The 57,671-nt window shown below is 38.7% G+C and carries 47 protein-coding genes, 10 tRNA genes and 6 rRNA genes (1 of these 63 cut by a window edge); 1 reads left to right on the forward strand and 62 read right to left on the reverse strand.

The annotated features are described in order from the left end of the window. From ACSYSF_RS04710 to ACSYSF_RS04775, 14 genes are all read right to left on the reverse strand, one after another. A protein-coding gene (locus tag ACSYSF_RS04710; protein ID WP_489868386.1) for a copper homeostasis protein CutC crosses the window boundary here: on the reverse strand, positions 1–479 show its 5' portion. It extends 163 nt beyond the left edge of the window; 479 of the gene's 642 nt are visible here — the first part of the coding sequence; the start codon lies at positions 477–479; the stop codon falls past the left edge of the window. Positions 480–584: 105 nt separating this feature from the next. After that, complete coding sequence (locus tag ACSYSF_RS04715; RefSeq protein WP_489868387.1) at positions 585–2,279, reverse strand: NFACT RNA binding domain-containing protein; 1,695 nt, start codon at positions 2,277–2,279, stop codon at positions 585–587. A gap of 5 nt (positions 2,280–2,284) precedes the next feature. Next, positions 2,285–3,232: a riboflavin biosynthesis protein RibF gene (gene ribF, locus ACSYSF_RS04720; RefSeq protein ID WP_489868388.1), complete on the reverse strand. Its 948-nt coding sequence runs from the start codon at positions 3,230–3,232 to the stop codon at positions 2,285–2,287. Between the two features lie 64 nt (positions 3,233–3,296). Then, positions 3,297–4,208, reverse strand: coding sequence for a tRNA pseudouridine(55) synthase TruB (gene truB / locus ACSYSF_RS04725; RefSeq protein ID WP_489868389.1), 912 nt, complete (start codon positions 4,206–4,208; stop codon positions 3,297–3,299). Positions 4,209–4,320: 112 nt separating this feature from the next. Then, a complete protein-coding gene (gene rbfA / locus ACSYSF_RS04730; protein ID WP_489868390.1) occupies positions 4,321–4,680 on the reverse strand; it encodes a 30S ribosome-binding factor RbfA in 360 nt (119 codons plus the stop codon). A gap of 39 nt (positions 4,681–4,719) precedes the next feature. Further along, positions 4,720–6,945 carry a translation initiation factor IF-2 gene (gene infB / locus ACSYSF_RS04735; RefSeq protein WP_489868391.1) on the reverse strand — a complete coding sequence of 742 codons (2,226 nt, stop codon included), beginning with the start codon at positions 6,943–6,945 and terminating at the stop codon, positions 4,720–4,722. An 11-nt stretch (positions 6,946–6,956) separates the two neighbouring features. After that, positions 6,957–7,262 carry a YlxQ-related RNA-binding protein gene (locus tag ACSYSF_RS04740; RefSeq protein WP_489868392.1) on the reverse strand — a complete coding sequence of 102 codons (306 nt, stop codon included), beginning with the start codon at positions 7,260–7,262 and terminating at the stop codon, positions 6,957–6,959. After that, positions 7,252–7,551, reverse strand: coding sequence for an RNase P modulator RnpM (rnpM, locus tag ACSYSF_RS04745; RefSeq protein ID WP_074427336.1), 300 nt, complete (start codon positions 7,549–7,551; stop codon positions 7,252–7,254). Before rnpM ends, ACSYSF_RS04740 begins: the two co-directional genes overlap by 11 nt. 12 nt (positions 7,552–7,563) lie before the next feature. After that, positions 7,564–8,706 (reverse strand): transcription termination factor NusA, encoded by a 1,143-nt coding sequence (nusA, locus tag ACSYSF_RS04750; RefSeq protein ID WP_489868393.1) that lies wholly within the window; start codon positions 8,704–8,706, stop codon positions 7,564–7,566. A gap of 17 nt (positions 8,707–8,723) precedes the next feature. Continuing rightward, the gene (locus ACSYSF_RS04755; protein ID WP_489868394.1) at positions 8,724–9,410 is read right to left on the reverse strand and encodes a ribosome maturation factor; all 687 of its coding nucleotides are present in this window, start codon (positions 9,408–9,410) and stop codon (positions 8,724–8,726) included. Between the two features lie 165 nt (positions 9,411–9,575). Next, complete coding sequence (gene mgtE, locus ACSYSF_RS04760) at positions 9,576–10,961, reverse strand: magnesium transporter (protein WP_489868395.1); 1,386 nt, start codon at positions 10,959–10,961, stop codon at positions 9,576–9,578. 23 nt (positions 10,962–10,984) lie between these two features. Further along, positions 10,985–11,902, reverse strand: coding sequence for an RluA family pseudouridine synthase (locus ACSYSF_RS04765; RefSeq protein ID WP_489868396.1), 918 nt, complete (start codon positions 11,900–11,902; stop codon positions 10,985–10,987). A 1-nt stretch (position 11,903) separates the two neighbouring features. Beyond that, on the reverse strand, positions 11,904–12,722 hold the full coding sequence (locus tag ACSYSF_RS04770) for an NAD kinase (RefSeq protein ID WP_489868397.1): 819 nt from the start codon (positions 12,720–12,722) through the stop codon (positions 11,904–11,906). A 21-nt stretch (positions 12,723–12,743) separates the two neighbouring features. Continuing rightward, positions 12,744–13,361: a GTP pyrophosphokinase gene (locus tag ACSYSF_RS04775; RefSeq protein ID WP_489868398.1), complete on the reverse strand. Its 618-nt coding sequence runs from the start codon at positions 13,359–13,361 to the stop codon at positions 12,744–12,746. Between the two features lie 309 nt (positions 13,362–13,670). Here ACSYSF_RS04775 and ACSYSF_RS04780 point away from each other — a divergent pair, with 309 nt between their 5' ends. Beyond that, on the forward strand, positions 13,671–14,285 hold the full coding sequence (locus ACSYSF_RS04780; RefSeq protein WP_489868399.1) for a DsbA family protein: 615 nt from the start codon (positions 13,671–13,673) through the stop codon (positions 14,283–14,285). 61 nt (positions 14,286–14,346) lie between these two features. Here ACSYSF_RS04780 and ACSYSF_RS04785 read toward each other — a convergent pair whose 3' ends face one another. The 48 genes from ACSYSF_RS04785 to ruvA all read right to left on the reverse strand — a co-directional run bounded on the left by ACSYSF_RS04785 (position 14,347) and on the right by ruvA (position 57,643). After that, complete coding sequence (locus ACSYSF_RS04785; RefSeq protein WP_489868400.1) at positions 14,347–14,865, reverse strand: YfcE family phosphodiesterase; 519 nt, start codon at positions 14,863–14,865, stop codon at positions 14,347–14,349. Between the two features lie 2 nt (positions 14,866–14,867). Next, positions 14,868–15,464, reverse strand: a complete 597-nt coding sequence (locus ACSYSF_RS04790) for an XTP/dITP diphosphatase (RefSeq protein ID WP_489868401.1) — start codon at positions 15,462–15,464, stop codon at positions 14,868–14,870. Between the two features lie 11 nt (positions 15,465–15,475). Continuing rightward, positions 15,476–16,309, reverse strand: a complete 834-nt coding sequence (gene murI, locus ACSYSF_RS04795) for a glutamate racemase (RefSeq protein WP_489868402.1) — start codon at positions 16,307–16,309, stop codon at positions 15,476–15,478. Positions 16,310–16,330: 21 nt separating this feature from the next. Continuing rightward, complete coding sequence (locus ACSYSF_RS04800) at positions 16,331–16,960, reverse strand: HAD family hydrolase (RefSeq protein WP_489868403.1); 630 nt, start codon at positions 16,958–16,960, stop codon at positions 16,331–16,333. Between the two features lie 138 nt (positions 16,961–17,098). Continuing rightward, positions 17,099–17,170 (reverse strand) — tRNA-Gly (locus tag ACSYSF_RS04805). Positions 17,171–17,180: 10 nt separating this feature from the next. Further along, positions 17,181–17,254 (reverse strand) — tRNA-Met (locus ACSYSF_RS04810). Positions 17,255–17,264: 10 nt separating this feature from the next. Beyond that, positions 17,265–17,338 (reverse strand) — tRNA-Pro (locus tag ACSYSF_RS04815). Between the two features lie 27 nt (positions 17,339–17,365). Next, positions 17,366–17,439: transfer RNA gene (locus ACSYSF_RS04820), tRNA-Arg, on the reverse strand. 16 nt (positions 17,440–17,455) lie between these two features. Continuing rightward, positions 17,456–17,528: transfer RNA gene (locus tag ACSYSF_RS04825), tRNA-Lys, on the reverse strand. 2 nt (positions 17,529–17,530) lie between these two features. Then, a tRNA-Val gene (locus tag ACSYSF_RS04830) sits at positions 17,531–17,603 on the reverse strand. A gap of 5 nt (positions 17,604–17,608) precedes the next feature. Continuing rightward, positions 17,609–17,725: ribosomal RNA gene (rrf, locus tag ACSYSF_RS04835) — 5S ribosomal RNA — on the reverse strand. A 75-nt stretch (positions 17,726–17,800) separates the two neighbouring features. Then, positions 17,801–20,716 (reverse strand): 23S ribosomal RNA (locus tag ACSYSF_RS04840). A gap of 201 nt (positions 20,717–20,917) precedes the next feature. Next, positions 20,918–20,990: transfer RNA gene (locus tag ACSYSF_RS04845), tRNA-Ala, on the reverse strand. A 71-nt stretch (positions 20,991–21,061) separates the two neighbouring features. Further along, a 16S ribosomal RNA gene (locus tag ACSYSF_RS04850) occupies positions 21,062–22,635 on the reverse strand. The 16S, 23S and 5S rRNA genes sit together here with 7 tRNA genes alongside, the layout of an rRNA operon. 459 nt (positions 22,636–23,094) lie before the next feature. Further along, positions 23,095–23,409, reverse strand: coding sequence for a thioredoxin (gene trxA / locus ACSYSF_RS04855; protein WP_489868404.1), 315 nt, complete (start codon positions 23,407–23,409; stop codon positions 23,095–23,097). 72 nt (positions 23,410–23,481) lie between these two features. Then, positions 23,482–25,866, reverse strand: coding sequence for an endonuclease MutS2 (locus ACSYSF_RS04860; RefSeq protein ID WP_489868405.1), 2,385 nt, complete (start codon positions 25,864–25,866; stop codon positions 23,482–23,484). Between the two features lie 36 nt (positions 25,867–25,902). Further along, positions 25,903–26,442 (reverse strand): CvpA family protein, encoded by a 540-nt coding sequence (locus ACSYSF_RS04865; protein WP_489868406.1) that lies wholly within the window; start codon positions 26,440–26,442, stop codon positions 25,903–25,905. Further along, the gene (gene zapA, locus ACSYSF_RS04870) at positions 26,442–26,672 is read right to left on the reverse strand and encodes a cell division protein ZapA (RefSeq protein ID WP_489868407.1); all 231 of its coding nucleotides are present in this window, start codon (positions 26,670–26,672) and stop codon (positions 26,442–26,444) included. Before zapA ends, ACSYSF_RS04865 begins: the two co-directional genes overlap by 1 nt. Before the next feature lie 124 nt (positions 26,673–26,796). Then, complete coding sequence (gene yihA, locus ACSYSF_RS04875; RefSeq protein WP_489868460.1) at positions 26,797–27,423, reverse strand: ribosome biogenesis GTP-binding protein YihA/YsxC; 627 nt, start codon at positions 27,421–27,423, stop codon at positions 26,797–26,799. 4 nt (positions 27,424–27,427) lie between these two features. Next, positions 27,428–28,684 carry an ATP-dependent Clp protease ATP-binding subunit ClpX gene (clpX, locus tag ACSYSF_RS04880; RefSeq protein WP_489868408.1) on the reverse strand — a complete coding sequence of 419 codons (1,257 nt, stop codon included), beginning with the start codon at positions 28,682–28,684 and terminating at the stop codon, positions 27,428–27,430. Between the two features lie 172 nt (positions 28,685–28,856). Further along, complete coding sequence (gene tig / locus ACSYSF_RS04885; RefSeq protein WP_489868409.1) at positions 28,857–30,146, reverse strand: trigger factor; 1,290 nt, start codon at positions 30,144–30,146, stop codon at positions 28,857–28,859. Positions 30,147–30,379: 233 nt separating this feature from the next. After that, positions 30,380–31,567 (reverse strand): elongation factor Tu, encoded by a 1,188-nt coding sequence (gene tuf, locus ACSYSF_RS04890; protein ID WP_489868410.1) that lies wholly within the window; start codon positions 31,565–31,567, stop codon positions 30,380–30,382. Between the two features lie 202 nt (positions 31,568–31,769). Beyond that, positions 31,770–32,693, reverse strand: a complete 924-nt coding sequence (locus ACSYSF_RS04895; RefSeq protein WP_489868411.1) for a hypothetical protein — start codon at positions 32,691–32,693, stop codon at positions 31,770–31,772. Between the two features lie 104 nt (positions 32,694–32,797). Then, positions 32,798–34,699, reverse strand: coding sequence for a ribonuclease J (locus ACSYSF_RS04900; protein ID WP_489868412.1), 1,902 nt, complete (start codon positions 34,697–34,699; stop codon positions 32,798–32,800). Between the two features lie 234 nt (positions 34,700–34,933). Further along, positions 34,934–35,188 (reverse strand): 30S ribosomal protein S20, encoded by a 255-nt coding sequence (rpsT, locus tag ACSYSF_RS04905; RefSeq protein ID WP_489868413.1) that lies wholly within the window; start codon positions 35,186–35,188, stop codon positions 34,934–34,936. Positions 35,189–35,243: 55 nt separating this feature from the next. Further along, positions 35,244–35,513, reverse strand: a complete 270-nt coding sequence (rpsO, locus tag ACSYSF_RS04910) for a 30S ribosomal protein S15 (RefSeq protein WP_489868461.1) — start codon at positions 35,511–35,513, stop codon at positions 35,244–35,246. Between the two features lie 139 nt (positions 35,514–35,652). Further along, positions 35,653–36,696 carry a DNA polymerase III subunit delta gene (gene holA / locus ACSYSF_RS04915; protein WP_489868414.1) on the reverse strand — a complete coding sequence of 348 codons (1,044 nt, stop codon included), beginning with the start codon at positions 36,694–36,696 and terminating at the stop codon, positions 35,653–35,655. 52 nt (positions 36,697–36,748) lie between these two features. After that, on the reverse strand, positions 36,749–38,905 hold the full coding sequence (locus ACSYSF_RS04920; protein WP_489868415.1) for a ComEC/Rec2 family competence protein: 2,157 nt from the start codon (positions 38,903–38,905) through the stop codon (positions 36,749–36,751). 83 nt (positions 38,906–38,988) lie between these two features. Then, positions 38,989–39,672, reverse strand: coding sequence for a ComEA family DNA-binding protein (locus ACSYSF_RS04925; RefSeq protein ID WP_489868416.1), 684 nt, complete (start codon positions 39,670–39,672; stop codon positions 38,989–38,991). A 109-nt stretch (positions 39,673–39,781) separates the two neighbouring features. Continuing rightward, positions 39,782–40,054 (reverse strand): DUF1292 domain-containing protein, encoded by a 273-nt coding sequence (locus tag ACSYSF_RS04930; RefSeq protein ID WP_489868417.1) that lies wholly within the window; start codon positions 40,052–40,054, stop codon positions 39,782–39,784. 72 nt (positions 40,055–40,126) lie between these two features. After that, positions 40,127–40,411, reverse strand: coding sequence for a DUF1292 domain-containing protein (locus ACSYSF_RS04935; protein ID WP_489868418.1), 285 nt, complete (start codon positions 40,409–40,411; stop codon positions 40,127–40,129). Positions 40,412–40,423: 12 nt separating this feature from the next. Next, a complete protein-coding gene (gene ruvX / locus ACSYSF_RS04940; RefSeq protein ID WP_489868419.1) occupies positions 40,424–40,858 on the reverse strand; it encodes a Holliday junction resolvase RuvX in 435 nt (144 codons plus the stop codon). Between the two features lie 27 nt (positions 40,859–40,885). Then, positions 40,886–41,137 (reverse strand): IreB family regulatory phosphoprotein, encoded by a 252-nt coding sequence (locus ACSYSF_RS04945; RefSeq protein WP_489868420.1) that lies wholly within the window; start codon positions 41,135–41,137, stop codon positions 40,886–40,888. A 44-nt stretch (positions 41,138–41,181) separates the two neighbouring features. After that, on the reverse strand, positions 41,182–43,830 hold the full coding sequence (gene alaS / locus ACSYSF_RS04950) for an alanine--tRNA ligase (protein WP_489868421.1): 2,649 nt from the start codon (positions 43,828–43,830) through the stop codon (positions 41,182–41,184). 314 nt (positions 43,831–44,144) lie between these two features. Continuing rightward, positions 44,145–45,503 (reverse strand): DEAD/DEAH box helicase, encoded by a 1,359-nt coding sequence (locus ACSYSF_RS04955; RefSeq protein ID WP_489868422.1) that lies wholly within the window; start codon positions 45,501–45,503, stop codon positions 44,145–44,147. After that, on the reverse strand, positions 45,503–46,453 hold the full coding sequence (locus ACSYSF_RS04960) for a DHH family phosphoesterase (protein ID WP_489868423.1): 951 nt from the start codon (positions 46,451–46,453) through the stop codon (positions 45,503–45,505). The genes ACSYSF_RS04955 and ACSYSF_RS04960 overlap by 1 nt, the downstream gene beginning before the upstream one ends. Before the next feature lie 108 nt (positions 46,454–46,561). After that, positions 46,562–47,677 carry a DNA polymerase IV gene (gene dinB / locus ACSYSF_RS04965; protein WP_489868424.1) on the reverse strand — a complete coding sequence of 372 codons (1,116 nt, stop codon included), beginning with the start codon at positions 47,675–47,677 and terminating at the stop codon, positions 46,562–46,564. A 117-nt stretch (positions 47,678–47,794) separates the two neighbouring features. Beyond that, positions 47,795–48,154, reverse strand: coding sequence for a preprotein translocase subunit YajC (yajC, locus tag ACSYSF_RS04970; protein ID WP_489868425.1), 360 nt, complete (start codon positions 48,152–48,154; stop codon positions 47,795–47,797). A gap of 37 nt (positions 48,155–48,191) precedes the next feature. Next, entirely contained in the window at positions 48,192–49,337 is a 1,146-nt protein-coding gene (tgt, locus tag ACSYSF_RS04975; RefSeq protein ID WP_489868426.1) for a tRNA guanosine(34) transglycosylase Tgt, read from the reverse strand. A gap of 184 nt (positions 49,338–49,521) precedes the next feature. Further along, a tRNA-Val gene (locus ACSYSF_RS04980) sits at positions 49,522–49,594 on the reverse strand. 5 nt (positions 49,595–49,599) lie between these two features. Next, a 5S ribosomal RNA gene (gene rrf / locus ACSYSF_RS04985) occupies positions 49,600–49,716 on the reverse strand. Between the two features lie 75 nt (positions 49,717–49,791). Continuing rightward, a 23S ribosomal RNA gene (locus tag ACSYSF_RS04990) occupies positions 49,792–52,707 on the reverse strand. Positions 52,708–52,908: 201 nt separating this feature from the next. Beyond that, positions 52,909–52,981, reverse strand: a tRNA-Ala gene (locus ACSYSF_RS04995). Between the two features lie 71 nt (positions 52,982–53,052). Next, positions 53,053–54,626: ribosomal RNA gene (locus tag ACSYSF_RS05000) — 16S ribosomal RNA — on the reverse strand. Between the two features lie 182 nt (positions 54,627–54,808). Next, positions 54,809–54,880 (reverse strand) — tRNA-Gly (locus ACSYSF_RS05005). 87 nt (positions 54,881–54,967) lie between these two features. Continuing rightward, complete coding sequence (queA, locus tag ACSYSF_RS05010; protein ID WP_489868427.1) at positions 54,968–56,014, reverse strand: tRNA preQ1(34) S-adenosylmethionine ribosyltransferase-isomerase QueA; 1,047 nt, start codon at positions 56,012–56,014, stop codon at positions 54,968–54,970. 16 nt (positions 56,015–56,030) lie between these two features. Further along, on the reverse strand, positions 56,031–57,041 hold the full coding sequence (gene ruvB, locus ACSYSF_RS05015; protein ID WP_489868428.1) for a Holliday junction branch migration DNA helicase RuvB: 1,011 nt from the start codon (positions 57,039–57,041) through the stop codon (positions 56,031–56,033). A gap of 11 nt (positions 57,042–57,052) precedes the next feature. Then, a complete protein-coding gene (gene ruvA, locus ACSYSF_RS05020; protein WP_489868429.1) occupies positions 57,053–57,643 on the reverse strand; it encodes a Holliday junction branch migration protein RuvA in 591 nt (196 codons plus the stop codon). Positions 57,644–57,671 lie beyond the last annotated feature (28 nt).

The following is a 57,671-nucleotide window of genomic DNA, read 5'->3' on the forward strand; positions in this document are numbered from 1 at the left end:
TTCTTATCTAATTGGCCACCATGTGTCAAGACACGAATAACACCGTATTGATTCAACCACCGCAACGCTTGCTCTTGGTAGTGATAATCAATTGCATCAAACGCCATGTGATAAACAACTTTCATTGGTTTTGCTGCTTCTATTAATTTAACCATATTTCTTTTAGCTAATCTAGCATTACCATCAACAACACCAAAAATCACAATTTTAACACCCAAACTCTTAAACAAAAGAATTGACTTACGCATGTCTTCAATTTCAGCGTTATTATAATTAAAATCACCCGCTCGTGGTCGTATCATCACCACTAAATCAACGTTAGCCTTTTGGGCAATCTGAACAGCTGTAACCACGGTTTTCCAATCTGGTGTTAAACCACCAACCTCTAAGTGAGCATTTAATTCCACTCGATTCACACCACTTGCAATTGCTGCTTTCATGGTTTTAATATCACCCAATGCAATTTCTTTTTTCATCATGATGCCTCGCTATAACGTTTCATTTTTTATTATATATCTTGTCTACTATAAGATACTAAAAAAGGCCGACTAATACACGTGATTAGTCTGACCCTTAATATTTTATTATTTATTTTGACGTAATTTTTGGACCATTTGACTATCAGGTGTTACTGCCATCGTTGTTTGACCTTCAAAAATCACAAAACCAGGTTTTGCTCCATTTGGTTTTCTAAGTCGCCGAACTGGTAGATAGTCTACTGGCACATTTGCTGAATCACGCGCTTTAGAGAAGTAGGCAGCTAACATAGCCCCTTCATATAAAGTTTCTTCTGCGGGTTCACTATCATGAATAATCACGTGAGAACCAGGAATATCCTTAGTGTGTAGCCAAATATCTGATTTACGGGCCGTTTTCATTGATAAACGCTCATTTTGTAAGTTATTTTTACCAACTTCAATTAAAGTCCCATCACTAGCATAAAACTTTTCCGGTTGGCTAACCTTAGTTTTTTGTCGCTTTTTATTTTGAACACGCAAATAACCTTCTTGAGTCAATTCATCTCGAATCTCAGCAATATCCTTAGGGGATGCAATATCAATTTGCGCTAACAAAGTTTCAAAATAATCAATTTCCTTTTGTGCCAAAGCAATTTGTGAATTTAAATACTTTACTGAGTTTTTTAACTTATTATACTTAGTAAAATATTTTTGCGCGTTTTGTGATGGCCCAATTTGATTAGATAATGGAATAGTCAGCATTTCATTATTATCATAATAATTTGGCAACTCAATTTCTGTCATACCACGTTTAATTTGTGACATATAAGTAGTCAATAACTCACCCTTAACACGGAATTCATCGGCATGATCTGCATTGACCAACTCATGTTGTTGCTTCTTTATTTTATTTTTGTTCTTTTTTAGCTCATTGCGAACCGTTCTTAAAACAATTGCTGCTTGCTGTTGCACACGATCATGTTCAGACTTTTCGGAAAAATATGAGTCCAACAATTCACTTAAATTATCAAAGTTAACTTTGTTGCCCACTAAAGTTTCCCATTTAAAGGGCGCAAAAGCAATATTTTTTTCAGTTGAAACTAATTGTGGTTCAGGTTGATCAAACTGATTTAACCAATTTTGTGCCAGGTTTAAAGCATTTCCTGAATGTTGTAAAACCGTTGCCAATTCGTTGGCAGAATCACGAGCAAACCCCTGAAAATGATGCTGAATCTCTTTAGCTAAGTCGTTGACTTTAGGATTATCCAAAATAATATTGGCTAACCCATCCAAACTTTTGAATGGATTAATGACATTTTGTTTTGGCGGCAAAATGTAAGTACCACCTGGCATCAATGTTCGCACACGATTCTGATCAGCTGGGACATGCTTTATTAATTCAATAATTCTTTGTGTCTCTTCATCAACCAAAAACAAATTAGAATGACGTCCCATCATTTCAAGAATTAAAGTTGTTTGCTCCTCATCACCTAATTCATCACGACCAGACGTAACAAATCGAATGATACGGTCATTTTCAACTTGCTCAACACGGATTAAGCGTGAACCCTCTAAATGTTTACGCAACATCATCGCAAAATTGGGTGCTGTCTGTGGATTAATATACTTAATACGTGAAATTTGGGCACGTGCAAAAGATGGATGTGCACTTAATAAGACTGGATAATTTTGCCGATTATGCCGAATAACTAAGAAAATTTCATTTTCATAAGGTTGATGAATTTTCATGATGCGACCACCAGCTAACGTTTCATTCAATTCTTTAACCATTGCATGTGTAAAAAGTCCATCAAATGACATATTCGCTATTTACCCTCCTTCTGTAAAAACAATCGTGATTGTCGTTCATCTTCTGCTAATTGTGCAACGAGTTCTTCTGCATTAGCAAACTTCACCTCACCACGTAAAAAGTGATACCACTTTATTTTGACATTTTCACCATATACAGACCGATGAAAATCAAACAAGTTAATTTCAACTGTTTTGGGACGGTTATCACCAAAGGTTACGTTGTAACCAATTGACGCCATCCCCGCAAACCAATCATCCCCAATTGCTAATTCAACAACATAAATTCCCACACCGGGTAATCTTTCCCCTGGTGTAGTCTCAATATTAGCAGTTGGATAACCCAGTTCACGACCTCTAGCCTCGCCGTGCACAATGACACCAGTCGTTTCGTATGGTCGGCTCAGTAATTTACGTGCCTCATCTAAATCACCAGTATCAATTAAATGACGTGTTAATGTTGAAGCACTCTCTTGACCATCGATATTAACTTGTTGTACTTCAATAACATCAAAACGCTCTGCAGCATATATTGGCAAGTGCGCCATATCAGCGTCAGCATTTTTAGCGCCATAAGTGTGGTCAAAACCAGCTACAACTGCAACTGCATGCAAATCAACCATATACTGGTCAACAAAATCTTGTGGCGATAACTGTGAAAATTCTGATGTAAAGCTTACAACATAGGTAATATCAACACCCAAAGATGCCAATATTTCCAATTTTTTAGGTAAGGTTGTTAAATAAGTAAGTGGTTGTTTATAAGTTTTAAATGCCACCGATGGATGGTGATCATATGTCAAAACAGCTAATTTTGTGCCACGCTTTTTTGCTTCCGTAGCCGCCTTTTCTATAACGGTACGGTGACCGGCATGTACACCATCAAAAAAGCCCATTGCTAAGACAATCGGTTCTTTTTTGATTTGGTCCGCTTTATATGGATGATGTAAATAAATAACTTCCATCACTAAGACCTTCTTTTCTTTGTATTCAATATATTAATCATAACATAAGATAATATTGCCCTTATTACTCAATTGAAAAAGTTCGATAAGCACGATATTGATTCTTATCCGCACGCCAATGAAAAACTGATTTTACTTCACCTTGATAAGTTAGAACAATCTTGTCTTGTACGGGTTCACATAGACTAGCTGGTTGACCAATTCCATGCTTTATTTGATCCCACTGAATGTCAGTCAATGCAACATGTGGGAATTTGGTTACAGCAGTTGCAATAGGCATTAACCAATCACCCAATTCACCCTCTGTTTGCATGCGTTCCGCTATATCATGTAGACTATGAGCATTTTCAAGCTTATACCCTCCAGCCGCTTCACGAGTTAATTGACTCATGACTGCCGGTACACCTAATTGTTTTCCTAAATCAACAGCTAATGTACGAATATACGTCCCCTTTGAAACTTTCGCAATAAACTTAAAAGTTTGAGTCTGTTCACTCTCATCAAAAACTATCTCAGAAGTTAACTCAAATTGGTAAATAGTGGCATGGCGTTCTGGCCGTTCAACACTTTCACCAGCACGAGCATAATCGTACAATCGACGGCCATTTACTTTAACCGCCGAATACATTGGTGGAATTTGAATAATATCACCTGTCAATTTTGCCATACCCTGTTTAATGTCAGCAACTGTAAATGGCTTATCTAAAGGTTGTGTTTCCACAACTTCGCCATCTAAATCTTCAGTGGTTGTTGCAAAGCCTAAAGTAATCGAACCAGTATAAGTTTTGCCGGCTTCTTGTAAAAACTCAATAGTCTTAGTTGCTTTACCTAATGCAATCGGTAAAACACCGTCTACATTTGGATCTAGTGTGCCAGCGTGACCAATTTTCTTCATATTTAAAATACGTCGCAACTTAGAAACCACATCATGTGAGGTCATCCCTGTTTCTTTATAGATTGGTAAAATGCCATCCATGTTATTCTCCTTAAAAAGCTATATGTATATTAAAGGGTCTCCCATACCACAGCATGTAGCAAAGAAAGACCCTTTTAATAATTATTTTAATGATTAGTCAAGTTATCCTAACTTAATCTTCATTTTGGTGCAATTGACGAATCAAGTCATCAATTTTATTACCATATTGTATAGAATCATCTTTAACAAACGTCAATTCAGGTGTTTTATAAATACGCAATCGTGAACCCAATTCTTTACGAATTAGTCCAGTAGCTGCATCAAGTCCTTCAGCTGCTTTTTTATTAACTGAAGCTAATTCAGACAATACACTATAAAAAACCTTGGCTTGTTGCAAATCACCAGTAACTTCTACACCCGTGACAGTTACACCTTCAATCCGTGGATCACGAATTCGCTTAAGCAACAAATCATTAACTTCACGTTGAATTTCCTGTTCTAAACGACCAACTCGAAAATTTTGTTGTGCCATATTAATTTCCTCCCATCAATATTGCGATTGCAATAAGGATTAACGTGGAATTTCAACCATTTCGTAAGCTTCGATTACATCGCCAACCTTTTCATCATTGTACTTCTCGATAGTCAAACCGAAATCGTAACCGTTCTTAACTTCTTTAACATCATCCTTGTAACGACGCAATGAACCAATCTTACCATCAAAAATAACAATACCATCACGAATCAAGCGAACTGAGGCTTCACGGGTAATCTTACCAGACATTACCATACCACCCACGATGGTTCCAACCTTAGATACCTTGAACAATTCACGAACTTCTGCAGTTCCAACAACTTTTTCTTCAAACTCTGGGTCCAACTGTCCCTTCATAGCAGCTTCAATCTCATCAATAGCATTATAGATAACACTGTGTAGACGAATCTCAACTTTGTCTGAATCAGCTTGTTGCTTTGCTTGTGGCGTTGGACGAACATTAAATCCGATAATGATGGCACCTGATGCTTCAGCAAGGGTCACATCTGATTCGTTGATAGCACCAACAGCCGTATGAATAATATCAACCTTAACACCTTCAACATCAATCTTACGGAATGAACCAGCCAAAGCTTCAACAGAACCTTGGACATCAGCCTTGATAATAACTGGGACTGACTTCATTTGCTTTTCAGCCATCTTACTAAATAGGTCTGAAACTGAAACAATGTTGTTTCGGTTACGCTCAGCGATAACAGCACGCTTAGCACGTTCTTCACCCGCTGCACGAGCTGTCTTTTCATCTTCAAAGACAACAAAACGATCACCAGCAGATGGCACATCATTCAAACCAGTAATTTCGACCGGTGTAGATGGCAAAGCTTCCTTAACACGACGGCCACGATCATTAGTCATCGTACGAACACGCCCATAAGTATTACCAACAACGATAGGATCACCAACATGCATCGTTCCTTGTTGAACTAGCACAGTTGCAACTGTTCCACGACCCTTATCCAATCGAGCTTCAACAACTGATCCGGCGGCACGCTTATTAGGGTTAGCCTTTAACTCCAAAACATCAGCTGTCAACAAAATCATTTCAAGTAACTCATCAATATTTTGACCAAATTTAGCCGAAATATTAACAAAGATTGTGTCACCACCAAATGATTCGGGAATTAATTCATATTGCATCAATTGATTAATAACATTGTCTGGATTTGCACCCGGCTTATCAATCTTATTAACAGCAACAATAATTGGTGTACCTGCAGCCTTAGCGTGATTAATAGCTTCAACTGTTTGTGGCATAACACCATCGTCAGCGGCAACAACCAAGACCGTAATATCAGTAATATCAGCTCCACGGGCACGCATTGCAGTAAAGGCCGCGTGACCTGGTGTATCCAAGAATGTTACCAAACGGTCATTTAACTTTGTCTGGTAAGCACCAATATGCTGCGTAATACCACCAGCTTCACCTTCTGTAACGTGTGAATTACGTAGGTAATCAAGCAATGTTGTCTTACCATGATCAACGTGTCCCATGATAGTAACAACAGGGGCACGAGGCTCCATGTTCTCTTGGTCATCATCGTCATCTTCAAAGAACTTATCCAAATCAGCAATATCAACTTCAACTTTTTGCTCAGCTTCAATACCGTAATCAGCTGCTAACAATTCAATTGTATCGGCATCCAATGATTGGTTTTGATTAACCATCACACCTAGCATAAACAATTTCTTGATAATTTCAGTTGCGTCACGATGGATTAATTTTGCAATGTCTTGCACGTTCATACCAACTGAGTAAACCAATGTTTCTGGTAATGGTTGGTCCTTACGAACAGTTGGTGCTGGGCGATGCTCATTATTATTGCGCTTACGACCAGGTCCCTTTTTACCACGACGATTGTTGTTACGGTTATTACCATTGTTGTTAAAACGACGATTCTTATTTTGAGAATTGCGGTTGTTATTATTGTTACGACCACCATTATTTTGTTGAGAATTGTTCGTTTTATTGTGTGAAGCACGATTATCCTCACGCTTATCATTCTTTTTTAGGTTGCTTTCTTTATGAGAAACCTTTGGCTCATTATTTGATTGAGCTTTTGCTGCCGGCTTGTGGTTATTACCCTGCTTTTTTTTGGCAGCATTTGTTAGTGTCTTAACCGTCTTATCATCCAATGTAGACATATGATTTTTGACTGGTATATTGGCACCGTTAGCAATTGATACTAAATCCTTTGATGAAATATTTAAATCTTTTGCCAACTCATAAACTCGCTTGGTCATATAATTTCCTCCTAATTATCTAAGTATTCTCGCATTTTTTTGGCAAATCCTTGGTCAGCGACGGCAATAACCGTTCGTGCTAATCCTGTTGCATCACCTAATTCTTGGCGTGTAAATGCTGTTGAAAATGGAACTTTATAACTTTCTGTTTTATCTGTGAATTTCTTTTTACTGGATTCACCACCATCAGCGGCAAAAAATACTAAACTTGCTTTACCAGAACGAACTGCACTTAAAACTAAGTCTTCACCAGTTATTAATTTTCCGGCGCGTCTAGCAAGACCTAATAAGTTTAATAATTTTTGTCTATTTTGCATCACCAAATAACTCCTTACGTGCTGCTTGATGGTCAACATAAGCAATTAAATCGTCATAAAACTGGTCATCAAGTTTCGTTTCGAATACTTTGTCAAAAATACGCTTTTTCTTTGCAGTTTCTGCCACTTCAACTGAGAGAGAGATGTACGCACCACGTCCATTTGCTCGATTTGATGGATCCAAAGTTACTTCACCTTCTGGTGTGCGCACAATACGAACTAGTTCCTTTTTTGGTACCATTTCCCCAGTAACAATATCTTTACGCATTGGAATTTTACGTGGTTTCATAAACGGTATCTCCTATTCTTCAGAATCGTTGTCTGAATCAAACTCAGTCATATCTTCATCATTATCATCTGCAACATCATCAAACATTGATTGTTCATTCATTGCTGCAATAACTTCATCACGAGCTGATTCTGGTTTAATATCAATCTTAAAGCCAGTTAAGCGGGCTGCCAAACGAGCATTTTGTCCACGCTTACCAATTGCTAATGATAATTGATAATCTGGCACAAGAACTGTTGCAGCACGGTCATTATTATTATCGAAGATAACTTCGACAACTTCAGCGGGATTCAAAGAATTTTTAATGAATTCTGCTGGATCTTCAGTCCATTCAACAATATCCATGTTTTCACCAGATAATTCAGTAACAATTGATTGCACACGAGCACCGCTTTGTCCAACCATTGTACCAACAGCATCTAAGTTTTCATTGTGTGAATAAACGGCAATCTTTGAACGATCACCAGCTTCACGAGCAATTGATTTGATTTCAACAGTTCCATCAAATACTTCAGGCACTTCAGCTTCGAATAAACGCTTAACCAAATCTGGATGAGTACGTGAAACGAACACCTGTGGTCCCTTCTTTTCATTCTGAACCTGTGAAACCAAAACCTTGATTTTATCACCCATTTGGTAAGACTCACTAGGCATTTGATCATTTGGCTTCATAGCAGCCATTTGATTACCTGGCAAAATAATGTATAGATAACGTGAATCTTCACGCTCTACTTCTCCAGTAATAATTTCATCTTCATAACCAACAAAATTATCATAAACTGCACCACGTTCTGCTTCGCGAACTTTTTGCATGATAATTTGCTTAGCAGTTTGAGCTGCTAAACGACCGAAATCTTTTGGGGTTACCTCAAACTTAATTTCATCACCAATTTCATAAGCCTTATTAATTTCAAGCGCTTCTGGTAATGTAATTTGTTCATAAGGTTCATCAATTTCATCGACAACTGTCTTTATTGCATAAACTTTGATGTTTCCTTTTTTACTATCAAATTGTACTTCAACATTTTGGGATTCATCATAATTTTTTTCATAAGCTTTCTTCAAAGCTTCTTCAAGGGCCTCAATTAAAACGTCAGCTTTAATCCCTTTCTCTTCTTCTAATGCATCAAGAGCTGATACTAATTCCTTACTCATTTTGTTTCTCCGTATTTTTAAAAATCATTTGATTGTTTTGCTTGGGCAACCGCACGTCGGGGCACAACAAATTCAACATCATCATCACTGGTAATTACTAAATTTTCTTCTGTTACTTGTGTTAGTTCACCCGAAAACTCTTTTTTACCATCTATTTTTTGATAAGTTGATACATGCACCAATTTATTCAGTGCCCAATCATAATCTTCATCACTGACTAATACACGATCTTGACTGATAGCAAGTTTAGCAGTTTTAACATTTACAAACGGTATCTCAATTAATTGATGTTTACCTTTTAATAATACATCCAATGTTAATTGCATGTCTTTAAATGCAACTAATTGACCCGTGAACATTTTAGAATCAGAAATTGCATCATATAATTCAATTTCAACAAACTTGCCAACTGCCCATATAAAGTTTTGCGGCTCTTTCAATTCACGATCCGCACCCGGTGATGAAACATCTAGAAGGTATGCTTGTGGGAATGGATCAGGTGTAATACTATCCAATTGTTCACTAATAATTTCAGTGAGCATCACCAAATCATCCATGTTAACTTCACCCTCAACGCGGTCTATAAGGACACGAAGGACAAAATCACTGTCCTGCTTTTCATACAGAACATCCCATAAATCAAAGCCTTTTGTTTCCAACACAGGTTTTAAAATTGCGTGAACGTCCTCTACAACTTTCGCCATTCTAAACCTCCCTTCACTTAACATTTCTAATCGATTTAATAAACTCCTTAAAAAAATGAGCGGCCAAGACATAAATCTGGCCACTCAATTAAGAGCATATTCATTAACATATTTAATAGTAGCATAAAACTATCATCTAAGCAAGTAATAGCATTGCTACTCCTATTAGTGCATCATGAATTTATCAATAAACAGCTTAGCAACATTAAAATAAATAATAACCGATGTTAAATCAGATAATGTTGAAATGAAAGGTCCTGAAGCAACAGCTGGATCAACACCAATTTTATCCATAATCATTGGTATAAAAGCACCCGCAACATTGGCGACTAAAATGGCTACGCCCATTGCTATACCAACAGCAATACCTAGTAGTAAATTATGTTTCCAAACTAAAATAACAAGGAAAATCGTAATACCAGCTACAACACCAATCATTAAACCAATTAATATTTCAATCATTAACGATTTAAAAATTGATTTCTTTTCTTTTAATGCAATTCCACGCACAGCTACGGCCAAAGATTGCGTACCTGCATTTCCAGCAGTTCCCGTAATTAACGAAATAAACACAGCTAAAACTGCTGTTTGGGAAACTAAATAATTATAACCGTCAATAACAGATGCGGTTCCCATTCCTAAAAAAATCAAACCAACTAGCCAAGGTAATCGCTTTAATGCTGACTTTAATGGATTATCTTCCAAAGTAACAACGTCAACACCAGCTAGTCGTGAATAATCTTCAGCAGCTTCGGCATCAATAACGTCAACAATATCGTCAACCGTAATCATACCAATCATTTGTTTTTTGGCAACTACTGGCAATGAAACAAAATTATAATCAGCCATAACTTTGGCAACATCTTCTTGATCATCTTCAGGACCAACCGTAATTAAGTTAGTGTCCATCACTTCAGAAATTTTCGCCGCATCTGGCCAAATAATTAATGATTTCAATGAAATAACACCAACTAAAGTGTCATTATCATCCAATACATAAATATAATTAATTTGCTCAGCTTCTTGTGCTGCTTTTTTGACACTAACCATTGCTTGGCCAATAGTCAAATTTTGATTAATTGAGATAAACTCAGTACTCATCAGAGAACCAGCAGTATCATCATCATATTTCAATAAGCGTTTAATTTCATCAGCACTGTCTTTAGGCATCAAAGACAAGTACATGGCCAATTCTTTGGCATCAATTTCTGATAACAAATCAACGGCATTGTCGGTATACATATTAGCCAACATGGTTGCTGCATAATGCGGTGACATTTCTGATAAAAGATCTTCAAATTCAACACTTTCAGGCTCTATTTCATCAAATATATCGGCTAATTCTAAGGGCGTTAACCATTCAATGATTTGATGGCGTAACTGTGATGTTAATGAAACATAAAAAATAGCTTGATCATATGTGTGTAATTCATCAAAGCTGTCTAAAAACGCCCCTTTTTCATTGTTTTCGATATAAAAAACTAAATGGTGGGCTTGTTCTGACAATTCATCACGCATATCTTCTGTTATTTCTTGCAATGTTTCCTTCATATTTTCCCCACAATATAACTAACTTATAATTTATCGATATCTTCATTCGACATATTTTGCAACAAAACAGCTTTAAAATCATCAGGTATTGGCGATTTAACATGTCGCTTCATTTCAATAAATGGATCATAAAATTCAAGCCAATAAGCATGTAATGCTTGTCTAGAAATTCCTCTATCCATTGGACCATCATAAATTTCATCCCCAATTAGTGGATGACCAATATATTTGAAATGTACCCGGATTTGGTGCGTGCGTCCAGTGTGTAACTGTACTTTAACCAATGTCTGATTATCCATACGTTTTACAACCCAATACTCAGTCTGTGACGGACGACCATCTTCACGTACTTCTCGTCGAATAAAATCATCATCCATTCTACCAATCGGTGCATCGATAAACCCGTGATCATCCGCTAAAACACCATCTACAATTGCATAATAACGCTTGTCTACTGTATGAGTTTGTAATTGTTTATCTAACAAACCATGTGCAAAACGGTGCTTAGCTAGCAAAGAAACACCTGAAGTAAATCTATCTAATCTAGTCACAACATGTGGTACTAAATCCTCAGCACCTTGGGCAATTAAATAGCCTTTCACTCGATTTACCATGGTCGTTTCACGGTCTGCTTTACCTGGCACAGACGTAATACCAGCTTCTTTATCTACTAACAACCAATTTTCATCTTCATATAGAATTGTAATTGGTAAATTAGAAGCTGCAACGACCGCATTAGATGTTTCGGGTGGCATATTAACTTCAACCAAATCACCTGGTTGCACATCATCCAATGTTCGCACCGGCTTTTGATTCAATAATACTTGACCACCACCACGTTTAATGATTGAAAACATACGATGTGATACACCACGTTTTGCTAAAAAGTTTTTTATGCGCAATGTTTCATCACTTTGATTTTGCCAACTAAAATGGGCCAATTTATCTTACCTCCGTACCAATAAAGCTGGCCTGAACACGGTGCCAAAAATGCATGTGTCGATATTCAGCGAATTGGATTTTTTGATCTGCAACCTTGAATGAAATCCAATCAATGTTAGAAGAAATTTTATTTAAATGATCATAGCTAAACGTAACTGCTGAACCATCGTTTTCTAATTGAATTTTGATAATTTCATGGTTACCAATAATTAATGGTGACCCTAGCGTTCTGAACACGCGACTATTAATAGAAGCAATTTCTGCTAATTGGATAGCTTGCAGACTTGGATGCATAACTGCACCACCAATTGCCTTATTATATGCCGTTGAACCAGTTGGTGTTGAAGCCGTCAAGCCATCACCACGAAAACGTTCAAAAAGTTCATTTTGAATGTAAACATCAGCTACCAACGTTCCCAAGGGTCGCTTGATAGCTGCCTCATTTAAAGCCAATACCTCTTCTTCATGACCATCTGTATAATGAATGGTTGCACTTAAAAGTGGATATTTAACTGTTTTAGCAGTTGTTTTCTGATTGACTAAACTTTCAACTAGTTCATCTAATTCAAAATATTGCCAATCGGCATAAAAACCTAGATGACCTGTGTGGACACCAATAAATCGAATTTTATCTAATTGATCTGTATAGTGATGGAAAGCACCAAGTAAGGTACCATCACCACCAACTGTTATAACCACTTCCGGATTATCATCATCAAATATTATCTTTCCTTCACCATGTACAGTTAGCTTTTCCTTTAATAACGAAACAACTGCTCGTGAGTGTGGTACGTTATTACTATATACAGAAATTCTCATATAGTAGTCCATCCTTTATTATTAACTATCTTTTGGTTTATCTAATGTATCTGCAAGGCCATTGTGCAATTCTGAAAATAGTCTATCTACTTCCATACTTAATTCCGCTGCATGTTTTAACTTTGCTTTCATTTCATCAGTATACTCACCATCAAATTTATAATTGATAGCATGCTCAATGGTTGCCCATACGTTCATTTGCATTGTCCGAACTTGTATTTCCGCCAACACCTTTTTTTCACCGCTGATTAATTGGACAGGATATTCAATGACAATGTGGTACGAACGATAGCCTGATGGCTTTTCATTCGTCACATAGTCACGTTCTTCTAAAATAACCATATCCTTGCGTTTACGTAATAAATCAACAACTTTGTAAATATCTTCTGTAAATTGCGTCATGATACGAACACCAGCTAAATCTTCCATATCTTGTTCAATACGATCCATGCTAATATGACGCCGAACAAGTTTTTCTTCGATGGCTGGAATTTCTTTGACACGCCCTGTTACGAACTCAATGGGTGTGTGAATACCAGCTATTTCAAAGTCAGAACGCATACCGCGCAACTTTACTTTTAATTCATTTACTGTTTGAACATACGGCTGTAGCAGTTGTTCCCATTCCTCACGTGTCATTTAAAATCCCCCAAATCATGTGCTTTGTGTTCTTTGCCACATTGTTAAATCACGCTATAAGCAAAAAAATTGTCGTACCAAGTACAAAATTATATAATCTAATCAGCTTGATATAACAAATACCACAACGCTTTAATTTTACAATTAGAATGAAGTTCTTGCCAGTATTATTTATAATCCATTTGATAATTGATATCAAACACTATTAGTAATTTTTGTTATAGCAAGAAAAATCATATAGACACACTATTAAGAATAGCGTACCATTGTCTGGTATGTAAAAAATGTTTTTGGAGGTTGTCACTTGTTATGTTAGAAGTGTACCACTTCGTAACCCCACTTTCAGAGGATAGTATCAGTTCAGAAAAAAAAGTTATTAATTACATTAAACAAACTTCACAATCTGTTTCATACCGAATGATACCAGTTGTTACGATGCAATCAGTTAGAGATACTTATCAAGAATTAAATGCTAATCATAAATTAAGTATAGATTATACCACTGTGGCTAATAGTCTATCACAACTTGCATTAGATACTAAAGCTGTTCAGTCACAAGGAAAAAAGGCTGCTAGAACCTTCTATTCAAAGATGCAAGAGGTATTATTATCAAATAAGGCTTACTCTAAGTCTTTAGTACTCGCAACGTTATCTAAATTAAATTTAGATACTAATCTATTTTTAGAAGATTACAATACGACAGCTACAATTGCTGCATTAAAATCTGATCAGAATATGGCTGCTTCTATGGCTGTCACAGATTATCCAACCCTGATTGTATATAATTCAGTTCAAGATGATTTTGCTTTTAAAACTTCAGATTTTTCAGCTAATGGCTTAACAAATATTTTTAATCAAGCTATTCAATCTAATACATTTAACTCTAATTTGCGCTTGGTCGATTATGAAGAAGGTAGCAATTAAATAATCTAAAAAAGCGAGACTGAGAATTTTATCTCAACCTCGCTTTTTTGTGTAGTACATTTTATCTATCAAACTCAAATGCTAAATCTGGCACTGGTTTCATATCTCTTGTATAAAATTGTACGCGGAACTTATCTGGTTCAACTGATAAGATAGCATACGTTCCCTTCAGGTATGCATAAGGACCTTTAGGCAAAGAAATTGAGCCTGGATTGATAAATAACTTACCATCAATCATTTCAGCCCCTAGTTTATGAGTATGTCCTGAAGTAACAATTTCAGCATCTTTGTTTGAAACAGCTTCTCTTAAATGATTTAATGACATTTCTGTATGGAATAAATGACCGTGCGTTTGATAAATCTTTATCGTATTATCCTCATAATCCCGATCATCTGGGAACATTGGATCACTATCCATATTACCAATTACTGGTAATAATGTATCAAATAATTCATCTGAACGATTTAACTCAGAATCACCATTGTAAAACATTGCTTTAACACTACCTTTGTAATGATTTACAAAGTCTACTAAAATTTGACGATCACCGTGCGTATCAGAAACAATTAAATAATCCATTATTAGTCCTCCCACCATTCTTTAAATTCCGTGATAAACTTACGTAAAGCATTACCACGATGTGACACTTTATTTTTTTCTGCCGGGGTCATTTCAGCAAAGCTTTTTTCTAAAGGATCATAATAAAACAATGGATCATACCCAAAATCGTTATCACCTTGAAAATGTGTTAAAATATGACCATCAACTGCCCCATCTACGACAATCTTTTTACCAGAAGGCTTCAAGCCAACAATGACTGTATGAAATGTTGCTTGACGATCTGCATAACTAACATCAGTAAGTTCAGATAGTAGTTTCTTATTGTTTGCCAAATCGTTATGATCACCGGCATATCTAGCAGAATGAACACCTGGCGCACCACCTAAGGCATTAACACTTAACCCAGAATCATCTGCTACAACTGGCAAATTATAAAACTGTGTGATTGTTTGTGCTTTAATCATTGCATTTTCTTCAAAAGTAGCACCATTTTCATTAATTACCGGCACATTGTCCAAGTCATTCAATGAAATCACTTCTACGCCGAAAGGTGCTAAAAATTCACGAAATTCACGAATTTTACCATCATTTTTTGAAGCAAAAATAAGTTTTGCCATTTTATCCCCCTCTATTCATTTTCCAATAGTAACTGATTATTTTCAATATTTAAATGTTGTACATTCAATTCAGATAATTCTAACCAATTTTCGGCTAATTGTGTGAAAGTTTGGACACTACCTGTTGTATAATACTCGTCCGATTGATATGCGTGAACCGTTTTTTCATGTTGCATATTTTTGTCCGTTAAGATTTTAGATACAACCCCAACAGCAGCGGCACCTGCATCAACTAGTTGAATGTTCGGACCAACAGCTTTTTGAATATATGAGGCCAATAATGGGAAATGCGTACAACCTAATACTAGTGTATCAATATTTTGATTCTTAATAGGTAATAACAATTCATTGACTATTTTTTGGACCGTATCTGGATTCTTAACTGGTTGTTCAGCAATTTCAACTAATTTTGGTGCTGCCAACTGGTATACATCATTATTACCATTAGTACTTTTCAAGCCATTATAATAGGCCATTGAGTTGACAGTGCCTTGGGTTGCCAAGACACCAATTTCATGCGTTTTTGTAGCTTTAGAAGCTGTCTCAACACCTGGTTGAATCACCCCAATTACAGGTATATCCAAACCGTTGACTAAGTCAGGCAAAGCAGCTGCTGTTGCAGTATTACATGCTATAACTAATAATTTAATGTTTCTTGCCATTAAAAAATTAACTAACTGCCAAGTAAATTTTTTAACTTCTTCTGGTTCTCTAGGTCCATATGGCATTCGTGCGGTATCACCAACATAGTAAACCTGTTCATTCGGCAATTTTTCTAGTGCTTCTTTTACAACAGATAAACCACCTATACCAGAATCTATATACCCTATTGCTCGGTTATCCATTGTTATCACTTCTTTCAAAATTTATTTATTTTTTAGTGCAAAATCTAACAATTTTGCGGGCGTTTCAAAAACATAATCAGCTTGATTATCAAAAACGGTCTTATCACGTACTCCCCACGCTGCCATACCAAATTTGATACCGGCATTATGAGCTGCTTGCATATCATGAATTGAATCACCAATATACATAGCTGTTTGCTTTTCTGACTGTAAGTCTTTTAGTGATTTAAGTATTGGATCTGCAGCTGGTTTCATATTAGGTGTTTGCCCAGCAAAAACAAAATCTTGAAAGTATTGTGCGAAACCAAACTGTGCCGTATTCGTTGTAAACTCTTCTTCTGTATTAGATGTAACAATTCCTAATGTAAAATCATTTAATTGTAAACTTACCAACATATCGTCTATACCATCAAAGACCTTAACTTCATGCCAAAAATCACGATAATGATTTTGCCATTCTAGCTGCATTTCTTCGGGATTAGGCGCGTCCATTTTAATTAAACCATCTAATGAAGGTAATCCAAAAACTTTATATACTTCTTCATATGACTTCTCAATGCCTCTATCTTTAAACGTTTGAATGAGCGATTGCATGTACATTGCTTCTGTACTTAATAAAGTACCGTCAACATCAAATATAATTGTTTTCATAATGCCCCCAAATAATCTATACTCTCAATTATATAACACTAATAAATTTCATGCATCTGACTAGATATAACAATAGTACTTTTAAATAAAAAAAATCTCTAAAATCCACTTTTAAGAATTTTAGAGATCTTATAACCAAGCGGATGACGGGAATCGAACCCGCATTTCCAGCTTGGAAGGCTGGGGCACTAGCCATTGTACTACATCCGCATGTTATTAATCGCGGCGGGGGGAATCGAACCCTCGACCTCCCGGGTATGAACCGGACGCTCTAGCCAGCTGAGCTACACCGCGAATATAAAAATCGGGACGACAGGATTCGAACCTGCGACCCCCTGGTCCCAAACCAGGTGCTCTACCAAACTGAGCTACGTCCCGAGTAAATAACAACTATTCAATTGTTAATGCACCTAGAAGGATTTGAACCTTCAACCTTCTGATTCGTAGTCAGACACTCTATCCAGTTGCGCTATAGGTGCAATATAAATATTTCAATGGGTCGTCTGGGGCTCGAACCCAGGACCCATGGATTAAAAGTCCACTGCTCTGCCAACTGAGCTAACGACCCAATGGACGTTACAGGGATCGAACCTGTGACCCCCTGCTTGTAAGGCAGGTGCTCTCCCAGCTGAGCTAAACGTCCATGTTGCATCGCGACGTCCTATCCTCGCAGGAGGCGATCCTCCAACTACTTTTGGCGCTACTGAGCTTAACTGCTGTGTTCGGTATGGGAACAGGTGTGACCTCAGTGCCATCATCACGACACGTATTTATTGAGTGAACTTAGTTCTCTCAAAACTGAATCATAATTAAATTTTCTTGCCTTACACCACCTGCTACTTGGTTAAGTCCTCGAACCATTAGTACTAGTCCGCTCCATACGTCACCGTACTACCACTTCTAGCCTATCTACCTTATCATCTATAAGGGGTCTTACTTCATTACTGAATGGGAAATCTCATCTCGAGGCGAGTTTCACACTTAGATGCTTTCAGCGTTTACCTCATCCGTACATAGCTACTCAGCGATGCTCCTGGCGGAACAACTGATACACCAGTGGTACGTCCACCCCGGTCCTCTCGTACTAAGGGCAGCTCCTCTCAAATTTCCTACGCCCGCGACGGATAGGGACCGAACTGTCTCACGACGTTCTGAACCCAGCTCGCGTACCGCTTTAATGGGCGAACAGCCCAACCCTTGGGACCGACTACAGCCCCAGGATGCGATGAGCCGACATCGAGGTGCCAAACCTCCCCGTCGATGTGGACTCTTGGGGGAGATAAGCCTGTTATCCCCAGGGTAGCTTTTGTCCGTTGAGCGATGGCCCTTCCATGCGGAACCACCGGATCACTAAGCCCTACTTTCGTACCTGCTCGACTGGTAAGTCTCACAGTCAAGCTCCCTTGTGCCTTTACACTCTGCGAATGATTTCCAACCATTCTGAGGGAACCTTTGGGCGCCTCCGTTACTCTTTGGGAGGCGACCGCCCCAGTCAAACTGCCTGCCAGACACTGTCTTCCACCACGCTTAGTGGTGTGAGTTAGAGTGTTCATACAACGAGGGTAGTATCCCACGTGTGCCTCCATCGAAACTAGCGTCCCGATTTCTACGGCTCCTACCTATGCTGTACAAGCTGCACAAACACTCAATATCAAGCTACAGTAAAGCTCCATGGGGTCTTTCCGTCCTGTCGCGGGTAACCCGCATCTTCACGGGTCTTTAAATTTCACCGAGTCTCTCGTTGAGACAGCGCCCAGATCGTTACGCCTTTCGTGCGGGTCGGAACTTACCCGACAAGGAATTTCGCTACCTTAGGACCGTTATAGTTACGGCCGCCGTTTACTGGGGCTTCAATTCGTACCTTCGCCGAAGCTAAGCACTCCTTTTAACCTTCCAGCACCGGGCAGGCGTCAGCCCCTATACGTCATCTTACGATTTTGCAGAAACCTGTGTTTTTGATAAACAGTCGCCTGGGCCTATTCACTGCGGCTCAGCTTGCGCTGAGCACCCCTTCTCCCGAAGTTACGGGGTCATTTTGCCGAGTTCCTTAACGAGAGTTCACTCGCTCACCTTAGGATGCTCTCCTCGACTACCTGTGTCGGTTTGCGGTACGGGCAGGTAAACACTAACTAGAAGCTTTTCTCGGCAGCGTGACATCACAGACTTCCCTACTTTATTTCGGTCCTCATCACAACTTGTCCTATAAGAAGCAAGCATTTAACTCACCTCAAGACTTATTGCTTGACCCAGCATTTCCAATCGCTGGGATCTGTTAGCCTTCTGCGTCCCTCCATTGTTCAAACATGTTCACCTGGTACAGGAATCTCAACCTGTTAGCCATCGACTACGCCTTTCGGCCTCGCCTTAGGTCCCGACTAACCCTGGGAGGACGAGCCTTCCCCAGGAAACCTTAGTCATACGGTGGACAGGATTCTCACCTGTCTTTCGCTACTCATACCGGCATTCTCACTTCTAAGCGCTCCACCAGTCCTCACGGTCTGACTTCACTGCCCTTAGAACGCTCTCCTATCGCGCCACTTACGTGGCACCCGTAGTTTCGGTGGTGTGTTTAGCCCCGGTACATTTTCGGCGCAGAATCACTCGACTAGTGAGCTATTACGCACTCTTTAAATGGTGGCTGCTTCTGAGCCAACATCCTAGTTGTCTATGCAACTTCACATCCTTTTCCACTTAACACACACTTAGGGACCTTAACTGACGATCTGGGCTGTTCCCCTTTCGACAATGGATCTTATCACTCACTGTCTGACTCCCGGACATACGTGATTGGCATTCGGAGTTTATCTTAATTTAGTAACCCGAGATGGGCCCCGCATCAAAACAGTGCTCTACCTCCAACACGCTATCTTCCGAGGCTAGCCCTAAAGCTATTTCGGAGAGAACCAGCTATCTCCAAGTTCGATTGGAATTTCACCGCTACCCACACCTCATCCCAACATTTTTCAACATGTACGGGTTCGGGCCTCCAGTGCGTTTTACCACACCTTCACCCTGGACATGGGTAGGTCACCTGGTTTCGGGTCTACAACAACATACTTAAGCGCCCATTTCAGACTCGCTTTCGCTACGGCTCCGGTCTTTCCACCTTAACCTCGCATGGTATCGTAACTCGCCGGTTCATTCTACAAAAGGCACGCTATCACCCATTAACGGGCTCTAACTTGTTGTAGGCACATGGTTTCAGGAACTTTTTCACTCCCCTTCCGGGGTGCTTTTCACCTTTCCCTCACGGTACTGGTTCACTATCGGTCACTAGAGAGTATTTAGCCTTACGAGATGGTCCTCGCAGTTTCCGACCGGATTTCACGTGTCCGGCCGTACTCAGGATCCTACACGGGAGTTTGCTTACTTTCACATACGGGGCTATCACCCTGTTTCGCTCAGTTTCCCAACTGATTCTGTTAATAAACAAATTTGTAACTCCACAACGGTAGTCCTACAACCCCAGAGTGCAAGCATTCTGGTTTGGGCTACTCCGCGTTCGCTCGCCGCTACTAACGGAATCGATTTTTCTTTCTGCTCCTGTTGCTAATGAGATGTTTCAGTTCACAACGTCTACCTTCGTTTAGCTATGTATTGACTAAACGATAACTTGCATAACAAGCTGGGTTCCCCCATTCGGAAATCCCCGGATCAAAGCTTACTTACAGCTCCCCGAGGCATATCGGTGTTAGTCCCGTCCTTCATCGGCTTCTAGTGCCAAGGCATTCACCATGCGCCCTTAATAACTTAACCGATCAACTTTCGTTGATGATTTCGTTTGAGTATTGTGACTCAATGGTCACAAGCGATTTTAAACTTATTTAAAAAACTCAAAAAATTACGCGGTGTATTTTTTCGGCTCAATTTTATTGATACTATCAATATAAATGAATTTAAAAATTTACAATTATGATTCAGTTTTCAAAGAACTAATAAACAACCCGTAGGTTGTTATGGAGAATATCGGGATCGAACCGATGACCTCCTGCTTGCAAAGCAGGCGCTCTCCCAGCTGAGCTAATTCCCCATGTTTGAATGTTAACCACTCAAAACTAAATATCGTTTCGTATAAAATATGTAGGTTCCGATTTTCCTTAGAAAGGAGGTGATCCAGCCGCAGGTTCTCCTACGGCTACCTTGTTACGACTTCACCCTAATCATCTGTCCCACCTTAGACGGCTGGCTCCTAAAAGGTTACCCCACCGGCTTTGGGTGTTACAAACTCTCATGGTGTGACGGGCGGTGTGTACAAGACCCGGGAACGTATTCACCGCGGCGTGCTGATCCGCGATTACTAGCGATTCCGACTTCATGTAGGCGAGTTGCAGCCTACAATCCGAACTGAGACATACTTTAAGAGATTAGCGTACCCTCGCGGGTTAGCGGCTCGTTGTATATGCCATTGTAGCACGTGTGTAGCCCAGGTCATAAGGGGCATGATGATTTGGCGTCATCCCCACCTTCCTCCGGTTTGTCACCGGCAGTCTCACTAGAGTGCCCAACTGAATGCTGGCAACTAATAATAAGGGTTGCGCTCGTTGCGGGACTTAACCCAACATCTCACGACACGAGCTGACGACAACCATGCACCACCTGTCACCTTGTCCCCGAAGGGAACACACTATTTCTAGTGTTTGCAAGGGATGTCAAGACCTGGTAAGGTTCTTCGCGTTGCTTCGAATTAAACCACATGCTCCACCGCTTGTGCGGGTCCCCGTCAATTCCTTTGAGTTTCAACCTTGCGGTCGTACTCCCCAGGCGGAGTGCTTAATGCGTTAGCTGCGACACTCAAGGGCGGAAACCCTCGAACATCTAGCACTCATCGTTTACGGTGTGGACTACCAGGGTATCTAATCCTGTTTGCTACCCACACTTTCGAGCCTCAACGTCAGTTACAGTCCAGAAAGCCGCCTTCGCCACTGGTGTTCTTCCATATATCTACGCATTTCACCGCTACACATGGAGTTCCACTTTCCTCTACTGCACTCAAGTTATCCAGTTTCCAAAGCAACTCCTCAGTTGAGCTGAGGGCTTTCACTTCAGACTTAAATAACCGTCTGCGCTCGCTTTACGCCCAATAAATCCGGATAACGCTTGGAACATACGTATTACCGCGGCTGCTGGCACGTATTTAGCCGTTCCTTTCTGGTAAGATACCGTCACACACTGAACAGTTACTCTCAGTGCCGTTCTTCTCTTATAACAGTGTTTTACGAGCCGAAACCCTTCATCACACACGCGGCGTTGCTCCATCAGGCTTGCGCCCATTGTGGAAGATTCCCTACTGCTGCCTCCCGTAGGAGTATGGGCCGTGTCTCAGTCCCATTGTGGCCGATCAGTCTCTCAACTCGGCTACGCATCATCGCCTTGGTAAGCCATTACCTTACCAACTAGCTAATGCACCGCGGGTCCATCTCTTAGTGATAGCAGAACCATCTTTCAACCAACAACCATGCGGTTGTTGGTACTATACGGTATTAGCACTTGTTTCCAAATGTTATCCCCTGCTAAGAGGTAGGTTACCCACGTGTTACTCACCCGTTCGCCACTCTTTGAAATCAAAAATCAAATCAGAGCAAGCTCGTCATATCAATTTACACAAAGCGTTCGACTTGCATGTATTAGGCACGCCGCCAGCGTTCATCCTGAGCCAGGATCAAACTCTCATTTTAAAAGTTTGAGTATAACTCAATGTTTGTTATTTGTTTAACAGAAGTTAAACGAATTTATTAGCGAATTGACTTCGCAAATGTTTTTGTATCAAGCAAAGTGCTTGATAACCCTACACATTTGTTCTATCGAAACGATATTCAGTTTTCAATGATCAACATTTATTGCCTCGCTGACAACTTAGTATATATTACAGAACTTTGCGAAGCTTGTCAATATATTTTTAATCAATATATAAATTATATTTCGTTAAATTTATATGATTCGATTGCCAACTCAATATATGGTACACACTTAATTTATAAAAGTCAATATTTTATTTATGAAACATTGTACCTGAAAAAACAGTGCTTTATTAATATACCGCTACCAACACCTAACGTCAATAGTTTTCCGTGTGATTATTTTTGCAAACAAAAAAGCTACCAGTTTAACCAACTGATAGCTCTAATAAAATACTATTAATCTAGATGTTTAGCCAAAATAGCTTCAAGTTGATGTGCTGGTGTAAAACCAGTCAAGCGTTCAACTACTTCACCATCTTTTTTAACTAACAACGTTGGAATTGCCATAATGCCAAATTCTTGAGCTGTTGCAGGATTCTCATCAACATCCATCTTAGTAAATTTCACATTATCCATCTTTTCAGATACTGTTTCTACAACAGGTGATTGCATACGACATGGACCACACCAAGTAGCCCAAAAGTCAGTTAATGTCACTCCTGAATCAGTTTCTGATGCAAAGTTATTATCAGTAATATCTACTACAGCCATTTAAAACATCTCCATTCTTCCTAATTTATTGTAAGTATAAACCAATATCATATTTTTGTCGACAAACATCATCTAGTTAAACTCAACATATGTTGCACCTTGATCTGGACCAGTAAATTTAAATGATTGTACTTGTCGGTTTGAACGTAAATATTCTTGCACACCTTTTCTAATGGCACCGGTACCTTTACCATGAATAATCTCTACTGAAGAAAGATTATTTAACAATGCTTGGTCAATAAAACGATCTAATTCTGCCATTGCTGGTTCATAACGAACACCTCTTAAATCAAGTTTTGCCGATGCTTCAGCCCGATTTCTTGCCTTATTAGTATTAACACGGCTCTTCTTATTTCGCTTAACAGATTTTTTCTCTTCTTTTACTGATGTACCCTGCTGTTTCTCAAGTTCATCACCACTCAAAACCATCTTCAAAATTCCCATTTGAACTTCAAATTTACCGTCTTTTAACACACGGACAATCGTTCCTTGTTGACCATACTCACGTACTAACACAGTATCACCGACTGATAACTTTTCCTGCTTAGCACGCTTAGCTTTACGTAATATACGATTATTAGCTGCTGATGGCTCTTCATGCATAGCATTCAAAGCACCCTTAGCATCAATAATCTTATTCTCTTTAATACTTGCACCATCTCGAGCCATTTTGTGTAAGTCATCAACAATTTTATCAGTCTTTTTACGCGTAACTGACACAATATGATTAGCTTCTTTTTTAGCATCTTCGACAATTTTAGCTCTTTGATCATCGATTGAAGCCAACTTACCTTCATATTCATTTTTAAGTTTCTTGTTTTCAATAACTTTTTGAGTTAGTTCTACTTGCTGTGTCAAAACAGCATTACGACGTGAAACCAAATCAGCAATCATATCATTTAACTCTTGTGAATCTTCACTTGTTAATGAGGCAGCATTATTAATAATCGTATCACTTAAACCAAGACGCTTAGCTATTTCAAGGGCATTTGATTGTCCTGGTACACCAATCATAAACTTATACGTTGGTCGTAATGTTTCAATATCAAATTCCATAGAAGCATTAATCGTGTCAGAACGATTGAACCCATAAACTTTTAACTCTGGGTAATGAGTTGTTACAACCGAATAAGCACCAACTTCACCAACAGCATCTAACACAGCCATCGCTAATGCCGCACCTTCTTGCGGATCAGTTCCAGCACCAAGTTCATCAAACAAGACTAATGAATCTTTGTCCATATGATTTAAAATATCAATAATATTCACCATATGTGATGAGAATGTTGACAATGATTGCTCAATTGATTGTTCATCACCAATATCTGCAAAAATTTCCTTAAATAAACCAACCGTCGAATACTCCGCTACGGGAATAAAAATTCCTGATTGAGCCATTAACTGTAATAATCCCAATGTCTTCAAAGTAATCGTTTTACCACCAGTGTTTGGGCCAGTCACAATAATTGCCGAATAATCTTCACCAATAATGATGTCATTCGGTACAACCTTATTAGGATCTAATAAAGGATGACGTGCTTTCAGTAGGCGCACATTATTTTCAGGACTAAATTCCGGTTCAATGGCTTTAATTTCAACCGCATACCGTGCCTTGGCATTTGCAAAATCTAAGTGGCCTAATACAGCAGCATTATTTTGAATATTATCGGCCTCAGGCTCAAGCATAGATGATAACTCAATTAACACTCGCTCTTCTTCTTGGCGTTCTTTAAGATAGTATTCACGCAAACGGTTATTCATATCAACAACATCAGCAGGTTCAATATAAAGCGTTTGTCCAGTTTGGGATTGGTCATGCACAACCCCGCCAAATTTTTGACGATACGTTGCCTTTACTGGCACAACATAACGATCATTGCGAATCGTGATAATTGGTTCTGATAGATATTGAGCTGTTTTACCACGGGTATAATCTTGCATTTTTTGACGAATCGCATTCTCAGTTCCAGTAATACCCTGCCGAATACGATGTAATTCAGGAGAAGCCTCATCTGTCAAGCGGCCATCCCCATCAATTGCTGTATTTACGCGCCGTGTTAACCCTGGTAATAACACTAACCGATTATAATACTCAGCCAACGCCAATAGTTCTTCACCCCGATCAGCCACTAAGTTTTCGAAAAAGGTTCTAATCTGACCAGTTGTAAACAATACGCGACCAACTTGTGCCAACTCTGTACCACTTAAAGCAGCATTGATACGCAAGCGTTGCATATGTGGCTTAACATCCGCTAATTTAGGAATATTAATACCACCCTGCCAACGTAAAACTTTTGCTGCATCTGAAGTTTCAGCTAGCCATTTCTGCATAACTTGGGCATCAGTTGTTGGCATCAATGCAGATAACTCATTTTGACCAGCAGCAGTTGACAAAAAAGGCAGGATTTGTGCCTTCACTCTGCCATACTCAAGTGTTTTAAAAATTTTATCATTCATTACTCTTAACTACCTACTTCCATTTTCCTGACTTATTTACATCAACCACCAATCATAAACAGCCTCTGAAAGATATGGCGTATTATTCAATATTGATTGCGCTAAAGTAGAATTAGCCATATTGTCGGTATACCATGTTATATCTAAAGTTTGCGTTAATTGTAAAACAAAAAAGATTTCAACGTAAACGATGAGACCAAAAATAATTAAGCCACCAACTCTATTTAAAGTACTTAAAATTGGTACCTTATTAATAAAACGTAAACTACGTTCGATTGCTTTAACAATTGACATACCAATTAACACAATTATCATAAATGCAATACCTGATGCTAAAAACTGACCTGGTTGATTAATTGCATTATTTGGAACTTGTGATGCCGTCCATTGTACTGACCAACCATTTACAAAAATGTTGTATAACCAGCTACCAAATTTGTGGGCTAACAATATAGCAAGTGCATACACAATAATACGGCCAACTAACATCGTCAAACTCCGTACCATTCCTAAACGATAACCATGTATCATGGATAAGATTAATAATCCAACAATAATCCAAGAAAAAACATTCATTATTTCTGTTGATCCTTTTCAATTTGCATATTTAATTGATCAGAAATTGCGTTAATTGCTAATAAAGTTAGTAATTGCTTATCATCTAATTTAGGTGCCGCAGTTTGAATTTTTTCTAACTGGGCATTAGCTAAATCAAAAACCGCCTTCATGTGTGCTTGTGATTCGTTTCCTGTCACAGTAATATCGTTTCCTAAAATATTTCCTTTAAAACGTGTTTTCTCAGCCATATTACCAGCCTCCATTAATTTATTCGTTAATATACAGTATATCAAAAATATAATACGTATTCAGCCTGACTCACTACAATAAAAATAAAAACAGGCTCCTAGTTGCCTAGTGCCTGTTAATATTCTATTCAAAGTCAGCTGGATCAAAATCACTACCATCCAAAATGCGCGCCTCTAACCAATCCCAAATATTATCTTTACCATATTTAGTTTCGGCAGAGAAAATTTCGAAATCAGATACTTCCTCGTTAAATTGTAAACCACGTTTGATATCAGCTTCAACTTTATTCCACTTACCACGAGAAACTTTATCAGCTTTAGTTGCAACAACCAGCACTGGTAAACCAATATCATCAGAGATTAACCAATTATACATTTCAATATCTTCTCTTGATGGCTCATGACGTGCATCTACGAGTTGTACAATTCCTTTTAAAGGTTGTCTTTTTTCTAGATATTCGCCTATCATAATTGCAAACTCTTCACGCACCTTTTTTGAAACTTTCGCATAACCGTAACCAGGTACATCCACAAAAAAAACTTGATTTTCTACCTTATAAAAATTCAAAGTTTGGGTTTTACCTGGTTGAGCCGATGTACGTGCAAAAGCTTTGCGATTAATCAAAACATTTGTTAATGACGATTTACCAACATTCGATCGACCAACAAATGCAATTTCAGGCAAGCCATCCGTTGGGTATTGGGCTTCTCGAACTGCTGACATCACCATTTCAACTTGGTGAACTTCCATCATCTTACCCCGCTTGTTCTGTTACTAATTCTGGATTTTCATGTTGCAAAACAACGCCTTCGGTAATCACGACACCGGTAATGTCATCTCTTGAAGGTACTTCAAACATAATATCACGCATAACTTCTTCAATAATTGAACGTAATCCACGTGCACCCGTTTCTCGTTCAATAGCCAAATGAGCCATTGCTCGTAAAGCACCTTCTGTGAACTTCAAATCTACTTCTTCCAAAGCAAACAACGCTTGATATTGCTTAACCAAAGCATTCTTTGGTTCCGTCAAAATGCGAACCAAATCTTCTTCTTTTAATTCTTCCAATGCGGTCAAAATTGGCAAACGGCCAATAAATTCAGGAATTAAACCAAAATTCATTAAATCTTCAGGCAAAACTTGTTGCATGATTGATTTATCTGAAGCCTTTAATTCTTGCGACTTTGCATCAGTTCCAAAACCAATTACCTTAGCACCCAAGCGCTCTTTAACCATTTGTTCAATACCAGCAAATGCACCACCAACAATAAACAAAATATTTGTTGTATCAATTTGAATAAATTCTTGGTTAGGATGCTTACGTCCTCCTTGAGGCGGCACATTAGCAATTGTACCTTCTAACATCTTCAACAAAGCTTGTTGAACACCTTCTCCAGAAACATCACGTGTAATTGAAACGTTTTCTGCTTTTTTGGCAATTTTATCAATCTCATCGATGTAAATAATACCAGTTTCAGCACGTTCAACATCGTAATCAGCTGCTTGCAATAGTTTCAAAAGAATATTTTCAACATCTTCACCAACATATCCAGCTTCAGTTAAGGTCGTTGCATCAGCAATAGCAAATGGCACATTTAGTAACTTGGCCATTGATTGCGCAATGTAAGTCTTTCCTGATCCAGTTGGACCAATAACAGCAATATTTGATTTTTGAAGATCAACACCTTCAATACCAGTATCACCAGTTAGCTTAGCGTTCACTCGCTTATAATGATTATACACAGCCACAGCTAATGTATGTTTAGCATCATCCTGGCCAATGACATATTCATTCAAATTATCAACAATTTCACGAGGTGTCTTAAGCGTTAAAGTACGTGACATTGCATCTTGTTGCATATCTTCATTGATAATTTCTTGCGCTAACGCAACACATTCATTACAGATATACACACCTGGTCCTGCAATTAATTTTTTTACTTCTGTGGAAGGCTTACCACAAAATGAACAGTACGCAATACCATTCGAGCCGTCAGTTGTATTAAACACTGTCCAACCTCCTATATTCTTAGTCATTAGATTATACAATAAACATTGTATCAAACTTACATGTCAGGCAAAAGACAAAATAAGGCTGGGACAGTATTCTGTCTCAGCCTTATTTTCTAAAAATGCATCAATGAACGCATGCTTTTTTAGATTTAATTATCATATTACCTGTTTAGGCTTCAACTGCTGAATCAACAATCAAGTCAACAACTGATTTGATAGCAATATCATGTGACAACATATCATCTGACAAAGCATTGCGAACAGCTTCTTCTTCCATGTTGTAAGCTTCAGCCAATGACTTTACTTCGGCTGCGATATCTTCATCTGAAGGCTTAATGTCTTCAGCCTTAACAATAGCTTCCAATACCAAGTTAGTCTTTACACGACGGTCAGCACCTTTTTCATATTGCTTGTGAAGATCATCTTCAGTTGTACCAGTGATTTGGAAGTACAAGTCAGGTGAAATACCTTGTTGTTGCATTGAAGCAAACATTTGGTTCATTTGACGGTGAACATCTTCATCAATCATTGCTGCAGGGATTTCATCTCCAACAACCTTGGCATTGTCAACAGCAGCAGCAACGGCAGCATCTTCCTTAGCTTCCTTAGCAGCAGCTTCTTTTTGATCTGCCAAACGTGCCTTAACTTTGTCAGTTAATTCAGCAAGTGTTTCGACTTCTTCATCAACGTCCTTTGCAAATTCATCATCAAGTTCAGGAACTTCCTTTGACTTAACTTCATGAACTGTTACTTCAAACAAAGCTTCTTTACCAGCCAAGTCAGTTGCTTGGTAGTTATCAGGGAAAGTAACATGTACATCGACCTTGTCGTCTGCCTTAGCACCAACTAATTGTTCTTCAAAGCCAGGAATAAATGAGTTTGAACCCAATTCTAGTGAGTAGTTGTCAGCTTTTCCACCATCAAAATGAACACCATCAACAGAACCGTCAAAATCGATAACAACAGTATCACCGTTCTTAGCAGCTTCATCAACTAGAACCAATTCAGATTGACCTTGTTGCATCTTAGCAAGTTCTTCATCAACATCGGCATCAGAAACTGATGTATCAGATGCTGGTACTTCAACACCCTTATATTGACCAAGTTCGATTTCTGGGGCCAATTCAACTTCAGCAGTCAAAACCCAAGCTTCACCCTTGTTCATTGATTCTGCTTCGATCTTTGGTTGACCAACAGTCGTTACGTCTGCTTCTGCAACAGCATCACCATAAACATCTGGCAAAACTTTGTTCAAAGCATCTTGATATAATGATTCTTCACCATACATTTGGAAGAATACCTGCTTAGGCATCTTTCCCTTACGGAAACCAGGAACATTGATTTGCTTCTTTACTTCGTTAAAAGCTTCATCAATTCCCTTTTCGTATACGTCAACTGGAACTTCGAATTTGATTGTTCCCTTGTTGCCTTCACCCTTAGTGAAAACTGCATTTGCCATGTTTATTCCTCCAATAGTCGCTAGACATTTTGCTTACGACATAAATTATCTTTATATACCTAAATAGTATATCCGAAACACATTATTTTGACAATAAAATATTCTCTATACTAAAAGCATTCCATTAATGATTATAAAGGATTTTATATTAAAATTCAAAAAAAGAGTTATCACATCAAAGATGAAATAACTCTTTTTTAGTTATGAAGCTATAAATAAATTATAGACTAAAATTAGTCTTTAATATCTGAAACAGTTCCGGCACCAACAGTACGGCCACCTTCACGAACAGTAAACTTCAATCCCTTTTCAATGGCAACTGGTGCGATCAATTCAACGTCGAATGTCACGTTATCACCAGGCATAACCATCTCAACACCTTCAGGCAATTCAACTACACCAGTAACATCAGTTGTGTGGAAGTAGAATTGTGGACGGTAGTTAGTAAAGAATGGTGTGTGACGTCCACCTTCTTCTTTGGTCAAAACATATACTTCGGCCAAGAAGTTAGTGTGAGTTTGAATTGAACCAGGCTTAGCCAAAACTTGACCACGCTCGATTTCCTTACGGTCAACACCACGCAACAATGCACCAATGTTATCACCAGCTTCACCTTGTTGCATAGTCTTACGGAACATCTCGATACCAGTAACAACTGTCTTACGAACATCTTCCTTCAAACCAACAATTTCAACTTCGTCATTCAACTTGATAGTTCCACGGTCAATACGACCTGAAGCAACAGTTCCACGACCAGTGATTGTAAATACATCTTCAACTGGCATCAAGAATGGCTTATCAGTGTCACGAACTGGTGTTGGAATGTATGAGTCAACAGTATCCATCAACTCTTCAATTACCTTAACTTGTTCTGGATCACCTTCCAAGGCCTTCAATGCTGAACCACGAAGAACTGGAATATCATCACCAGGGAAATCGTACTCTGATAACAATTCACGAACTTCCATCTCAACAAGGTCAACCAATTCGTCATCATCAACAAGATCAGTCTTGTTCAAGAATACTACAAGGTAGTCAACACCAACTTGGCGAGCCAACAAGATGTGCTCACGAGTTTGTGGCATAGGACCATCAGTTGCAGCAACAACCAAGATAGCACCGTCCATTTGGGCAGCACCAGTGATCATGTTCTTAACGTAGTCCGCGTGACCTGGGGCATCGATGTGGGCATAGTGACGCTTTTCCGTCTCGTACTCGATGTGAGCAGTGTTAATCGTGATTCCACGTTCACGCTCTTCAGGAGCAGCGTCGATTGATGCGAAGTCTTCTTGCTTAGCCAATCCCTTTTCAGATAGTACCTTTGAGATTGCGGCAGTCAAAGTAGTCTTACCGTGGTCAACGTGTCCAATAGTTCCAATATTAACGTGCGGCTTAGTGCGCTCGTAATTTTCCTTAGCCAAAAGCTTGTCCTCCTATTATTCGCATGTTGATTAAAATCAACCGTATTGCTTAGTACTAAGTATACTACACATACCAAATAACTTAAACAATAAGATGCGAAAATCTTTTTAATTCTCTTTATGAGACTGAAATTATTATATATAAATTACTCATTTTTGTAAATAATTTTTCCTTATTTTTCTCTATAATAAGGGATTTTTTTCAATTAAAAAAATTTATTAAAGATTTTTGTAATTTTTTACGCCAATATTCTTGTTCACCAGGTTCTGATGGCATTGGTAAGGAAAAAGTTTCTGAAATTAATCCTGCTACCCAACTTGTTGCGTCTGCTACCACCAATTCTAATTCTGGATAGGCCATCATTAACAAGAGCTTCGCTTGTTCATTCAAACCATGAACCATATCTGTACCTAGCTGTTTTTCATACAAACTTAAGGCCGCAATAACAGCCTGATATGTTGAATCTGATGAAATATCTTGTAGCTTTGCTGGCACTACTTTGGTAACCTCACCCTTAATGTTTAAAAACGATACAGTTTCTACAAAATTAATCCGCCTAAGCTGATCAAGCACCGTTACCCGTGACATTTGCGTTAAGAAAGGATCAATTAATATAAACTTAGCCCCAGTGACATACTCATCACGTGGCAATTTATTAGCTGACATTAACCTTTTCTGTTGGTCTGCGACATCACCATCACTGAGATGATAAAAATGGCGTGCAATGGTCTTAATGGTTTGCTCTTGCGTTGTCCGGTAATCATCTTCCGCAGTTTTAATCATTTGTTTAAATGTTCGTTGCCACTCTGTCGGTAACCACCTCAATACTTCCCATGCATGTAAAAAATAATGATTATTCAATGTAAGATTTAAGTACATTTGCGCATCTTGCTTATCATTCAAATAACTGTCAACAAACTCATCTGCGTATATTTGGGCTTCCTGATATTGATTTTGAGCGACCAACACAGTGACCAAAAGATGATTAACTTGTATTGTTTGTCGCATTTGATATGCCATTGTTAAATCAGTTAATGCTTTATCAAGATCATTATCATTAATCGCATTTTTTGCTCTAGTTACTAAATCCGTATATGACAAATTGTTATCCAAAAATTCTGTCATTTCTTAATCCCTTTCTCAGTCGTAAAACAAAGGAATTCTCATTCATTTAACGATGTTAAACAAACAAGAATTCCTTTATTGTACGCATCAAACTGATGCCTTATTTACTTGACTTTAGCACTTTCGTTGTGTTCAACTTGCTTTTTTGAGCCATTATTCTTTTTTGATCGACGGTTATGATTCGCTTTGTGACTCGAATGGTTATTGGCAGTCTTATGATGTTGCGTATTATCAGACTTCTTATTATTATTTTGCTTCTTTGCCTTCTTAACGTTAGTCGTTTTATTTTTATTACTCCGTTTGGCTGAAGTACGACGACGGCGACCATTTTGGTTGGCTTCCATAATAACTGGTAAAATAACAGGCTTACGTCTTGTTTTTTCATACAAGAATTTTCCTAAGGCATCACGAACAGAATTCTTTAGATTTCCCCAGTCAAATTCTTTGGCATTTTTCACGCCATCTGATACCGTTTTTTCAACCAATTCTGCCGCTTCATTCATCAAATCACGTGATGCTTTTACATAAACAAAACCACGTGAATCAATTTTTGCAGGCGCAATAACTTTCTTTTTCTTACGATCGATAGTTATGACTGCAATGAAAACCCCGTCTTCAGATAAAATACGACGATCATTCAAAACAATTGAACCAATATCACCAACACCAGATCCATCAATCATAGTTGAAGTAACTTGAATTGATCCACCTAGATAGAAATTCTCACCATTCCAGCGTAGTCGATCACCCTTGGCAAGTAAAAATGTATGATCATCATCATAACCAAGTTGTTGTGCAGCATTGTATGCTTCATTTAATACACGATACTCACCTTGTATTGGTATAACATTTTGTGGCTTTAACAAATTAATCAATAGCTGAAAATCATTCTTTGAAGCATGACCTGATGATTTTTTATCTGCTGATATTTGTTTAACCGTTGCTCCAGCTCTAAATAGCATATCACGTGTTTTAGCAACATAACCTTCCATAGCTGTTGAAGGCGTCGTTGTAATGAAAACCAAATCATTAGGTTGAATTTTAATATTACGATCGTCGCCATGAGCAATTCTCTGTAAATGCCGGATTGGCTCTCCCATCCGACCGGTTTCCAAAATGACGGTTTCTTCAGCTGGTAATTTGCTTAAGTTTTTCAAGGAAACAAACATTTCATTTTCAGGAATTGGTAATATTAGCTTTTTCAAGCGCAACGCTGTCCTAACGACACGTTCCAAATCATTTCCTGAGATAATAACTTTACGACCAACTTTATATGCCGCATCAATCACTTGTTGAATTCTCTGAATATTTGACGCAACTGCAGCTACAATAATCCGACCCGTTTTATGCAAATAGAAGTTTTCTAAAATGTAGTCACCTAACTCAGATTCATGATCCGGTGTACCAATATTAGCTGTTCCAGCTGCATCGGCCAACAAAGCTACAACACCTTTTTGACCAATTTCAGCTAACCGTTGTAAGTCCATTTGGTAATATGGTAAGGCAGTTGTATCGAATTTAAAATCACCTGTATAGACAACCTGACCAACTTCAGTTTCAATAACAATCCCCAATGATTCAGGAATCGTATGGGTTGTTTCGAAAAATGATACGGTCACATCACCAAATCGAACTTCAGAATTGCCTCTTACAATATGATAGTCATCATAATCTTTCAACCGAGGTTCATTATGAATTGCTAGTTTTGCTAGTTCAATTGTCAATTCTGAACCAAATATTGGTACTCGCAAATCAGCTAACAAATATGGCAAAGCACCAATTGCATCGGCGTGTCCATGTGTTAAAAACACTCCTGCCACATTATCTGCATGCTCAACCAAATATGCATAATCAGGGACGACAACGTCCACCCCTAGTAAATCACTCTCAGGGTATTTTAACCCCGCATCTAAAATAAATATTTCGTCATTAACCGTTACAGCGTACATGTTCATTCCATTTTCACGCACGCCACCAAACGGCATAATATCTAATGTAATTGCCATAATTTTCCTATTCTCGTTTTATTTCACGGGTTATAATTTTATACCCAACGTTTAAATGTTTAATACAATACTACCACATAAGCGGATAGTAGAAAACAGGTAAGTCATTGTCACCTTATAGCAAACTGCCTTTGACCTATTAATTAAATAAATCAATACATTATAAATAACAAAAAAGACTAGTAGTAATTTACTACTAGTCTTTTTAAACACTGTTTAATTTGTAATATAAAATTACTTCTTCAACAATGAAGCCAAACGTGACTTGTCACGTGAAGCCTTATTCTTAGCAATCAAGCCCTTTGAAGCGGCACGATCGATAGCTGATGAAGCTGAAGCAAACAACTCTTCTAAGTTATCTGCGCCTTCTTCAGCAGCATTGCGGAACTTCTTAACTTCAGTACGGTATGCACTAAGTTGTGTGATGTTACGCTCGCGTTGCACCTTGTTCAAGCGGGCACGTTGGATTGATGACTCAATAATTGGCATCGCTTTTCCCTCCGATGATAAATGTCAAATACAAACGTGATTAATATAATTAATATTAACGACGCAAACCAAGCTTTTGGATTAACTCACGGTAACGTTGTACATCATTGTTACGTAGGTAACGTAGCAAGTTACGACGGTGACCGATTTTCTTCATCAAGCCACGTTGTGAGTGAAAGTCATGCTTGTGCTCTGACATGTGTCCGTTTAATTCGTTGATGTCAGCAGTTAATACTGCGACTTGAACTTCAACTGAACCTGTATCACCTTCGTGACGAGCGAACTCCTTGATGATTTCATTTTTGCGTTCTGCAGAAATAGCCATTGTTGGATATCCACCTTTCATAAATATATTAGTCGCCTTGAACAACGTATGACGACGGTGAACCGCCAAACATAGTAAAAGGTCATGTGCTTAAAGCACTTTTAAATATTAGCAAACTTTTCATCATTGTGCAAGCTTTTTATTTAGCCATCTCATGTTTGTACTTTAATATAAATAATTCAAATAATAATTCTGGATTTCGACTAGTCGATTTCAACTGCTCTTCCATATTTTCAAGTCCCAAGTATGCGTTCGCCAAACGCGCATAATTAAACTTTCGCACAATCTGTCGTGCTAATTTTACACGATAGGGATGTACTTTTAAGGTTGAAGCAGTTCCTTTTTCACTTTTATCGCTTGCTTTAACCTGTAACAATAGTCTAAATTGCCCAATTAAAGCCCCATGTAATCTTAATGGTTCTTCCCCACTTACCAATAACTCATGATACAAACTAACAGCCTGGGTCAGCTGTCCTTTAAGTAGACAGTCAATTAAATCAAATATATTTTCAGTCAATGTATGTGTGACAACATCGTTAACATCTTGCGTTTCAATTTTTTTAGACGACATTGTATATAACATTAATTTATCAAGTTCTGCCATCATTTGCGTTAACGATGAATTTGTTAATCGCATTAAAGTTTGTTGCGCATCATTTGAAATTTGAAAACCAGCTTGGTTTAATTTTTGTTGCACAAATTGATTAATTTCTTTCTCACTCATATTTACAAATGATAAATAACTTGTTTGCTCTTTAATGAGTTTCGTTACTTTTTTACGATTGTCTAATTTTTCATAAGGTGCAAAAATCACTAGTACCGTTTGTGGTTCTGGCTTTTTCAAATAATCAATTAAATCTTCAACATGATGCTCTATATTATTTTTAACGCGTTCACCTGTTAAAAAATACGGATTATCTATAATAACCACTCGTCGATCACCGAAAAAAGGTACTGATCTAGCATCGTCAATCGCAACGCTTAATGGTATTTCAGTTAAGTCAAACTGTGCCAAATTAAGGGTACGGTCCTCTGGTTGAATAACCGTTACAAATTGTTGCCTAACTAAATCAAGTAAGTATTGATCTGCACCTTGTACAAAATATATAGGTTGTAAATTACCAGTCTGAATATCCTGACTGACATCTGCTAAGGTCACATTCACAACAATATCCCCTCTCATTTTTACTCTTCATTATAAGATAACATTTCTACTATCAAATGCCCATATATTTTTAGCGCAAAAATGACTTAAGTTTATAGTGATTAAACATCCCCCATTTCACTTGAATCATACCTGATTCAGCAGTGTTATATACCGCTATATGATAGTCCTTAGCCGTATTTAGTGTCTCTAAATTAGGATGGTGATATCGATTATTCAGACCTGCTGATACAATACCTATTTTTGGTCGTACCTTACGAACAAATTTAACATCAGTACTTGTTTTTGAACCATGATGACCAAATTTTAAAATATCTACTCTTGGTAATTGGAAATGTCGAATAATGTTACGTTCGCCACTTTTTGACAAATCACCAGTCATTAATAAATTTAAAGGTTTGTAATTAACATATAAGCTAATGGAATCATCGTTTTCCCCTTTACCCGCTTTCATCGGATGGCAAACCAACATATTTTTTGTTAATTTTTTGCCAGCAATTACTGGCATTATACGTATTCCTTTTTTTACATGTTTCTCAATATTTTTTGTAAATGTACTGTGCTTTTCCATACCTGCTGGCACATAAATATTTTTAACATGGACAAGATTAAGAACCTGCGGCAAATTACCAATATGATCAAAATCTTTATGAGTTAAAACTAGATATTTCACCTGTTTGATCGCATGTCCTTTTAAGAAGTGGTCTAACTCTTCAGCTTGATAATTTGTTAATGACTGCTTTACTTTTTTGCCATTGTCTTGAAATCCTTGAAATTGACCACCAACATCTACCACAGTGACTTCATTATGCTTGGGTCGTAAAATAGTAGCATCCCCTTGACCAACATCAAAAAAAGTTATAAAACCGCCAGGTGCAAAACGTGGGTAACCCCACATTATTAAATATAAAAAACAAATAAAAATAGTAACCACTTTTTTGTTCAAAATTAACCAAAATAGTGTTAATAACATCACGATGACACATAGTACTAAAGGTGGTCGTCCAAATAACAGTTCACCGGGAATACTTTCACCACATTTAATTAACTGTTGTGTCCAATGGATTAATAACTCACAAAAATCTCTAAGCAAAGTCATGTGCATTAATTCAGCTAGCACACCAATTATGATTGCTGGTATTATTATCCAGCCAAAGATAGGTACAATACATAGATTGGCGATTAAACTAATTGGGTGCCAACTAAACGTATGCCACAATAAAATGGGTAAGATTAAAAAAGATAACCAAATACTTTGATACCAAGCCGGTCGATTCATGACCCACAATAAACCAAATGTTAATAAATACGATAACTGACCACCTAGATTATGTAACACTCCTGGTTCAATTAACAAACCACCAATCAAAGATAATCCCCACGCATCTTTACTATCAATTGTCACCCATTTCAATTCGCGCCAGGCTTGAATGATTCCTAAAAGAATGGGTCTGACCAGTGATTGCACACCACCAGCAAAAAGCCAAAGAATGATTAATACAACCTGGATAATGACTAATGAATGTTCTTTTTGCATATGGCAACGTTTTGTTACACATCGCCACATTTTAAATAAACCAACAACTTGAAAGCCAGATATACTAAATAAATGCATTAATCCTAAGAGTTGAATACCCTCATTTTCTAAATAGAAACCAGGACGCGTATATCCTAATAACAGAGTTTCACCATAATCGCGTAATCCATCTGGTAATTGTTCAAACCACGATACTAAACGATAATGATAAGTACGAACTGACCACTTTAATAATTGTAAAAAATTGTTTGGCTTAGCGTAACCAATGATTTCGACCTTTTCTATATAATATCGATGCACAATCCCCCGACTTTGCCAGTAAGCTTGTTGATCAAACGAAAACTCATTTCGTGCTTTTTTTAGACGCTCACTAGTACCAACCACCCGTACTAAAATTGCTTTAGGCTTATGCTTCTTAAAATCAATGTTTTCTTTTTGAATATCAAAGAAAATCCGCACTTTTTCTCCATCTGATAATTCAGCAACTCCCGTAATTTTATGATCTTTTTGCTGCACATCGTCTGGATGAATCACTAAATATGAATTTACCTTACCTACTGGTTGATTAATAAGCTGATTAATCTTAAATTGCCAGCCTAAAAAATATATGACGCCACTAACAATAATTAGTGTACTTAAAAACGGTTTAGAAAATTTGAAATACAATAAGACTAAAAACCAAACTAACATTGGTAATAGCCACCAACATTGAAACAATAATACGAGGTTTACAATTGCTAAACATATACCACTTACTAATAAATAACCAGACATTATATTGTTACTAATGGTTTCAACTTGGCAAATGTTTTTTCACCAATACCACTAACCTCTTGTAAATCCGTAATATTTTTAAAGCCACCTAGTTTATTACGTTCATTAATAATATCCTGTGCCCTTTTTTGACCAATACCTGGTAAATTCTGTAGTTCTGCAATATCAGCCGTATTTAAATTAATTTTATCGCTGTTTTCATTTGCATCCCCTTGCACTGAATTATCTTCTTCATGACTCATCTTATTTCCAGGTAGTGGATATTCTGACGGTTGCTGTTCATCCCCGACCGGTATATATAATACCTGACCATTTTTAAGTGATGCAGCAAAATTAATCCGTATCCGATTAACACTTGATAAAACACCGCCAGCCTTATCTAGCACATCAGCAACGATGGGCTCTTGCGGAAAATAATAAACACCCGGCCTATGAACACCGCCCTTAACGTCTATTACTATCTGTCGTTGATTATTTGTTTCAGTTTGTTTATTTTTTAACTGGGTTGATCCAATTGTCTTCTTTTGATTAGCAGTTACTGAAGAAATATCCTTGGTTGTAACCGTAGATGTACTTTGAGCCATTTGCCACCAAATAAATAGACCAATACCAAACAATATTAAGCAAGCACTAAACCATAACTGATTTCGATAACGAAAGTACAAGGCTTTTAATTGAATCATAGCTCACCTCTTTTTATCAATAAAGACGTGATAACTATAAAAGTGTACAAAAAATCCTTGGTGACTTTGTAGCATATCTGCGTAAAGTCATCAAGGATTTTATAAACAACTATTGTAATTTAGAATCATTAAAAATTGTATTCATGACTTCTTCGACCATATCGTACTCTTCATCAGTTTCAAGTGGTTGTAACATACCTTCTTCAGCATCTTTATCATAAATAAATGGCACAACGTCCATATCTTCACCTTCAGCTACATTAACAGGTTCCAAAATAATGTAAGAACGTGCAAAATCTTTTGAATCAAACGAAAACAATTCCTTAAATTCACGTTCTGAACCATCATGATCAGTTAAAATATAAATTTCTTCTTCAGCCATCTTATTTCTCCTATTATAAAAAATAAGGACGTCTATCCATGATTATTAGGATAGACGTCCTTAACTCACACATTAATCTTCTTGTTCATCTAAAAACTGATTAAGGTGTTCTTCAACCATTGACCATTCAGCATCATCTTCGATTGGTGTTAAACCACCTTCAGTTGATTCCTTGGTCTCTTCTGGATCAAAAATATAAGCAAGCATTTCTACTTCTTCATCTTCTCCTGAACCGGCTGGGTAAAGAATAATGTATGATTTACCATATTCTTCAGACTTGAAAGTAAATAATACCTCAAATAATTGTTCGTCACCATTATCATCCACTAATGTAATAATGTCTTGATCTTCATCCATATTGTTCACCTCCTACTTTACTAAAGGACCTTTACGATCCAAGTAATTTTGTAAAATCAAACCAGCAGCCAACTTATCAATCACTTTTTTACGTTTCCTACGTGATGTATCAGCCTCTTCAATCAACATACGCTCTGCTTCAACTGTGGTTAATCTTTCATCTTGAAAATCAACTGGTAAACCAAAAGTTTCTTCTAATAGGTCACCATAAGCTTTTGAAGCATCCACACGTGGGCCTAACGTATTGTTCATATTTTTAGGTAAGCCTAATACAAAACCTGTTGGCTCGTACTTAGCAACCAGTTCCTTCATTCGGTCAATACCAAATTCTTTTTCATCTTCATTTATTCGGATAATTTCCACACCTTGGGCGGTCCAACCAAATTGATCAGATACAGCAACCCCAACGGTTCGTGAGCCAACATCCAAACCTAGAATACGTCCCATATTGACCTCTTTCTACAAAACTAATTTCTACTTCTCTAAATAATCAGTTACTAATGCTTCGATAATTTCATCACGTTCAAACTTACGAATTAAATTACGAGCATCATTAACACGTGGAATATAAGCGGGATCATTTGAAATTAAATAACCAACAATTTGGTTAATTGGATTATAACCCTTTGATTCCAACGCTGCATATACCACTTCTAACATTTTTCGAACATCATGTGATTCATCATTACCAAAATTAAATACAGCTGTATTATCTAATGAACTCATTATAAACAACCTCCTTGTGAGGTTTCCCTCTTGTGAATAACTTATTATTTTGTTTGTAACCACTCTGTCGCAGCTTTAAAAGCATCCGCAATACCAGCTGGATTTTTACCACCAGCCTGAGCCATATCAGGGCGACCGCCACCGCCACCGCCAATGGCAGGTGCGATTGCTTTGACCAAATCACCAGCTTTAATACCCTTTGCAATTGCTTCAGGTGCAACTGCAACTAGCAAATTAACTTTCTCGCCTAGATTAGCAGCCAATACTAGAACATCAGATGGTGTACTTTGCTTCCAATTATCAGCAGTTGAACGTAAGGCATCCATTGATTCAACAGCCATTTCAGTTGCAATTATTGTGTAACCATTAACTTGCTTTGGATTAGCGAAAGCCGCATTAGCTTCTTGATTAGCCAATTTTTGCTCCAATGATGAAACTTGACGCTCTGCCTCTTTCAATGAAGTTTGCAAACCTTCAATCTTTTCGTTAATTTCTGATAATTGTGGTGCCTTAACTTGTGCAGCAGCCTTTGTTAACCATTCATCATGTAACTTGAATAGTTTCATGGCACCTTCACCAGTAACAGCTTCAATACGACGTACACCTGCTCCAGTACCTTGCTCACTAACAATCTTAAACATACCCAATTCGGCAGTACTATTTGCATGCGTACCACCATCAAACTCGGCATTGTAATCACCAATTGAAACAACACGAACTGTTTCACCATACTTTTCAGTAAACACAGCGACGGCACCAAGCTTCTTAGCAGATTCAATATCAGTTTCAACCCAAGTTACTGGCAAGTTTTCAATAATTTTTTCATTAATAATGTCTTCAATTTCTTGTAACTTTTCTGGTGAAACTGAACCATTGTAAGTGAAATCATAACGCAAACCATCAGATGTCACAAGTGAACCAGCTTGTGTTGTATGCTCACCTAGAACATTACGCAAAGTTTGATCCAACAAATGAGTTGCAGTGTGGTTTTTTGATACTGCTGTATGATATGCACGATCAACATCTAACTTGTAGTTTTGACCAACAGTCATTGGGGCCAAAACAGTTAATGTATGTAAATGCTGACCATTTGGTGCATTTTGAACATCCGTTACTTTGGCAACGACTTGACCATCTTCGTCATAAATATTACCCAAGTCAGCTACTTGACCACCCATTTCAGCATAAAATGGTGTTTTAGAGAAGATTGATTGCGCCTCACCTGTTGAGACAGTATCTGCAAGTTCATTGTCAACAATCAAATTAGCTAATGTCGCTGCATCAACAGTCAATTCAGTCCATCCAACGTATTCAGATTCAGTATCCAAACTCGTTAATAGTTCATTTTGAACCCCCATTGAAGCCTTGTTTGAACGAGCAGCACGTGCACGATCCTGTTGTGCTTTCATCTCGCTATCAAAGCCATCACGATCTACGGTTAGACCTTCATCAGTCGCATATTCATCTGTTAATTCATATGGGAAACCATAAGTATCATATAACTTGAACGCAACTGAACCATCAATAACACCATTATCAGCTTTAGCTGACACAATAACATCATCTAATAATGATAGACCATCTGACAAAGTCTTATTGAAACGAACTTCTTCAGCTTCAACAATTGAGGCAATATAATCACTATTCTCTGAAATTTCAGGATAGTAAGATACCATAATTTCACCAACAACCGGTACCAAATCCTTCAAGAATACCTTATCAATACCTAATTTACGACCGTGTAGGACAGCTCGTCTTAACAAGCGCCGAATAATATAGCCACGACCTTCATTTGAAGGTAGTGCTCCATCTCCAATGGCGAAAGTGACAGCACGAATATGATCAGCAATGACCTTAAATGAAACATCCTTTTCATCACTGTCACCATACTTACACTGACCTGATATTTCTTCAGTTTTATGAATAAGTGGCAAGAACAAGTCAGTTTCAAAATTTGTCTTAGCGTGTTGGAAGACTGATACAACTCGTTCTAATCCCATTCCCGTATCAATGTTTTTACTAGGAAGTTCTGGATAGTCTTTGTTATTAGTTAAACCAGGTAAATGGTTAAATTGTGAAAATACTAAATTCCAAATTTCAAGATAGCGTTCATTTTCACCACCAGGATAATTTTCGGATTCATCAGGATCATTAAATTCTTCACCACGATCGTAGAAAATTTCAGAATCTGGTCCTGAAGGTCCTTCACCGATATCCCAGAAGTTGTCTGGTTCATCGTAAAGATGATCCTTTGGCAAGCCAACCTTATTAAGCCAAATATCCTTGGCCTCATTGTCATCAGGATATACAGTCACATATAATTTGTCTGGTTCCATACCAAACCATTCAGGGCTGGTTAACAATTCCCATGCCCAAGGAATAACTTCTTTTTTAAAGTAATCACCAATTGAAAAGTTACCCATCATTTCAAACAAAGTATGGTGGCGTGCTGTATGACCAACATTTTCAATATCATTTGTTCGAATTGACTTTTGCGCATTTGTAATACGGCGATTGTCGGGCACAACCGTACCATCAAAATACTTTTTTAAAGTTGCAACACCTGAATTAATCCATAACAAAGTTGGATCATCTTTTGGAATCAATGATTGTGAAGGTTCAATTTTATGTCCTTTGCTCTCAAAGAAACGTAGGAACATACTGCGAACTTCAGCCGATGATAATTCTTTCATCTGTAATGTAAGCCTCATTTCAAAAAAATATTAATAAAAAACAGACCCTCATTGCAATAACAGAGACGCTAAAACGCGGTACCACTCTGATTGCAATGACAGTCTGTATCATTACCTCTTAAGTTGCTGATATCGCTAGCAAGCGGTCTACTTTCGTAAACAAATTCTATCGGTAGCTTTAGATAATTTTTAGCGTTGCTTCCATCTAACACAACGTTTCTATTTGCTCTAAGAAAAAATCTAACATGTCCTTGGGGATATTATAGCATATCCCCGGCTAATTATTACAATTTTTTATTAAGCTTAAAATATTATCACTTCTTGTGTGATTTCTTCTTTGCTTTTTTAGCCGCACGTAAAGATTCGCGTTCTGCTACACGCTTTTTATACTTCTCATCGCGGGCAATATTATTCTTAATTTGACGCTTATAGCCAGGCTTAACATTTTTCTTCTTCTTTTTAACCATACCAATCATTGTTGGATCAAGTTTTGCAATTGATTTAGAACGTTGACGACGGCGACGACGATCATAACCTGGTTTCAATTCACCATGACTAAATGTCATTGGTTCAAATTTAACACCCATATTTTCAACCATCTGAACACGGTCTTCTTCGTCAGGATTGTAAATTGTAATTGCTGTTCCTGACATACCATTACGCCCCGTACGACCAACACGATGAATAAAGAATTCTAACTCAGTTGGAATACCATCATTGATAATCAATGAAACACCGGGGATATCAATACCACGTGCTGCCAAATCAGTTGCCACAACATATTGATAATCTAAATGATGAATTTGTTGCATCGTACGTTTACGTTCACGTGGTTGAATACCACCATGAATTTCAGCAACTTTAAGTCCACGACTACGCAAACTCTTCGTTAATTCGCTAGCCCTTTTCTTGGTATTTGTAAATACTAGAGCCAAATAAGGATTACCCATTGTCAATAAATTATAGACTAGTGTATCTTTCGTCTCACCTTTAGTACCAACTAAAATATTTTTAATTGTTGGTGCAATTACAGTTTCAGACGGAATTTCCTCAATCACTGGATTCGTCATATACTTTTTCAAAAATGGTTGTAATTTTTGTGGAATAGTTGCTGAAAAGACTAACATTTTTAGTTCTTCTGGCATCGCACTTGCAATCGCATCAACATCAGCCAAAAATCCCATATCTAGCGTCATATCGGCTTCATCCACTACCAATGTATTAGCTGTATGAATATCCAATGAACTTGTTGTATATAAATCCTTGATACGACCTGGTGTACCAATGACAATTTGTGGTTGTTTATGCTCTAATTGATGGATTTGGCGTGTTTTATCCATACCACCAACGTAAAGTCCAATCCATGGTTCTTTATCATCATCAAATTTTGTTGCCATTTGTTTTGCAGCATCATAAATTTGTTGTGCTAATTCACGTGAAGGAGTTGTAATAACAGCTTGAACCTTGTCATCTTCGGCATCATATTTTTGAAAAATCGGAATCAAGAACGTATGGGTTTTTCCTGAGCCTGTTTGTGATTGTCCGACAACCGAGCGACCCTGTATAATTGTTGGAATTAAACGTTCTTGTACTTTTGTAGGTTCAGTAAAATGTAAATCATTTAATGCTTGGTTTATTTCCGGACGTAAATTATAATCAGTAAATTTCGCCATTATTTATGTGTTTGCTCCTTTAATAAATTATTTGCTTCGTTAACGATATCATTAATTTCATCAAGATTTTTTGCCGTTGCACCCGCAGCCAATTCATGACCACCACCACCATGACGCTTAGCAATTTCATTAATCGTAATATTACGAGAACGTAATCTCACTCTGAAATAGCCGTCATCTTGCTGTTCAAATACTGCCCATGCTTTTACTGTATTAACTTTCCCTAATAGCGGTACAATAAACGCAGTTCCAAAGTCACCTAAATCAAAATGTTCAACGATTTCATTAGTTAAAATAATGTAGTTAAACCCATATTTGGTTGTTGTCATATGTTCATAGACATATCCTGAGGCTTTAGCTGCCGGCAACGAAATTGTATCCATTTTTTGATTGATTGCAACCCAATCAAATTTAAACTTCATCAATTCTGCAACAATTTGCATCGTTCCAGAACTGGTACCATATAAGAATCGTCCTGTATCGCCAACAATACCTGCATATAGGTAAGCAGCACCTTTGTTAGAAAGCTTTAATTCATCAGCGAATTCTTGATAGAATGCAAAAATCATTGCAGACGTTGAAGAAGCTTCTTCAATAACCCATGTGTAATCACCATAAGGTTCATCATTTGGGTGGTGATCAATTTTCACCAATACTTTACCATAATCAAAACGACGATCATCAACACGTGGTGAGTTAGCTGTATCAGTCACAATAACTAACGCATCGTCGTATAGACTGTCTGGTATTTTATCCATTTTGCCCATCCAGTTCATACTTGGAACCGGCTTACCGACAACATGAACTTCTTTTTCAGGAAATGATGTTTTAATTAATTCTGCTAATCCAAATTGTGAGCCAAATGCATCTGGGTCAGGACGTTGGTGACGGTGGATAATAATGGTTTGCGCAGCTTTTATTTGCGCTAAAATTGCAGTTTGCGCTGTCATATATAAATCTCTATTCTTTTTAAAAGTTTGTATTAATTTCACATTAGTATTAATGATAAATATGAAACGGCAATATATGTAAGTATATCAGAAAAATTGCATATCTTGCTACTGATATATGTCTAATACGATGTTCTCAAATGATAATGTGGCCAAATTAGTCATTGTTAAACCCAATAAACGAATTGGTTTTTGATAACCGCCAAGTTCTTCAAAAATATTTTGTGCGACTTCATAAATTTCATGAGCATCATTAGCAAAAAAATCAACATTAGTCTCACGTCTCGTTTCCGTTTTAAAATCATTATCTCGCAATTTTAAGACTAAAGTTTTGCCATGAAGACTGGTCTTCACTAATGTATCAGTCAATTGCTGTGATAAATCTTTTAATTCATCTAAAACAGCCTGTTCGTTATCTAAAAACGGTCCATAGGTACGCTCTTTCCCTAACGACTTTCGCTCTCTTTGCCAGACAACCGGTCGATCGTCAATACCACGAATACGTTCATAAAAAATATAACCACTTTTACCAAAGAGATTTGCTAAATCACTCTGTGATGTATTATACAAGTCTTGACCAGTATTTATGCCTAATTCGCGCATATGTTCAGCCGTTTTTTTACCAACACCTCGAATATCTTCAATTGGTAGTACATCTAAAAATGCTCTAATATCATTTTCATTTACGACTGTAAAACCACTGGGTTTATTATGCTCAGAGGCTAATTTAGCCAAAAATTTATTAAACGATACCCCTACTGAACTTGTCAGACTTAGTTCTTCATAAATCACTTGTTGTATTTCATGTGCCAAAGCGACCGACTTTTGATGATTCGTACTCATTTCGGTAATATCCAAATACGCCTCATCAAAAGCAATCGGTTCAATCTTCTTCGTATAACGTTTAAAAATCTGATGTAATTGATGCGAAACAGCTCGATACTTTTGGAAATTTGGTGTCACAAAAACCCCTTCAGGAGCTAATTTCAACGCTTCAGCAGCACTCATTGCAGAATGTATGCCTAATTTTCGAGCTACATAATTTGCAGTCGCGACAACACCACGACCACCTGTTTGACGTGGATCTCGTGCTAAGATTAGTGGCACTGTGCGATAAGTTGGGTTATCGCGCATTTCTATTTGCGCATAAAATGCATCCATATCAATATGTAAAATTCGCCGATTAGTATTTAAATGTATTGGCATTTCCAATAAATCTGTCATTGGGTACCTCACTTTTTTAACTTATCAATCTAAATTTTTATTTAAAAAAACTTTAGGAAGCAAACTATCTAACACTAGTTTACTTCCTAAAGTCTCTAATTCATATCATTAATGACATTATTTTTCATCATTGTCTGATGTATTTTCTTCAATTGCTTCTTGCTTTGGCTCTTCTTCTTTAGGTGCATCCTCAGTTGTTACAGGTGCTGCAGTGTTAGCACTTTCTTTAACAACTTGGCGAATAGCAGATAACTCAAATACCAAAATAATTCCTTCAGCATCCAACTCAAATGTACGAGCTTCTTTGTTCACTGAAGAAACTTTACCGTGTAATCCACCAATTGTCACAATATCTGCACCAGGTTGTACGTTGTTAATCATTGCTTGGCGCTTCTTTTGTGCCTTTTGTTGTGGACGAATCATAATAAAGTACATTGCAGCGATAAAAACAATTAAAATTAAAATATTTGCATTCATAATAAATTTTACTCCTTAAATATAATACATAGTCTGACTAGAATAAGCGGGCATTTGGTTTAAAATAGCCATACTTACTTAGTGTTTCTTCACGGAACTCTAATAAACGATCTTCTGCGATTGCTTGCCGCATATCTTCCATTAACTTTAATAAGTAACGTAAATTGTGTACTGACGCAATTGTTTGTCCATACAGTTCATTAGTCTTAAATAAGTGATGGAGATAAGCTTTTGTGAAATGCTGTGACCCATAATCTTCAGTTTCTGAATCAATCAAAGAAAAATCATCCTTATATTTTGCATTCTTAATAACCACACGACCATTCGATGTCAGTAGCGTTCCTTTACGACCGATACGTGTTGGTAACACACAATCGAACATATCAATACCTCGAATCGAAGCATCAATCAAAGAATCTGGCGCTGCAACCCCCATTAAATAACGTGGTTTATTTTCTGGTAAAAACGGTACAGTGAAATCTAACACACGATTCATTTCTTTTTTAGACTCACCAACTGATAAACCACCAATGGCATAACCAGGCAAATCTAGAGAAACTAAGTCTTGAGCAGACTGCTTTCTCAATTCATGAAAACCAGCACCCTGAACTATTCCAAATAATGCTTGATCATCTGGTCGCTTGTGCGCACGTTGTGCACGATCGGCCCAACGAGATGTGCGTTCAACAGATTTCTTCACATAATCATATGTTTCAAAATATGGAATTGCTTCATCTAGTTGCATCATAACATCTGAACCCAGATTGTTCTGAATACGCATAGCCACTTCTGGTGACAAAAACATCTTATCACCATTTAGGTGGTTTCTAAAGGTAACACCCTCTTCAGTAATGCTGTTATGATCCGATAATGACCATACCTGAAAACCACCAGAGTCAGTTAAGATAGGTCCGTCCCAATTCATAAATTTATGAAGACCACCTGCCTGTGCAATTAATTCATCACCAGGTCTTAACCACAAATGATATGTATTTGACAAGATAAATTGTGAGTTAATCTCTTTTAATTCACGTGGTGATACACCTTTAACGGTTGCTTGTGTACCAACAGGCATAAACATTGGTGTCATTACTTCTCCATGAGGAGTCGTAATTTTACCCAACCGTGCACCAGTATGTTTTTCGACATGAAGTAATTCATACTTCACCGGATAATCCGACATATCATATATCCTTTCGTTTATTAGTTTAAAATTGATAAGCACTATTATCATAAGTAAACTAGTATCCATTATATCAGAAACAGTAGATTCGTACTGTTCAAATTTTAAATATCAGTGTAAAGGAAAGAGGCCACCTAATAAGGCAACCTCTTCATTTTACAATTTGATTTAAAACATCTCTAAATGGACGTTACAGGGATCGAACCTGTGACCCCCTGCTTGTAAGGCAGGTGCTCTCCCAGCTGAGCTAAACGTCCATGTTGCATCGCGACGTCCTATCCTCGCAGGAGGCGATCCTCCAACTACTTTTGGCGCTACTGAGCTTAACTGCTGTGTTCGGTATGGGAACAGGTGTGACCTCAGTGCCATCATCACGACACGTATTTATTGAGTGAACTTAGTTCTCTCAAAACTGAATCATAATTAAATTTTCTTGCCTTACACCACTTGCTACTTGGTTAAGTCCTCGAACCATTAGTACTAGTCCGCTCCATACGTCACCGTACTACCACTTCTAGCCTATCTACCTTATCATCTATAAGGGGTCTTACTTCATTACTGAATGGGAAATCTCATCTCGAGGCGAGTTTCACACTTAGATGCTTTCAGCGTTTACCTCATCCGTACATAGCTACTCAGCGATGCTCCTGGCGGAACAACTGATACACCAGTGGTACGTCCACCCCGGTCCTCTCGTACTAAGGGCAGCTCCTCTCAAATTTCCTACGCCCGCGACGGATAGGGACCGAACTGTCTCACGACGTTCTGAACCCAGCTCGCGTACCGCTTTAATGGGCGAACAGCCCAACCCTTGGGACCGACTACAGCCCCAGGATGCGATGAGCCGACATCGAGGTGCCAAACCTCCCCGTCGATGTGGACTCTTGGGGGAGATAAGCCTGTTATCCCCAGGGTAGCTTTTGTCCGTTGAGCGATGGCCCTTCCATGCGGAACCACCGGATCACTAAGCCCTACTTTCGTACCTGCTCGACTGGTAAGTCTCACAGTCAAGCTCCCTTGTGCCTTTACACTCTGCGAATGATTTCCAACCATTCTGAGGGAACCTTTGGGCGCCTCCGTTACTCTTTGGGAGGCGACCGCCCCAGTCAAACTGCCTGCCAGACACTGTCTTCCACCACGCTTAGTGGTGTGAGTTAGAGTGTTCATACAACGAGGGTAGTATCCCACGTGTGCCTCCATCGAAACTAGCGTCCCGATTTCTACGGCTCCTACCTATGCTGTACAAGCTGCACAAACACTCAATATCAAGCTACAGTAAAGCTCCATGGGGTCTTTCCGTCCTGTCGCGGGTAACCCGCATCTTCACGGGTCTTTAAATTTCACCGAGTCTCTCGTTGAGACAGCGCCCAGATCGTTACGCCTTTCGTGCGGGTCGGAACTTACCCGACAAGGAATTTCGCTACCTTAGGACCGTTATAGTTACGGCCGCCGTTTACTGGGGCTTCAATTCGTACCTTCGCCGAAGCTAAGCACTCCTTTTAACCTTCCAGCACCGGGCAGGCGTCAGCCCCTATACGTCATCTTACGATTTTGCAGAAACCTGTGTTTTTGATAAACAGTCGCCTGGGCCTATTCACTGCGGCTCAGCTTGCGCTGAGCACCCCTTCTCCCGAAGTTACGGGGTCATTTTGCCGAGTTCCTTAACGAGAGTTCACTCGCTCACCTTAGGATGCTCTCCTCGACTACCTGTGTCGGTTTGCGGTACGGGCAGGTAAACACTAACTAGAAGCTTTTCTCGGCAGCGTGACATCACAGACTTCCCTACTTTATTTCGGTCCTCATCACAACTTGTCCTATAAGAAGCAAGCATTTAACTCACCTCAAGACTTATTGCTTGACCCAGCATTTCCAATCGCTGGGATCTGTTAGCCTTCTGCGTCCCTCCATTGTTCAAACATGTTCACCTGGTACAGGAATCTCAACCTATTAGCCATCGACTACGCCTTTCGGCCTCGCCTTAGGTCCCGACTAACCCTGGGAGGACGAGCCTTCCCCAGGAAACCTTAGTCATACGGTGGACAGGATTCTCACCTGTCTTTCGCTACTCATACCGGCATTCTCACTTCTAAGCGCTCCACCAGTCCTCACGGTCTGACTTCACTGCCGTTAGAACGCTCTCCTATCGCGCCACTTACGTGGCACCCGTAGTTTCGGTGGTGTGTTTAGCCCCGGTACATTTTCGGCGCAGAATCACTCGACTAGTGAGCTATTACGCACTCTTTAAATGGTGGCTGCTTCTGAGCCAACATCCTAGTTGTCTATGCAACTTCACATCCTTTTCCACTTAACACACACTTAGGGACCTTAACTGACGATCTGGGCTGTTCCCCTTTCGACAATGGATCTTATCACTCACTGTCTGACTCCAGGACATACGTGATTGGCATTCGGAGTTTATCTTAATTTAGTAACCCGAGATGGGCCCCGCATCAAAACAGTGCTCTACCTCCAACACGCTATCTTCCGAGGCTAGCCCTAAAGCTATTTCGGAGAGAACCAGCTATCTCCAAGTTCGATTGGAATTTCACCGCTACCCACACCTCATCCCAACATTTTTCAACATGTACGGGTTCGGGCCTCCAGTGCGTTTTACCACACCTTCACCCTGGACATGGGTAGGTCACCTGGTTTCGGGTCTACAACAACATACTTAAGCGCCCATTTCAGACTCGCTTTCGCTACGGCTCCGGTCTTTCCACCTTAACCTCGCATGGTATCGTAACTCGCCGGTTCATTCTACAAAAGGCACGCTATCACCCATTAACGGGCTCTAACTTGTTGTAGGCACATGGTTTCAGGAACTTTTTCACTCCCCTTCCGGGGTGCTTTTCACCTTTCCCTCACGGTACTGGTTCACTATCGGTCACTAGAGAGTATTTAGCCTTACGAGATGGTCCTCGCAGTTTCCGACCGGATTTCACGTGTCCGGCCGTACTCAGGATCCTACACGGGAGTTTGCTTACTTTCACATACGGGGCTATCACCCTGTTTCGCTCAGTTTCCCAACTGATTCTGTTAATAAACAAATTTGTAACTCCACAACGGTAGTCCTACAACCCCAGAGTGCAAGCATTCTGGTTTGGGCTACTCCGCGTTCGCTCGCCGCTACTAACGGAATCGATTTTTCTTTCTGCTCCTGTTGCTAATGAGATGTTTCAGTTCACAACGTCTACCTTCGTTTAGCTATGTATTGACTAAACGATAACTTGCATAACAAGCTGGGTTCCCCCATTCGGAAATCCCCGGATCAAAGCTTACTTACAGCTCCCCGAGGCATATCGGTGTTAGTCCCGTCCTTCATCGGCTTCTAGTGCCAAGGCATTCACCATGCGCCCTTAATAACTTAACCGATCAACTTTCGTTGATGATTTCGTTTGAGTATTGTGACTCAATGGTCACAAGCGATTTTAAACTTATTTAAAAAACTCAAAAAATTACGCGGTGTATTTTTTCGGCTCAATTTTATTGATACTATCAATATAAATGAATTTAAAAATTTACAATTATGATTCAGTTTTCAAAGAACTAATAAACAACCCGTAGGTTGTTATGGAGAATATCGGGATCGAACCGATGACCTCCTGCTTGCAAAGCAGGCGCTCTCCCAGCTGAGCTAATTCCCCATGTTTGAATGTTAACCACTCAAAACTAAATATCGTTTCGTATAAAATATGTAGGTTCCGATTTTCCTTAGAAAGGAGGTGATCCAGCCGCAGGTTCTCCTACGGCTACCTTGTTACGACTTCACCCTAATCATCTGTCCCACCTTAGACGGCTGGCTCCTAAAAGGTTACCCCACCGGCTTTGGGTGTTACAAACTCTCATGGTGTGACGGGCGGTGTGTACAAGACCCGGGAACGTATTCACCGCGGCGTGCTGATCCGCGATTACTAGCGATTCCGACTTCATGTAGGCGAGTTGCAGCCTACAATCCGAACTGAGACATACTTTAAGAGATTAGCGTACCCTCGCGGGTTAGCGGCTCGTTGTATATGCCATTGTAGCACGTGTGTAGCCCAGGTCATAAGGGGCATGATGATTTGGCGTCATCCCCACCTTCCTCCGGTTTGTCACCGGCAGTCTCACTAGAGTGCCCAACTGAATGCTGGCAACTAATAATAAGGGTTGCGCTCGTTGCGGGACTTAACCCAACATCTCACGACACGAGCTGACGACAACCATGCACCACCTGTCACCTTGTCCCCGAAGGGAACACACTATTTCTAGTGTTTGCAAGGGATGTCAAGACCTGGTAAGGTTCTTCGCGTTGCTTCGAATTAAACCACATGCTCCACCGCTTGTGCGGGTCCCCGTCAATTCCTTTGAGTTTCAACCTTGCGGTCGTACTCCCCAGGCGGAGTGCTTAATGCGTTAGCTGCGACACTCAAGGGCGGAAACCCTCGAACATCTAGCACTCATCGTTTACGGTGTGGACTACCAGGGTATCTAATCCTGTTTGCTACCCACACTTTCGAGCCTCAACGTCAGTTACAGTCCAGAAAGCCGCCTTCGCCACTGGTGTTCTTCCATATATCTACGCATTTCACCGCTACACATGGAGTTCCACTTTCCTCTACTGCACTCAAGTTATCCAGTTTCCAAAGCAACTCCTCAGTTGAGCTGAGGGCTTTCACTTCAGACTTAAATAACCGTCTGCGCTCGCTTTACGCCCAATAAATCCGGATAACGCTTGGAACATACGTATTACCGCGGCTGCTGGCACGTATTTAGCCGTTCCTTTCTGGTAAGATACCGTCACACACTGAACAGTTACTCTCAGTGCCGTTCTTCTCTTATAACAGTGTTTTACGAGCCGAAACCCTTCATCACACACGCGGCGTTGCTCCATCAGGCTTGCGCCCATTGTGGAAGATTCCCTACTGCTGCCTCCCGTAGGAGTATGGGCCGTGTCTCAGTCCCATTGTGGCCGATCAGTCTCTCAACTCGGCTACGCATCATCGCCTTGGTAAGCCATTACCTTACCAACTAGCTAATGCACCGCGGGTCCATCTCTTAGTGATAGCAGAACCATCTTTCAACCAACAACCATGCGGTTGTTGGTATTATACGGTATTAGCACTTGTTTCCAAATGTTATCCCCTGCTAAAAGGTAGGTTACCCACGTGTTACTCACCCGTTCGCCACTCTTTGAAATCAAAAATCAAATCAGAGCAAGCTCGTCATATCAATTTGCACAAAGCGTTCGACTTGCATGTATTAGGCACGCCGCCAGCGTTCATCCTGAGCCAGGATCAAACTCTCATTTTAAAAGTTTGAGTATAACTCAATATTTGTTATTTGTTTAACAAAAGTTAAACGAATTTATTAGCGAATTGACTTCGCAAATGTTTTTGTATCAAGCAAATTGCTTGATAACCCTACACATTTGTTCTATCGAAACGATATTCAGTTTTCAATGATCAACATTTTACATTTCTGAAGCAATGTAAAGCGGATGACGGGAATCGAACCCGCATTTCCAGCTTGGAAGGCTGGGGCACTAGCCATTGTACTACATCCGCAAGTGTTTATCTGTCACCAACAATATTTATAATACACATTATTAATAACAAAGTCAACACTTTCTGTACAATTAATTCACATTTATTTTAGTGATGAATAAACATTGCATCACCAAAACTGAAGAAACGATACTTTTCAGCAACCGCATGCTTATAAGCATTCAAAATATTATCACGACCTGTAAAGGCAGCAACTAACATCACTAACGTTGATTTAGGTAAATGGAAATTAGTAATAAATGCATCAACGACTTTCCATTCAAATCCAGGTTTAATAAAAATATCCGTCCACCCTGAATCTTCGTGTAGTTCACCATCAAACTTAGCCCCAATCGTTTCTAAAGTTCGAATTGAAGTTGTCCCAGTTGCTACAATACGACCACCGTTAGCTCGAACTTCATTCAAAGTTTGAGCAGCTTCTTCACTTAATTGATAAAACTCAGAATGCATTTTATGGTCATCAATATTATCTTCCTCAACTGGTCTAAATGTTCCTAGCCCCACGTGCAATGTTAATTCAACTAGTTTAATCCCTTTAGCTTCAACCTTAGCTAATAATTCTGGTGTCCAGTGTAAACCAGCCGTTGGCGCAGCTGCCGAACCATTGACTTTTGAATAAACCGTTTGATAACGTTCTTGATCCTCTAGCTTTTCTTTAATATATGGTGGTAATGGCATTTCGCCCAGCTCTTCTAGTATTTCTAAGAAAATACCATCGTAGTGGAATTTAATCATACGGCCACCGTGTTCTAGCTCTTCAACCACCTCAGCAGTAAGACGACCATCACCAAATACAATTTTTTGTCCAACGGGATATTTTCTAGCCGGCTTAACTAATGTTTCCCACACATCATCTTGATCTTGACGAAGTAATAGTACTTCGACATGCCCACCAGTTTCAGGGCGTTCACCGTATAAACGGGCTGGCAACACACGTGAATTATTCATGACTAGCGCATCCCCTGGATTCAAATAATCTATAATGTCATAAAAATGACGATCATGTAATTCACCAGTATCCGCATTCATCTCCAACAATCTTGAACCATCGCGTTTCTCTAAAGGAGTTTGAGCAATTAGTTCGTGTGGCAAATCATAATCAAAATCGTTTAAACTTGTAAATTTCTCTGTCATTTATCTTTAACTCCTTTTATCGTTTCGTATCTGGTAATGGTAAATTGAGGTGTTGGTATGCAGCCAAAGTTACAACACGTCCCCGAGGCGTCCGTTGTAAATAACCAATTTGTAATAAATATGGTTCATAAACTGATTCAATCGTATCAACCTCTTCACCAATATTAGCAGCAATCGTATTTACCCCAACTGGTCCACCTTGATAAAATTCAATCATTGTCTGTAAAATCTTATGATCAACTTCATCCAAGCCCATATCGTCAATTTGCAATAACTTCAGTGAAAAATTAACCATCTCATCATCAATAACTTGTTGTCCTTTGACCGTTGAAAAGTCACGCACTCGCCGCAATAAACGGTTAGCAATACGTGGCGTACCACGTGAACGCCGGGCTAATTCAATCGCACCTTCATCAGCAATTTCAATATTAAAAATATCAGCCGACCGTTTAACAATTTGTGCTAATTCTTCATTCGTATAATAAGCCATATGCTCAACAATACCAAAACGATCTCGTAAAGGTTGTGAAAGCATGCCGGCTCGAGTGGTTGCACCAATTAAAGTAAAGGGTGGTAATGGAAAATGGATTGGATGTGCTGTTGGCCCTTCACCAGCAATAATGTCCACATAAAAATCTTCCATTGCTGAATAAAGCATCTCTTCAACTTGTTTAGGCAACCGATGAATTTCATCAATAAATAAAACATCCCCAGGTGCTAATTCATTTAACAACGCTAGTAAATCACCCGATTTTTCAATTGCTGGTCCTGACGTTGTACGCAAACCAACTGACATTTCGTTCGCAACAACCATCGCCAATGTTGTTTTACCTAATCCGGGCGGACCATACAACAACATATGATCTAATGGTTCGGAGCGTTGTTTGGCTGCTTCAATATAGACATGTAATCTTTCTTTTAAGTCCTCTTGACCAATATATTGTTGCAAAGTAGTCGGACGTAGCGATTGTTCAACTAATTCTTCACCATCATCAGTGGACATATCGTGTAAAAAATCTTCCGCCATTTAAGTCCTCCTTACTGCAATAATTTCAACCCAGCACTAACATATTCTGCGGTTGTTAATTCACTTGCCTTACCTAATTCTTTTTCAACACGTTTGATATCTTTTTTAGCATAACCTAGTGCTTCTAAAGCTAGTAAAGCATCCGCTAACTGTTCATTTTGTACTGCGCTTTTTGCCGGTGTAGCAACATTGTCCACACCCACTGCAAAATCAGATAACTTATTTTGTAAGTCCAAAACAATTTGTTGCGCTGTTTTTTTACCAATGCCAGGAAATTTAGTCAAAAAGCTCACATCATTCGTTGTAATAGCATTAACCAAACCAGTATGATCACTATTTGCTAAAATTGCTAAAGCTGACTTTGGCCCAATTCCAGAAACATTTAATAATTTTTGGAACAAATCTTTTTCTTGCTTATTAAAAAAGCCATACAAAGTGTGCTCATTTTCACGAATAATTTGTTCAACATAAACTGTCACATTACTATCCAGAGAAAATGCATAAGGATTCGCAACCGAAACGCGATAACCAATACCTTGTATTTCAATAACAATATAATTTGGGGAAATATCAGTAATTTTCCCAGTTAAGTATTCGTACATTTTTTTCTCCAGTCCCAAAAGTCGTTAT

This window comes from Weissella sp. ESL1139 (assembly GCF_058506735.1).

Coding starts and splice junctions, on each gene's coding strand:
- ACSYSF_RS04740 (WP_489868392.1), bottom strand. CDS start 7,262: ATGCAAAATAGACAAAAATTATTAAACTTATTAGGTCTTGCTAGACGC.
- ACSYSF_RS04785 (WP_489868400.1), bottom strand. CDS start 14,865: ATGGATTATTTAATTGTTTCTGATACGCACGGTGATCGTCAAATTTTA.
- ACSYSF_RS04895 (WP_489868411.1), bottom strand. CDS start 32,693: ATGACAGAATTTTTGGATAACAATTTGTCATATACGGATTTAGTAACT.
- trxA (WP_489868404.1), bottom strand. CDS start 23,409: ATGGCTGTAGTAGATATTACTGATAATAACTTTGCATCAGAAACTGAT.
- mgtE (WP_489868395.1), bottom strand. CDS start 10,961: ATGAAGGAAACATTGCAAGAAATAACAGAAGATATGCGTGATGAATTG.
- ACSYSF_RS04920 (WP_489868415.1), bottom strand. CDS start 38,905: ATGTTAGTTTGGTTTTTAGTCTTATTGTATTTCAAATTTTCTAAACCG.
- ACSYSF_RS04755 (WP_489868394.1), bottom strand. CDS start 9,410: ATGGCGAAAGTTGTAGAGGACGTTCACGCAATTTTAAAACCTGTGTTG.
- ACSYSF_RS04935 (WP_489868418.1), bottom strand. CDS start 40,411: ATGGATGAAGATCAAGACATTATTACATTAGTGGATGATAATGGTGAC.
- rnpM (WP_074427336.1), bottom strand. CDS start 7,551: ATGAAACCACGTAAAATTCCAATGCGTAAAGATATTGTTACTGGGGAA.
- yajC (WP_489868425.1), bottom strand. CDS start 48,154: ATGAATGCAAATATTTTAATTTTAATTGTTTTTATCGCTGCAATGTAC.
- ACSYSF_RS04900 (WP_489868412.1), bottom strand. CDS start 34,699: ATGGCAATTACATTAGATATTATGCCGTTTGGTGGCGTGCGTGAAAAT.
- ACSYSF_RS04790 (WP_489868401.1), bottom strand. CDS start 15,464: ATGGCAAAACTTATTTTTGCTTCAAAAAATGATGGTAAAATTCGTGAA.
- ACSYSF_RS04960 (WP_489868423.1), bottom strand. CDS start 46,453: ATGACAGCGCAAACTGCAATTTTAGCGCAAATAAAAGCTGCGCAAACC.
- ruvX (WP_489868419.1), bottom strand. CDS start 40,858: ATGGGACGTATTCTAGGTTTGGATGTTGGCTCACGAACCGTTGGGGTT.
- rbfA (WP_489868390.1), bottom strand. CDS start 4,680: ATGGCACAACAAAATTTTCGAGTTGGTCGTTTAGAACAGGAAATTCAA.
- yihA (WP_489868460.1), bottom strand. CDS start 27,423: ATGGAAGTTCACCAAGTTGAAATGGTGATGTCAGCAGTTCGAGAAGCC.
- ACSYSF_RS04770 (WP_489868397.1), bottom strand. CDS start 12,722: ATGAGAATTTCTGTATATAGTAATAACGTACCACACTCACGAGCAGTT.
- ribF (WP_489868388.1), bottom strand. CDS start 3,232: ATGGAAGTTATTTATTTACATCATCCATATAAAGCGGACCAAATCAAA.
- ACSYSF_RS04955 (WP_489868422.1), bottom strand. CDS start 45,503: ATGGCGAAATTTACTGATTATAATTTACGTCCGGAAATAAACCAAGCA.
- ACSYSF_RS04865 (WP_489868406.1), bottom strand. CDS start 26,442: ATGAATGTTTTTTCTTGGATTATTGTTGGATTATTAATCTTATCCATG.
- ACSYSF_RS04930 (WP_489868417.1), bottom strand. CDS start 40,054: ATGGCTGAAGAAGAAATTTATATTTTAACTGATCATGATGGTTCAGAA.
- zapA (WP_489868407.1), bottom strand. CDS start 26,672: ATGGCTGAGAAAACACGTTTTAAAGGAAATATTTTAGGAAACGATATT.
- murI (WP_489868402.1), bottom strand. CDS start 16,309: ATGGATAACCGAGCAATAGGGTATATAGATTCTGGTATAGGTGGTTTA.
- dinB (WP_489868424.1), bottom strand. CDS start 47,677: ATGACAGATTTATTGGAAATGCCAATACATTTAAATACTAATCGGCGA.
- tig (WP_489868409.1), bottom strand. CDS start 30,146: ATGGCAAATGCAGTTTTCACTAAGGGTGAAGGCAACAAGGGAACAATC.
- truB (WP_489868389.1), bottom strand. CDS start 4,208: ATGGATGGCATTTTACCAATCTATAAAGAAACAGGGATGACCTCACAT.
- ACSYSF_RS04860 (WP_489868405.1), bottom strand. CDS start 25,866: ATGAATGATAAAATTTTTAAAACACTTGAGTATGGCAGAGTGAAGGCA.
- ACSYSF_RS04775 (WP_489868398.1), bottom strand. CDS start 13,361: ATGACACGTGAGGAATGGGAACAACTGCTACAGCCGTATGTTCAAACA.
- holA (WP_489868414.1), bottom strand. CDS start 36,696: ATGAGAGGGGATATTGTTGTGAATGTGACCTTAGCAGATGTCAGTCAG.
- ruvB (WP_489868428.1), bottom strand. CDS start 57,041: ATGGCGGAAGATTTTTTACACGATATGTCCACTGATGATGGTGAAGAA.
- infB (WP_489868391.1), bottom strand. CDS start 6,945: ATGACCAAGCGAGTTTATGAGTTGGCAAAAGATTTAAATATTTCATCA.
- ACSYSF_RS04715 (WP_489868387.1), bottom strand. CDS start 2,279: ATGTCATTTGATGGACTTTTTACACATGCAATGGTTAAAGAATTGAAT.
- ACSYSF_RS04925 (WP_489868416.1), bottom strand. CDS start 39,672: ATGATTCAATTAAAAGCCTTGTACTTTCGTTATCGAAATCAGTTATGG.
- queA (WP_489868427.1), bottom strand. CDS start 56,014: ATGACAGAGAAATTTACAAGTTTAAACGATTTTGATTATGATTTGCCA.
- ruvA (WP_489868429.1), bottom strand. CDS start 57,643: ATGTACGAATACTTAACTGGGAAAATTACTGATATTTCCCCAAATTAT.
- tgt (WP_489868426.1), bottom strand. CDS start 49,337: ATGTCGGATTATCCGGTGAAGTATGAATTACTTCATGTCGAAAAACAT.
- rpsT (WP_489868413.1), bottom strand. CDS start 35,188: ATGCCAATTATTGAGTCATCAATCCAACGTGCCCGCTTGAACAAGGTG.
- nusA (WP_489868393.1), bottom strand. CDS start 8,706: ATGAGTAAGGAATTAGTATCAGCTCTTGATGCATTAGAAGAAGAGAAA.
- alaS (WP_489868421.1), bottom strand. CDS start 43,830: ATGAAAGAATTATCATCGGCTGAAGTTCGCAGTATGTTCCTACGTTTC.
- ACSYSF_RS04800 (WP_489868403.1), bottom strand. CDS start 16,960: ATGAAAACAATTATATTTGATGTTGACGGTACTTTATTAAGTACAGAA.
- ACSYSF_RS04945 (WP_489868420.1), bottom strand. CDS start 41,137: ATGAGTTCATTAGATAATACAGCTGTATTTAATTTTGGTAATGATGAA.
- ACSYSF_RS04780 (WP_489868399.1), top strand. CDS start 13,671: ATGTTAGAAGTGTACCACTTCGTAACCCCACTTTCAGAGGATAGTATC.
- rpsO (WP_489868461.1), bottom strand. CDS start 35,513: ATGGCTATTTCTGCAGAACGCAAAAATGAAATCATCAAGGAGTTCGCT.